Annotated in this window: 54 protein-coding genes and 2 pseudogenes (2 of these 56 cut by a window edge); 31 read left to right on the top strand and 25 right to left on the bottom strand. The window is 71.0% G+C overall.

Features of this window, described 5'->3' with window-relative positions; translation table 11 throughout:
* The 11 genes and pseudogenes from CV755_RS32280 to CV755_RS32230 all read left to right on the top strand — a co-directional run.
* Positions 1-3,777: the 3' portion of a HAMP domain-containing protein gene (locus tag CV755_RS32280; protein WP_109284299.1), read on the top strand. Its footprint begins 1,665 nt before the window's first position; the window shows 3,777 of its 5,442 coding nt (coding positions 1,666-5,442); its start codon lies off the left edge, out of view; the stop codon is at positions 3,775-3,777.
* A gap of 137 nt (positions 3,778-3,914) precedes the next feature.
* Positions 3,915-4,025 (top strand): annotated as a pseudogene (locus CV755_RS32275) (response regulator); the annotation flags it as partial.
* A 138-nt stretch (positions 4,026-4,163) separates the two neighbouring features.
* Entirely contained in the window at positions 4,164-6,869 is a 2,706-nt protein-coding gene (locus CV755_RS32270; RefSeq protein ID WP_109284297.1) for a DNA translocase FtsK, read from the top strand.
* A 158-nt stretch (positions 6,870-7,027) separates the two neighbouring features.
* Positions 7,028-7,834, top strand: a complete 807-nt coding sequence (locus CV755_RS32265) for a helix-turn-helix domain-containing protein (protein WP_109284293.1) — start codon at positions 7,028-7,030, stop codon at positions 7,832-7,834.
* 93 nt (positions 7,835-7,927) lie between these two features.
* Complete coding sequence (gene rimO, locus CV755_RS32260) at positions 7,928-9,433, top strand: 30S ribosomal protein S12 methylthiotransferase RimO (RefSeq protein WP_109284291.1); 1,506 nt, start codon at positions 7,928-7,930, stop codon at positions 9,431-9,433.
* Positions 9,430-10,056 (top strand): CDP-diacylglycerol--glycerol-3-phosphate 3-phosphatidyltransferase, encoded by a 627-nt coding sequence (gene pgsA / locus CV755_RS32255; protein ID WP_109284290.1) that lies wholly within the window; start codon positions 9,430-9,432, stop codon positions 10,054-10,056. The genes rimO and pgsA overlap by 4 nt, the downstream gene beginning before the upstream one ends.
* Entirely contained in the window at positions 10,053-10,583 is a 531-nt protein-coding gene (locus tag CV755_RS32250) for a CinA family protein (RefSeq protein ID WP_109284288.1), read from the top strand. Before pgsA ends, CV755_RS32250 begins: the two co-directional genes overlap by 4 nt.
* A gap of 94 nt (positions 10,584-10,677) precedes the next feature.
* On the top strand, positions 10,678-11,061 hold the full coding sequence (locus tag CV755_RS32245; protein WP_109284286.1) for a helix-turn-helix domain-containing protein: 384 nt from the start codon (positions 10,678-10,680) through the stop codon (positions 11,059-11,061).
* Positions 11,062-11,199: 138 nt separating this feature from the next.
* Positions 11,200-11,670 carry a Dps family protein gene (locus CV755_RS32240; RefSeq protein WP_109284284.1) on the top strand — a complete coding sequence of 157 codons (471 nt, stop codon included), beginning with the start codon at positions 11,200-11,202 and terminating at the stop codon, positions 11,668-11,670.
* Between the two features lie 59 nt (positions 11,671-11,729).
* Positions 11,730-11,942: a hypothetical protein gene (locus tag CV755_RS32235; protein WP_109284283.1), complete on the top strand. Its 213-nt coding sequence runs from the start codon at positions 11,730-11,732 to the stop codon at positions 11,940-11,942.
* A 13-nt stretch (positions 11,943-11,955) separates the two neighbouring features.
* Complete coding sequence (locus CV755_RS32230; protein WP_109284281.1) at positions 11,956-12,183, top strand: hypothetical protein; 228 nt, start codon at positions 11,956-11,958, stop codon at positions 12,181-12,183.
* 222 nt (positions 12,184-12,405) lie between these two features.
* On the opposite strand, the gene CV755_RS32225 is transcribed toward CV755_RS32230, so the two are convergent.
* Both CV755_RS32225 and CV755_RS32220 read right to left on the bottom strand, forming a co-directional pair.
* On the bottom strand, positions 12,406-17,175 hold the full coding sequence (locus CV755_RS32225) for an ATP-dependent helicase (RefSeq protein ID WP_109284279.1): 4,770 nt from the start codon (positions 17,173-17,175) through the stop codon (positions 12,406-12,408).
* 223 nt (positions 17,176-17,398) lie between these two features.
* Positions 17,399-18,334: a hypothetical protein gene (locus CV755_RS32220; protein WP_109284277.1), complete on the bottom strand. Its 936-nt coding sequence runs from the start codon at positions 18,332-18,334 to the stop codon at positions 17,399-17,401.
* A gap of 108 nt (positions 18,335-18,442) precedes the next feature.
* On the opposite strand from CV755_RS32220, the gene CV755_RS32215 reads away from it, so the two are divergent.
* From CV755_RS32215 to recX, 3 genes are all read left to right on the top strand, one after another.
* Complete coding sequence (locus CV755_RS32215; RefSeq protein WP_109284275.1) at positions 18,443-18,637, top strand: DUF3046 domain-containing protein; 195 nt, start codon at positions 18,443-18,445, stop codon at positions 18,635-18,637.
* A gap of 217 nt (positions 18,638-18,854) precedes the next feature.
* Entirely contained in the window at positions 18,855-19,976 is a 1,122-nt protein-coding gene (gene recA / locus CV755_RS32210; RefSeq protein ID WP_193553525.1) for a recombinase RecA, read from the top strand.
* Positions 19,977-19,982: 6 nt separating this feature from the next.
* Positions 19,983-20,582 (top strand): recombination regulator RecX, encoded by a 600-nt coding sequence (recX, locus tag CV755_RS32205; RefSeq protein ID WP_109284271.1) that lies wholly within the window; start codon positions 19,983-19,985, stop codon positions 20,580-20,582.
* Between the two features lie 65 nt (positions 20,583-20,647).
* Here recX and CV755_RS32200 read toward each other — a convergent pair whose 3' ends face one another.
* The 7 genes from CV755_RS32200 to CV755_RS32170 form a co-directional block, all read right to left on the bottom strand.
* The gene (locus CV755_RS32200) at positions 20,648-21,070 is read right to left on the bottom strand and encodes a rhodanese-like domain-containing protein (RefSeq protein WP_109284333.1); all 423 of its coding nucleotides are present in this window, start codon (positions 21,068-21,070) and stop codon (positions 20,648-20,650) included.
* On the bottom strand, positions 21,067-21,660 hold the full coding sequence (locus tag CV755_RS32195; protein ID WP_109284270.1) for a cupin domain-containing protein: 594 nt from the start codon (positions 21,658-21,660) through the stop codon (positions 21,067-21,069). The genes CV755_RS32200 and CV755_RS32195 overlap by 4 nt, the downstream gene beginning before the upstream one ends.
* Before the next feature lie 188 nt (positions 21,661-21,848).
* Entirely contained in the window at positions 21,849-23,501 is a 1,653-nt protein-coding gene (locus CV755_RS32190; RefSeq protein ID WP_109284268.1) for an FAD-dependent monooxygenase, read from the bottom strand.
* A gap of 168 nt (positions 23,502-23,669) precedes the next feature.
* Entirely contained in the window at positions 23,670-24,581 is a 912-nt protein-coding gene (locus CV755_RS32185) for an amino acid ABC transporter permease (protein WP_109284266.1), read from the bottom strand.
* Complete coding sequence (locus CV755_RS32180; protein ID WP_109284264.1) at positions 24,578-25,228, bottom strand: amino acid ABC transporter permease; 651 nt, start codon at positions 25,226-25,228, stop codon at positions 24,578-24,580. Before CV755_RS32180 ends, CV755_RS32185 begins: the two co-directional genes overlap by 4 nt.
* A 21-nt stretch (positions 25,229-25,249) precedes the next feature.
* On the bottom strand, positions 25,250-26,170 hold the full coding sequence (locus CV755_RS32175) for a glutamate ABC transporter substrate-binding protein (RefSeq protein WP_109284262.1): 921 nt from the start codon (positions 26,168-26,170) through the stop codon (positions 25,250-25,252).
* Positions 26,171-26,226: 56 nt separating this feature from the next.
* Positions 26,227-26,988: an amino acid ABC transporter ATP-binding protein gene (locus CV755_RS32170; protein ID WP_109284260.1), complete on the bottom strand. Its 762-nt coding sequence runs from the start codon at positions 26,986-26,988 to the stop codon at positions 26,227-26,229.
* A gap of 256 nt (positions 26,989-27,244) precedes the next feature.
* Here CV755_RS32170 and CV755_RS32165 point away from each other — a divergent pair, with 256 nt between their 5' ends.
* The 3 genes from CV755_RS32165 (at position 27,245) to CV755_RS32155 (ending at position 29,875) form a co-directional block, all read left to right on the top strand.
* A complete protein-coding gene (locus CV755_RS32165; RefSeq protein WP_109284257.1) occupies positions 27,245-27,952 on the top strand; it encodes a response regulator transcription factor in 708 nt (235 codons plus the stop codon).
* A gap of 13 nt (positions 27,953-27,965) precedes the next feature.
* Complete coding sequence (locus CV755_RS32160; RefSeq protein ID WP_109284255.1) at positions 27,966-29,372, top strand: HAMP domain-containing sensor histidine kinase; 1,407 nt, start codon at positions 27,966-27,968, stop codon at positions 29,370-29,372.
* Positions 29,373-29,626: 254 nt separating this feature from the next.
* A complete protein-coding gene (locus CV755_RS32155; RefSeq protein ID WP_153068784.1) occupies positions 29,627-29,875 on the top strand; it encodes a hypothetical protein in 249 nt (82 codons plus the stop codon).
* Here the strand turns inward: CV755_RS32155 and CV755_RS32150 are convergent.
* Positions 29,872-30,870 carry a TAXI family TRAP transporter solute-binding subunit gene (locus tag CV755_RS32150; RefSeq protein ID WP_109284251.1) on the bottom strand — a complete coding sequence of 333 codons (999 nt, stop codon included), beginning with the start codon at positions 30,868-30,870 and terminating at the stop codon, positions 29,872-29,874. The two genes, CV755_RS32155 and CV755_RS32150, sit on opposite strands and share 4 nt — an antisense overlap.
* 202 nt (positions 30,871-31,072) lie before the next feature.
* Between CV755_RS32150 and CV755_RS32145 the strand changes: the two genes are divergently transcribed.
* The 3 genes from CV755_RS32145 (at position 31,073) to CV755_RS32135 (ending at position 34,256) form a co-directional block, all read left to right on the top strand.
* Positions 31,073-31,798, top strand: coding sequence for a dienelactone hydrolase family protein (locus CV755_RS32145; RefSeq protein ID WP_109284250.1), 726 nt, complete (start codon positions 31,073-31,075; stop codon positions 31,796-31,798).
* 179 nt (positions 31,799-31,977) lie between these two features.
* The gene (locus tag CV755_RS32140; protein WP_109284248.1) at positions 31,978-33,186 is read left to right on the top strand and encodes an MFS transporter; all 1,209 of its coding nucleotides are present in this window, start codon (positions 31,978-31,980) and stop codon (positions 33,184-33,186) included.
* A gap of 224 nt (positions 33,187-33,410) precedes the next feature.
* Positions 33,411-34,256 (top strand): helix-turn-helix transcriptional regulator, encoded by an 846-nt coding sequence (locus tag CV755_RS32135; RefSeq protein WP_109284246.1) that lies wholly within the window; start codon positions 33,411-33,413, stop codon positions 34,254-34,256.
* Between the two features lie 69 nt (positions 34,257-34,325).
* On the opposite strand, the gene CV755_RS37290 is transcribed toward CV755_RS32135, so the two are convergent.
* From CV755_RS37290 to CV755_RS32110, 5 genes are read right to left on the bottom strand one after another with little or no spacing between them, the layout of a single operon-like run.
* Positions 34,326-34,625 carry a zinc-binding metallopeptidase family protein gene (locus CV755_RS37290; protein WP_422070621.1) on the bottom strand — a complete coding sequence of 100 codons (300 nt, stop codon included), beginning with the start codon at positions 34,623-34,625 and terminating at the stop codon, positions 34,326-34,328.
* Positions 34,622-35,431 (bottom strand): [LysW]-aminoadipate kinase, encoded by an 810-nt coding sequence (locus CV755_RS32125; protein ID WP_109284244.1) that lies wholly within the window; start codon positions 35,429-35,431, stop codon positions 34,622-34,624. The genes CV755_RS37290 and CV755_RS32125 overlap by 4 nt, the downstream gene beginning before the upstream one ends.
* A 7-nt stretch (positions 35,432-35,438) precedes the next feature.
* Entirely contained in the window at positions 35,439-36,461 is a 1,023-nt protein-coding gene (gene argC, locus CV755_RS32120) for an N-acetyl-gamma-glutamyl-phosphate reductase (RefSeq protein ID WP_109284242.1), read from the bottom strand.
* The gene (locus tag CV755_RS32115) at positions 36,458-37,090 is read right to left on the bottom strand and encodes a RimK family alpha-L-glutamate ligase (RefSeq protein ID WP_241561528.1); all 633 of its coding nucleotides are present in this window, start codon (positions 37,088-37,090) and stop codon (positions 36,458-36,460) included. The genes argC and CV755_RS32115 overlap by 4 nt, the downstream gene beginning before the upstream one ends.
* Positions 36,975-37,358, bottom strand: a complete 384-nt coding sequence (locus tag CV755_RS32110) for a DegT/DnrJ/EryC1/StrS family aminotransferase (RefSeq protein WP_241561527.1) — start codon at positions 37,356-37,358, stop codon at positions 36,975-36,977. The genes CV755_RS32115 and CV755_RS32110 overlap by 116 nt, the downstream gene beginning before the upstream one ends.
* Before the next feature lie 49 nt (positions 37,359-37,407).
* On the opposite strand from CV755_RS32110, the gene CV755_RS34830 reads away from it, so the two are divergent.
* From CV755_RS34830 to CV755_RS32100, 4 genes are read left to right on the top strand one after another with little or no spacing between them, the layout of a single operon-like run.
* Positions 37,408-37,578: a hypothetical protein gene (locus tag CV755_RS34830; protein ID WP_161968778.1), complete on the top strand. Its 171-nt coding sequence runs from the start codon at positions 37,408-37,410 to the stop codon at positions 37,576-37,578.
* Between the two features lie 13 nt (positions 37,579-37,591).
* Positions 37,592-37,990 carry a hypothetical protein gene (locus CV755_RS34410; RefSeq protein WP_153068783.1) on the top strand — a complete coding sequence of 133 codons (399 nt, stop codon included), beginning with the start codon at positions 37,592-37,594 and terminating at the stop codon, positions 37,988-37,990.
* A 14-nt stretch (positions 37,991-38,004) separates the two neighbouring features.
* The gene (locus CV755_RS32105; protein WP_109284240.1) at positions 38,005-38,583 is read left to right on the top strand and encodes a hypothetical protein; all 579 of its coding nucleotides are present in this window, start codon (positions 38,005-38,007) and stop codon (positions 38,581-38,583) included.
* Complete coding sequence (locus CV755_RS32100; protein WP_109284238.1) at positions 38,544-38,762, top strand: hypothetical protein; 219 nt, start codon at positions 38,544-38,546, stop codon at positions 38,760-38,762. The genes CV755_RS32105 and CV755_RS32100 overlap by 40 nt, the downstream gene beginning before the upstream one ends.
* 66 nt (positions 38,763-38,828) lie before the next feature.
* Here the strand turns inward: CV755_RS32100 and CV755_RS32095 are convergent, their stop codons facing one another.
* The 8 genes and pseudogenes from CV755_RS32095 to CV755_RS32060 form a co-directional block, all read right to left on the bottom strand.
* Positions 38,829-39,035, bottom strand: a complete 207-nt coding sequence (locus CV755_RS32095) for a DUF397 domain-containing protein (protein ID WP_109284236.1) — start codon at positions 39,033-39,035, stop codon at positions 38,829-38,831.
* The gene (locus tag CV755_RS32090) at positions 39,032-39,919 is read right to left on the bottom strand and encodes a helix-turn-helix domain-containing protein (protein WP_109284234.1); all 888 of its coding nucleotides are present in this window, start codon (positions 39,917-39,919) and stop codon (positions 39,032-39,034) included. The genes CV755_RS32095 and CV755_RS32090 overlap by 4 nt, the downstream gene beginning before the upstream one ends.
* A 246-nt stretch (positions 39,920-40,165) precedes the next feature.
* Positions 40,166-40,972, bottom strand: coding sequence for a hypothetical protein (locus CV755_RS32085; RefSeq protein WP_153068782.1), 807 nt, complete (start codon positions 40,970-40,972; stop codon positions 40,166-40,168).
* Positions 40,973-40,988: 16 nt separating this feature from the next.
* Positions 40,989-41,273, bottom strand: a pseudogene (locus tag CV755_RS36465) (RHS repeat-associated core domain-containing protein); the annotation flags it as partial.
* Positions 41,274-41,454: 181 nt separating this feature from the next.
* On the bottom strand, positions 41,455-42,054 hold the full coding sequence (locus CV755_RS32075) for a hypothetical protein (protein WP_109284228.1): 600 nt from the start codon (positions 42,052-42,054) through the stop codon (positions 41,455-41,457).
* 121 nt (positions 42,055-42,175) lie between these two features.
* Positions 42,176-42,634: a hypothetical protein gene (locus tag CV755_RS32070; protein WP_109284226.1), complete on the bottom strand. Its 459-nt coding sequence runs from the start codon at positions 42,632-42,634 to the stop codon at positions 42,176-42,178.
* An 8-nt stretch (positions 42,635-42,642) separates the two neighbouring features.
* On the bottom strand, positions 42,643-47,034 hold the full coding sequence (locus CV755_RS32065; protein WP_479681644.1) for a DUF6531 domain-containing protein: 4,392 nt from the start codon (positions 47,032-47,034) through the stop codon (positions 42,643-42,645).
* A gap of 29 nt (positions 47,035-47,063) precedes the next feature.
* Positions 47,064-47,432, bottom strand: a complete 369-nt coding sequence (locus CV755_RS32060) for a WXG100 family type VII secretion target (protein WP_241561525.1) — start codon at positions 47,430-47,432, stop codon at positions 47,064-47,066.
* 650 nt (positions 47,433-48,082) lie between these two features.
* Here CV755_RS32060 and miaB point away from each other — a divergent pair.
* Both miaB and CV755_RS32050 read left to right on the top strand, forming a co-directional pair.
* Positions 48,083-49,645 (top strand): tRNA (N6-isopentenyl adenosine(37)-C2)-methylthiotransferase MiaB, encoded by a 1,563-nt coding sequence (gene miaB / locus CV755_RS32055; protein ID WP_109284221.1) that lies wholly within the window; start codon positions 48,083-48,085, stop codon positions 49,643-49,645.
* A 29-nt stretch (positions 49,646-49,674) separates the two neighbouring features.
* Positions 49,675-50,382 (top strand): class III extradiol dioxygenase subunit B-like domain-containing protein, encoded by a 708-nt coding sequence (locus CV755_RS32050; protein WP_109284219.1) that lies wholly within the window; start codon positions 49,675-49,677, stop codon positions 50,380-50,382.
* A gap of 68 nt (positions 50,383-50,450) precedes the next feature.
* Here the strand turns inward: CV755_RS32050 and CV755_RS32045 are convergent, their stop codons facing one another.
* Together CV755_RS32045 and CV755_RS32040 are read right to left on the bottom strand one after the other, a co-directional pair.
* Positions 50,451-50,681 (bottom strand): antitoxin, encoded by a 231-nt coding sequence (locus CV755_RS32045; RefSeq protein ID WP_109284216.1) that lies wholly within the window; start codon positions 50,679-50,681, stop codon positions 50,451-50,453.
* Positions 50,682-50,712: 31 nt separating this feature from the next.
* Entirely contained in the window at positions 50,713-50,922 is a 210-nt protein-coding gene (locus tag CV755_RS32040; RefSeq protein ID WP_338323729.1) for a gliding motility protein, read from the bottom strand.
* Positions 50,923-51,161: 239 nt separating this feature from the next.
* Here CV755_RS32040 and miaA point away from each other — a divergent pair, with 239 nt between their 5' ends.
* The 5 genes from miaA to CV755_RS32015 all read left to right on the top strand — a co-directional run.
* Positions 51,162-52,100 (top strand): tRNA (adenosine(37)-N6)-dimethylallyltransferase MiaA, encoded by a 939-nt coding sequence (gene miaA, locus CV755_RS32035; protein ID WP_109284212.1) that lies wholly within the window; start codon positions 51,162-51,164, stop codon positions 52,098-52,100.
* A 108-nt stretch (positions 52,101-52,208) separates the two neighbouring features.
* Entirely contained in the window at positions 52,209-52,658 is a 450-nt protein-coding gene (locus CV755_RS32030) for a hypothetical protein (RefSeq protein WP_109284210.1), read from the top strand.
* A gap of 29 nt (positions 52,659-52,687) precedes the next feature.
* Positions 52,688-53,566 (top strand): diaminopimelate epimerase, encoded by an 879-nt coding sequence (dapF, locus tag CV755_RS32025; protein ID WP_109284208.1) that lies wholly within the window; start codon positions 52,688-52,690, stop codon positions 53,564-53,566.
* A gap of 175 nt (positions 53,567-53,741) precedes the next feature.
* Positions 53,742-55,886 (top strand): RelA/SpoT family protein, encoded by a 2,145-nt coding sequence (locus CV755_RS32020; RefSeq protein WP_109284206.1) that lies wholly within the window; start codon positions 53,742-53,744, stop codon positions 55,884-55,886.
* Between the two features lie 101 nt (positions 55,887-55,987).
* Positions 55,988-56,503, top strand: the 5' end (the start) of a protein-coding gene (locus CV755_RS32015; RefSeq protein WP_109284203.1) for a M1 family metallopeptidase. The gene runs 945 nt beyond the window's last position; the window shows 516 of its 1,461 coding nt (coding positions 1-516); the start codon lies at positions 55,988-55,990; its stop codon lies off the right edge, out of view.

Here is a 56,503-nt window from a genome sequence, read left to right as displayed (position 1 = left end):
GACGTGGGTACCGAGGGACGGCTGGGCGGCCAGGCCCGGGTGCCCGGAGTCAGCGGCACCTGGAAGGAGCTGACCGACTCGGTCAACTTCATGGCCGGGAACCTCACTTCGCAGGTGCGGCAGATTGCCCAGGTGACCACGGCGGTGGCGCGCGGTGATCTGTCGCAGAAGATCGACGTCGATGCCCGGGGCGAGATCCTGGAGCTGAAGAACACCATCAACACCATGGTGGATCAGCTCTCCGCCTTCGCCGAGCAGGTGACCAGGGTGGCCCGGGAGGTGGGCACCGAAGGGCGGCTCGGCGGTCAGGCCCAGGTGCCCGGGGTGGCCGGTGTCTGGCGCGATCTGACCGACTCGGTCAATGGGATGGCGGGTAATCTCACCACCCAGGTCCGCAATATCGCCCAGGTCGCCACGGCGGTGGCGCGCGGTGATCTGTCGCAGAAGATCGATGTGGACGCCCGGGGCGAGATCCTGGAGCTGAAGAACACCCTGAACACCATGGTGGACCAGCTCTCCGCCTTCGCGGACCAGGTGACCCGGGTGGCCCGGGAGGTGGGCACCGAGGGCATCCTGGGCGGCCAGGCCGAGGTGCAGGGCGTCTCCGGCACCTGGAAGGACCTCACCCAGTCCGTCAACTTCATGGCGAACAACCTGACTTCGCAGGTGCGCAATATCGCCGAGGTGACCACGGCGGTCGCCAAGGGCGACCTCTCCAAGAAGATCACGGTCGATGCCAAGGGCGAGATCCTGGAACTGGTCACCACCGTGAACACCATGGTGGACCAGCTCTCGGACTTCGCCGAGCAGGTGACCAGGGTGGCCCGCGAGGTCGGTACCGAGGGCCAGTTGGGCGGCCAGGCGCGGGTGCGTGATGTCACCGGCATCTGGAAGGACCTCAGCGACAACGTCAACCTGATGGCCAACAACCTGACTTCGCAGGTCCGTAACATCTCGCAGGTCGCGGCGGCGGTGGCCAACGGCGATCTGACCAAGAAGGTCACCGTGGAGGCGCGCGGCGAGGTCGCCCAGCTCGCCGACACCGTCAACACCATGGTGACCACCCTGTCGTCCTTCGCGGACGAGGTGACCCGGGTGGCCCGGGAGGTCGGCACCGACGGCATCCTGGGCGGCCAGGCCCGCGTCCCGGGCGTCAGCGGGACCTGGAAGGACCTCACCGAATCGGTGAACTCCATGGCCTCCAACCTCACCGGCCAGGTCCGCAATATCGCCATGGTGACCACCGCCATCGCCCAGGGCGATCTCACCAAGAAGATCGACATCGATGCGCGGGGCGAGATCCTCCAGCTGAAGACCACCATCAACACCATGGTCGATCAGCTCTCCTCGTTCGCAGACCAGGTGACCAGGGTGGCCCGCGAGGTGGGCACCGAGGGGCAGCTGGGCGGCCAGGCGCGGGTGCGCGATGTGGCCGGTGTCTGGCGGGATCTCACCGAGTCCGTCAATGAGATGGCCGGAAACCTCACCCGTCAGGTGCGGGCCATCGCCGAGGTGGCCACCGCGGTGACCCGCGGCGATCTCAATCTGCGGATCGATGTGGCGGCGGCCGGCGAGATCCTGGAACTCCAGGACAACATCAACACGATGATCGCCAACCTCCGGGAGACCACCCTCGCCAACAAGGAACAGGACTGGCTCAAGGGCAACCTCGCCCGGATCTCGGGTCTGATGCAGGGCCGCCGCGATCTGGAGGACGTGGCCCAGCTGATCATGAGCGAGCTGACCCCGGTGGTCTCCGCACAGCACGGGGCCTTCTTCCTGGCCATGCCGGTGGGGGAGGCCGATGGCGGCGAGGACGACTACGAGCTGCGGATGCTGGGCAGTTACGGCTACTCCATGGGCTCCATGCCCACCTCCTTCCGGCCCGGCGAGGCGCTGATCGGCACGGCGGCCAAGGAGAAGCGCACCATCCTGGTGGAGAATGTGCCGCCGGGCTACCTCAAGATCGCTTCCGGGCTGGGCGATGCCCCGCCCGCCCATGTGATCGTGCTGCCGGTGCTGTTCGAGGGCCAGGTGCTGGGCGTGATCGAGCTGGCCTCCTTCCAGCGCTTCACCCAGATCCAGAAGGACTTCCTCAGCCAGATCGCCGAGATGATCGGCACCAGCGTCAACACCATCAGCGTCAACACCAAGACCGAGGTGCTGCTCAAGCAGTCGCAGGAGCTGACCGAGCAGCTGCGCGAGCGCTCCGCGGAGCTGGAGAACCGGCAGAAGGCGCTGGAGCTGTCCAACGCCGAGCTGGAGGAGAAGTCCGAGCGCCTGGCGCGGCAGAACCGGGACATCGAGGTGAAGAACACCGAGATCGAGGAGGCCCGGCAGGTGCTGGAGGAACGGGCCGAACAGCTCGCCGTCTCCATGCGCTACAAGTCGGAGTTCCTGGCCAATATGTCGCACGAGCTGCGCACCCCGCTCAACTCGCTGCTGATCCTGGCCAAGTTGCTGGCCGACAACGCCGAGGGCAATCTCTCCCCCAAGCAGGTGGAGTTCGCCGAGACCATCCATGGCGCGGGCTCGGATCTGCTCCAGCTGATCAACGACATCCTCGACCTGTCCAAGGTGGAGGCGGGCAAGATGGACGTCAGTCCGTCCAGGATCGCCCTGGTGCAGCTGGTGGACTATGTGGAGGCCACCTTCCGGCCGCTGACCGCGGAGAAGGGGCTGGACTTCTCGGTACGGGTCTCGCCCGAGCTCCCGGCCACCCTGCACACCGATGAGCAGCGGCTGTTGCAGGTGCTGCGCAATCTGCTGTCCAACGCGGTGAAGTTCACCGACAGCGGCGCGGTGGAGCTGGTGATCCGCCCGGCCGGTACGGACGTTCCGGACTCCATCCGTGAACAGCTGCTGGAGGCCGGGGCGTTGCGTGAGCCGGACGGCGATCTGATCGCCTTCTCGGTGACCGACACCGGGATCGGCATCGCGGCCAGCAAGATGCGGGTGATCTTCGAGGCGTTCAAGCAGGCGGACGGGACGACCAGCCGCAAGTACGGCGGCACCGGCCTGGGGCTGTCGATCAGCCGGGAGATCGCCCGGCTGCTGGGCGGTGAGATCCATGCCGCCAGCGAGCCCGGCCGGGGCTCCACCTTCACCCTCTATCTGCCGCTGAACGCCGGGGAGTTGACCGCCGAGGGGCTGGGCCAGCTGCTGCCCGGCGGGCAGGACGGCGAGGAGGGCCAGGAGGCTTCCGGGACGGAGGCGGCCGGTGGTCCGGGTGCCTTCCCCAGCGGTGCCGCGGGTCTGTTCCTGCGCCGCCGGCGGGCCGCCCAGGGCAGCAGTCGGCCGGCGGCGGAGGGGGACACGGTGCCCGCCGAGGCCCCGGCCGTACCGGAGCAGCTTCCGGCGCCCCAGGCCGAGCCGGCGCCCCGGCCGGCGGGCCGGGAATTCCACGGCGAGAAGGTGCTGATCGTCGATGACGACATCCGCAATGTGTTCGCCCTCACCAGCGTGCTGGAGCAGCACGGGCTCACCGTGCTCTACGCGGAGAACGGCCGGGAGGGCATCGAGGTCCTGGAGCAGCACGACGATGTGGTGGTGGTGCTGATGGACATCATGATGCCGGAGATGGACGGCTATGCGACCACGGCGGCGATCCGCAGGATGCCGCAGTTCGCCGACCTGCCCATCATCGCGCTGACCGCCAAGGCGATGAAGGGCGACCGGGAGAAGAGCATCGACGCCGGGGCTTCCGACTATGTCACCAAGCCGGTCGATACGGATCATCTGTTGTCGGTGATGGAGCAGTGGATGCGCGCTGAGTGACAGTCGGAGGGGCGGCCTCCGACTGTCCGCTGACAGACCGTGTCCGAGGAGGTGTGCGACCCCCGCATTCCGGGAACTTTCCGCTCCGCTGCCACGTTTCCGCTATGTGCGCAGTGACATCGTGGTGACAGGGTGTGGTGGCCACCGCGGCCCATCTGGAGCGCAAGCTCAACGGCCTGCGGCGGGCGCTGGACGCCCTGGAGCCGGGTACGGGCAGCAGCGCGCCGCCGGTGCCCTCGCAGAGCTGAGACCTGACGCCGCGTCGGCCCCTGGTGGCTTCACCCGTTTGACGTGGCGTCACCCGCATGACCAGCAAGGGCCGACACGAATGGGTGAACGCGTGGGCGCGGGTGTAACCACTCGTCGTCAACGGTAACCTCGGCACCATGGCCTCACGTACGTCCGGCAAGGGTTCCCAGAGCACGGCGGGCAACTCCAAGCAGCGCGCCGGACGCGCCCCCGCCGCCAAGAAGACGGCCGCCCGGCCCGCCAAGAAGGCACCCGCCAGAAAGCCCGCCGCCAAGGCGCCGGCCAAGCGCCCGCCGGCCGGCGGCGCCCGCCGGGTCGGGCGCGGGGTGGCCAGGGGAGTGGGCGCCGCCTTCCGGGGCGTGGGGCGCGGCGCCCAGCGCCTGGACCCGGCGCACCGCAAGGACGGGCTGGCGCTGCTGCTGCTGGGCCTGGCCCTGATCACCGCGGCCGGTACCTGGTCCAATCTCCAGGGGCCGGTGGGCGATCTGGTGAAGATGCTGGTCACCGGGGCGTTCGGGCGGCTCGATCTGGTGGTGCCGATACTGCTGGCGGTGATCGCGGTACGGCTGTTCCGCCATCCCGAGCGGCCGGAGGCCAATGGACGCATCGTCATCGGGCTCTCCGCGCTGGTCGTCGGCATCCTCGGCCAGGTGCATGTGGCCTGTGGTTCGCCGGGGCGCGGTGATGGCTCGCAGGCGCTGCAGAACGCCGGCGGTCTGATTGGCTGGGCCGCCGCCAAGCCGCTGGTCTATACGGTCGGCGAGGTGCTGGCGGTGCCGCTGCTGGTGCTGCTGACCGTCTTCGGGCTGCTGGTGGTCACCGCCACCCCGGTCAACGCCATTCCCCGGCGGCTGCGGCAGGCGGGGATAAGGCTCGGGGTGATCGAGCCGGAGCCGGGCGAGTACCCCGGTGAGTACGGGGCGGAGCCCACCGCCGAGTGGCGTGAGGCGCCCGTCCGCCGCGGCCGCCGGGCGCCTGCCGGTGAGCCGGACGGCGCGGAGGAGGCCGAGGAGCAGGCGCTCGCCCGGCGCCGCCGCCCCCGCCGGGCGGCCGGAGAGCCGGACCCGGTGGACCTGGCCGCCGCCGCGGCCGCCGACCTGGACGGGGCGGTGCTGCACGGGGTGCAGCCCTCGCCGCTGGTCGCGGGCCTGAGCAGCGGCATCTCGGCGGAGGAGCCGGCGGCCGGGATGCCGTCCGGGCGCGGCGCCAGGGCCGCCCGTTCCGCCGCCGGGGCCAAGCCGGCGGCCGGGGACCCGGGCGTCGAGGACTCGGGGGAGCGGCCGGGCTATGTCCCCGATCTGACCAAGCCCGCTCCCGAGCCGGCCGGGGGACTGCCCGCCCGGGCCGAGCAGCTCCAGCTGGCCGGGGACATCACCTATGCCCTGCCCTCCCTGGACCTGCTGGAGCGCGGCGGGCCGGGCAAGGCGCGCAGCGCCGCCAATGACGCCATAGTGGCCTCGCTGACCAATGTCTTCGCCGAGTTCAAGGTGGACGCCGCGGTCACCGGCTTCACCCGGGGCCCCACGGTCACCCGCTATGAGGTGGAGCTGGGCCCGGCGGTGAAGGTGGAGCGGATCACCGCGCTCACCAAGAACATCGCCTATGCGGTGGCCAGTCCGGATGTACGGATCATCAGCCCCATTCCCGGCAAGTCCGCCGTGGGCATTGAAATCCCCAATACCGACCGGGAGATGGTCAATCTCGGCGATGTGCTGCGCCTGGCGGACGCGGCCGGGGACGAGCACCCGATGCTGGTGGCGCTGGGCAAGGATGTCGAGGGCGGCTATGTGATGGCCAATCTGACCAAGATGCCGCACATCCTGGTCGCCGGAGCCACCGGTTCCGGTAAGTCCTCCTGCATCAACTGCCTGATCACCTCGGTAATGGTGCGCGCCACCCCGGAGGATGTCCGGATGGTGCTGATCGACCCCAAGCGCGTCGAACTCAACGCCTATGAAGGCATTCCGCACCTGATCACGCCGATCATCACCAACCCCAAGCGGGCCGCCGAGGCGCTGCAATGGGTGGTGCGGGAGATGGACCTGCGCTATGACGACCTGGCCGCCTATGGCTTCCGGCATATCGACGACTTCAACGCGGCGGTGCGCGAGGGAAAGCTGAGCCCTCCGGAGGGCAGCGGGCGCGAACTGGCCCCGTACCCCTATCTGTTGGTGATCGTGGACGAGCTGGCGGACCTGATGATGGTGGCCCCGCGCGACGTCGAGGACTCCATCGTCCGTATCACCCAGCTCGCCCGGGCCGCCGGCATCCACCTGGTGCTGGCCACCCAGCGGCCCTCGGTCGATGTGGTCACCGGCCTGATCAAGGCCAATGTGCCCTCCCGGCTGGCCTTCGCCACCTCCTCGCTGGCCGACAGCCGGGTCATCCTGGACCAGCCGGGCGCCGAGAAGCTGATCGGCAAGGGCGACGGCCTCTTCCTGCCGATGGGCGCCGGCAAGCCGACCCGGATGCAGGGCGCCTTTGTCACCGAGGCCGAGGTGGCCGCGGTGGTGGAGCACTGCAAGCGGCAGATGGCGCCGGTCTTCCGGGAGGGCGTCACGGTCGGCTCCGCCCGGAAGAAGGAGATCGACGAGGACATCGGTGACGACCTCGATCTGTTGTGCCAGGCCGCCGAGCTGGTGGTTTCCACCCAGTTCGGCTCGACCTCCATGCTCCAGCGCAAATTGCGCGTGGGCTTCGCCAAAGCGGGCAGGCTCATGGACCTGATGGAGTCGCGCAACATCGTGGGTCCGAGCGAGGGCTCCAAGGCCCGCGATGTGCTCGTCAAGCCGGACGAACTGGACGGGGTGCTCGCGCTGATCCGCGGGGACGGCGGCTCCTGACGGGCTTTCGGGGGTGCGGGCGCCGGCATCCCCGGTGGCGGTGGTACGGCAGAGACTTCCGATGGCGTACAAAGTCCGGCTTCCCGCTTGCCGGACGCTTTCGCATCCCCCCTAGACTGATATTCCAGCAGGTGGCTGCACGCTCGAAAGGCGCCCAGGTGTCCATCGGCAACTCTCCCCAGGAAGAGGAACGGCCCACCATCGGCCGCGTCCTTCAGCAAGCCCGGATCAATGCCGGCCTGACGGTGGATGAGGTCAGTTCCACCACCCGCGTACGCATCCCCATCGTGCACGCGATCGAACGGGACGACTTCTCCCGCTGCGGCGGGGACGTCTACGCCCGAGGACATATCCGCACCCTGGCGCGGGCCGTGGGCATGGACCCCGCCGGGCTCATCGAGCAGTACGACGCCGACCGCGGCGGCCGCCCCAGGCCGAGCCAGGCGGCCCCGGTCTTCGAGGCCGAGCGGATCCGCCCCGAGCCCCGGCGCCCCAACTGGACGGCCGCCATGGTGGCCGCGATCGTGGCGGTGGTCGGCTTCGTCGGCTTCACCCTCTTCAACGGCGGAGCCTCCGGCCAGGACGACCCGGTGGCGGCCGGCTCCTCGGCCACCCCCTCCAAGGCCCCCGGCAAGCCCAATGCCGCCAAGCCGCCCCGGCCCAAGCCGGAACCCTCGGACAGCGCCATCGCCGCGGTCCCGGCCAATAAGGTCGTCGTCAAGCTCACCGTGGCCAAGGACCAGACCTGGATGTCCGCCAAGGACCACACCGGCAAGACGCTGGAGGAGGGCGTGCTCAAACGCGGCACCTCCAAGACCTTCACCGACAGCAAACGGATCGACCTGGTGCTGGGCAACGCCCCCGCCGTCCAGCTCTTTGTCAATGGCAAGGAGATCAAGAACGTCGGTGACGGCGGGCAGGTCCAGCGGCTCAGTTACACCCGCGGCGACCCGGTGGCCGGCTGAGCCTCCGCCCGGCGGGCCCGCCAGGCCCCCGGGTGACCAGGCTCTCCGCACTCGGCGACCGAGGCGGCGCCGGGACAAAGTAGGCTGAGCCCTATGCCCGAACGCCGTACCGTCGCTCTTGTCACACTTGGCTGCGCCCGTAACGAGGTGGACTCGGAGGAGCTGGCAGGCCGCTTGGCGGCGGACGGCTGGGACCTCGTCGAGGACGCCGCCGACGCCGATGTGGCCGTCGTCAACACCTGTGGCTTTGTGGAAGCCGCCAAGAAGGACTCCGTTGACGCCCTGCTGGAGGCCAACGACCTGAAGGACCATGGCCGCACCCAGGCCGTGGTCGCGGTGGGCTGCATGGCCGAGCGCTATGGCAAGGAGCTGGCCGAGGCGCTGCCCGAGGCCGACGGCGTGCTGGGCTTCGACGACTACGCCGACATCTCCGACCGGCTGCGCACCATCCTGGCCGGCGGCGTGCATGCCTCCCACACCCCGCGCGACCGGCGCAAGCTGCTGCCGATCAGCCCGGCCGAGCGGCAGGACGCCAGGGTGGCCCTGCCCGGCCACGCCCAGCAGGACCAGAAGGACACCGCGCCGGCCGATCTGCCCGAGGGCCTGGCCCCCGCCTCCGGGCCGCGGGCGCCGCTGCGCCGCCGCCTGGGCAGCAGCCCGGTGGCCTCGGTCAAGCTCGCCTCCGGCTGCGACCGCCGGTGCTCCTTCTGCGCCATCCCCTCCTTCCGCGGCTCCTTCATCTCCCGCCGCCCCTCCGATGTGCTGGCCGAGACCCGCTGGCTGGCCGAGCAGGGCGTCAAGGAGGTGATGCTGGTCTCCGAGAACAACACCTCCTACGGCAAGGACCTCGGCGACATCCGGCTGCTGGAGACCCTGCTGCCGGAGCTGGCGGCGGTGGACGGGCTGGAGCGGATCCGGGTCAGCTATCTGCAGCCCGCCGAGATGCGGCCCGGCCTGATCGATGTGCTGACCTCCACCGAGAAGGTCGCCCCCTACTTCGACCTGTCCTTCCAGCACTCCGCCCCCGGGGTGCTGCGGGCCATGCGCCGCTTCGGCGACACCGACCGCTTCCTGGAGCTGCTGGACACCATCCGCGGCAAGGCTCCCCAGGCCGGCGCCCGCTCCAACTTCATCGTCGGCTTCCCCGGCGAGAGCGAGGAGGACCTCGCTGAGCTGGAACGTTTCCTGTCCGAGGCGCGCCTGGACGCGATCGGCGTCTTCGGCTACTCCGACGAGGACGGCACCGAGGCGGCCGGTTACCAGGACAAGGTGGACCAGGAGGTGGTCGAGGAGCGCCTGGCCCGGGTCTCCCGGCTGGCCGAGGAGCTGACCGCGCAGCGCGCCGAGGAGCGGATCGGCGAGACAATCGAAGTACTGGTGGAGCACCACGACGAGGAGGACGGCCTGACCGGCCGGGCGGCCCACCAGGCCCCCGAGACCGATGGGCAGGTCCGGCTCGTCGGTGAGCATGCCGAGGCCATGGACACCGGCCGGGCGGTCGGCCGTATGGTCGTGGCCAGAGTGGTGGCGAGCGAGGGCGTCGATCTCCTCGCCGAGCCGGTGGGAGACGGCGGGAGTACCGAGGAGGCGGGCAGATGAGCGGAGTCCCGGCCTCGGCCGCGGGCAGCCCCGCACCGGCGACGGCGCGGCGGCCGGCCCGGCTGTGGAACATCGCCAACATCCTCACCATGCTGCGGCTGTGCCTGGTACCCGCCTTTGTCCTGCTGATGCTGCACAGCGGCGGCGACGACCCGGCCTGGCGGTCCTTCGCCTGGGCGGCCTTCGCCATCGCCATGATCACCGACCTCTTCGACGGTCATCTGGCCCGCTCCTACAACCTGGTCACCGACTTCGGCAAGATCGCCGACCCGATCGCCGACAAGGCGATCATGGGTGCGGCGCTGATCTGTCTCTCCGCCCTGCAGGACCTGCCCTGGTGGGTCACCGGCGTGATCCTCTTCCGGGAAATCGGCATCACCCTGATGCGGTTCTGGGTGATCCGGCACGGCGTCATCCCGGCCAGCCGCGGCGGCAAGCTCAAGACCCTGTTCCAGGGCGTGGGCGTGGGGATGTACATCCTGCCGCTCACCGACTGGCTGGCCACCCTGCGGTTCTGGGTGATGGCGGTGGCCGTGGTGCTGACCGTGCTCACCGGCCTCGACTACATCCGCCAGGCCGTGGTGCTGCGCCGGGCCGCCCCCGCCGGGGAGCCGGAGCGTTGAGCACGGCCGGTGCCCGGCAGGCACTGGCGGCGCTGGTGGGGGCGGGACACACGGCGGCCGTGGCGGAGTCGCTCACCGGCGGCCTGGTCGCGGCCGCGCTGACCGCGGTGCCGGGGGCCTCCCGCGCGGTACGCGGCTCGGTGACCGCCTATGCCACCGAGGTCAAGCGCGAGGTGCTGGGCGTGGACGGGAGCCTGCTGGCCGAGCGCGGCGCGGTGGACCCCGAGGTGGCCCGGCAGATGGCCCTGGGGGTACGGAGCCTGCTGGGCGCCGACTGGGGACTGGCCACCACCGGGGTGGCCGGGCCCGAACCGCAGGACGGCAAGCCGGTGGGCACGGTCTTTGTGGCGGTGGCCGGTCCGGACGGCCGGACGGTGGTGCGGGCGCTCTCCCTGGCCGGGAACCGGGAGCGGATCCGGGCCGCCAGCACCGATGCGGTCCTGGCGCTGCTGCTCAGCGAATTGACGGGAAACGCGGGGGCAAAGGATACGGAACACACGGGGGGGAATGGATGTTTGCAGCCCTGAGTGAACACGAGATAGCTCCCCGCACGGCCGCACCCGGAGGCGGTACGGTGGGGCGTGAAGGATCCGGATTCGCGGTCCAAGGAGGGAGCCACCGATGATTCTGCTCCGTCGCCTGCTGGGTGACGTGCTGCGTCGGCAGCGCCAACGCCAGGGCCGCACTCTGCGCGAGGTCTCCTCATCAGCCAGGGTCTCGCTCGGCTACCTCTCCGAGGTCGAGCGGGGGCAGAAAGAGGCTTCCTCCGAGCTTCTCTCCGCAATCTGCGACGCTCTGGACGTCAGGATGTCCGAGGTCATGCGTGAGGTGAGCGATGAGCTGTCGCTCGCCGAGCTGGCGCAGTCGGCGGCGGCGAGCGAGCCGGTACCCGCGCCGATGCGGCCGATGTTCAATTCGGTGTCCGTGGCGTCCGTTACGGGCGTTCCCAGCGAGCGTGTGACCATCAAGGCGCCCGCGGAGGCCGTGGACGTGGTCGCGGCCTGACACCGTTCCAGACAGTTCGGGTTTGCGTTCCCGGAGCCCCGGTCAGAAGCCTGACCGGGGCTTCGGTGCATTCCGGGCCCGATTCCCGCCCCTGTGTCATGGTGGGAAAACCGGGACCAGTGCGAGAGGAGAAAGCGGATGTCTGTCGTGAAGAGCTCGCTGCCCGAACAGGACCGCAAGACCGTCGGGGATGCCCTGCAGGGCGCGCTGGTGGACCTGGTGGACCTCTCCCTGGTCGCCAAGCAGGTCCACTGGACGGTGGTGGGACCCCGGTTCCGCTCCGTCCACCTTCAGCTGGACGAGGTGGTGGCCTCGGCCCGCACCCATATGGACACCGTGGCCGAACGTGCCTCGGCCCTGGGCATCGCCCCGGACGGCCGGGCCGAGACGGTGGCCAAGACCAGTGGCATCGACCCGGTCGGCGGCGGCTGGAACAAGGACGCCGACGTGGTCCGCATCATGGTCGAAGCGCTGGGCGCGGTGATCGGGCGGATGCGTGAGCGGATCCGGGCCACCGATGAGCCGGACCCGGTGACCCAGGACATCCTGATCGAGCTCACCGCCGATCTGGAGAAGCACCACTGGATGTTCCAGGCGGAGAACGCCTGACCCGGGCCGCCCCGCGGCTTCCGGTGGCGCTCCCGGCCGGGCCGGGGTCTCCTGGGGGCATGGACGAGCACCCGGTGACCCGCTTCACCCAGGAGCTGATGCTCGTCAGCGACCTGGACCGGGAGGCGGCGGGCGCCTTTGTCCGCAGCGTCTATCTGGCCGGCGTGCACGACGGGGAGCAACGGGTCCTGGTCGAACTGCACCGGCGCGACCGCCGGATCGAGGAGCTGGAGCGGGAGTCGGCCACGCCGGGCGGGGAACGCCCCGGCTGACCGAGGAGGCGCCATGCCGTGGCACGAAAGACGGGGCCGGCACCGGCCGCGGGGGCCCGGCTCAGGGGCGCTCGCCCTGCTGGGCTGCGGACTGTGCTGCTGGCTTCTGCTGGCGGCGACCGGCCGGGCCGGGGCGGCGGGCGGACTGCTGGTGGCCGGCTGGGGCCTGAGCCTCCTGCCCGTCCACTGCGTACCGCGCCCTCGCGGCCGGGGCACCCACCGCCTCACCCGTTCGGATTAACACCGCCTCTCCCGGCAACGGTCACCGGCAGCCGCCCTTCCACCGCCGGGTGTGCCCTTCCCAGGGGCGCGGGGAACTGCGCGACCAGCCACAGATGGCCCGCTGCCAACCGACAACGGTCATCGGCAGACGCCGCTTCGCCGCCGGATGTGCCCTTCCCAGGGGCGCGGGGAACTGCGCGACCAGCCACCCACGGCCCGCACCCGAACCGCACCGGACGATCTACGGCGCCCGGAGCCGCAGACCCCGGGGGGTCGCGTGGAAGCCCGCCCCCTCCAGCAGCGGGCCCAGCGCAGAAGTAAGCGCGGGGGAACCGTTGACCCGCTCCACCGTGACCGTGCCGAGCGCGCCCGCCCGCCCCGCCCCGGCCAGCGCCTCGACGGCCTCCTTCAGCAGGGGATCGTCGGCCAAGGACGCCGGGGACGCCGAGGACTCCTCGGACGCCGGCCACGCCAGCAGCGTCTTACCGCCCCGCTCCACATACAGCACCAGCGCCCCGTCCACCAGGACCACCAGGGACCCGGCCTTGCGGCCGGGCTTGTGGGAGGCCCCGCCCGGCGGCTCCGGCCAGGGCAGGGCCGCGCCATAGGCGTTGGCCGGATCCGCCGCCGCGAGCACCACCGCCCGCTGCCGGGCCCCGGACACCGCACCCGGCACCGCACCACGCACCGCGCCGGACACCGCACCCGGCGCCATGGCGGGCCCGGAACCAGCCGCCCGTTCCCGTGCCGTGCTGACCGCCCGCAGCCGGTCGATGGCGCCCTCCATCGCGAACTGGGCCGCCCCCAGGCCCTCGACCACATAGCCGCGCCGGGCCTGCCCGCTCTCCTCGAAGGCGGCCAGCACCCGGTAGGCCGCCGAGAAGCCGCCCTCGACCCCCTCGGCCACCACCGCGCCCCGGGTGACCACCCCATGGCGGTCCAGCAGGGTGCGGGCCAGGGCGTGTGCCCGGTGGGTGGGCTCGGGGGCCGGAGCGGGCAGCAGTGACCAGCGTCCGGCCACCGTGGGCGGCCCGCCCCGCGCGGCGGCCGGGCGGCTGGCCAGGCCGGTGCGCCCGGCGAAGGAGCCATAGCGCCCCCGGGGCACCGCACGCCGGGCCCGGTGCGCGGTGGAACCGGCGGTACGGCCGGAGCCCAGCAGCGAACGCAGCGGCGCCAGCGTGTCGTTGGTGAGCCGGCCGGACCAGGCCAGCTCCCACAGGGCGTCGGCGATCCGGGCCTCCGACCCGGCGGAGCCGTCGAGTTCGGGCAGTACCGTGCGCACTCGTTCGGCGATCTGCCGGAAGAACAGGCCATAGCCGCCGGACAGGGCGTCCAGCACCGCCCGGTGCAGCGGGGTGAGTTCCAGCGGATGCGGGGCGGGCAGCAGCAGCGGCGCGGTGTCGGCGGGCAGCAGGGTGATCCAGCCGTCCTTGCCGGGCAGCGCGCCCGCCCCGGCCCACAACACCTCACCGGCGGCGGTGAGTTCATCGAGCATGGCGGGCTGATAGTCGCTCACCCGGGCGGGCAGCACCAGCTTCTCCAGCGCGGAGGCGGGCACCGGCGCCCCCTGCAACTGCTCGACCGCGCGCAGCAGTCCGTCGATCCCGCGCAGCCCATGCCCGCCAATGTGCTGCCACTGGGGCAGGAAGGCGGCCAGCGCGGTGGCCGGCACCGGCTCCAGCTCCTGGCGCAGCGCGGCCAGTGAACGGCGGCGCAGCCTGCGCAGCACCGCCGCGTCACACCACTCCTGGCCGGCCCCCGAGGGATGGAACTCGCCCTGCACAATGCGGCCCGCCGCCGCCAGGCGGTGCAGGGCACCATCGGTCACCGCGCTGCCCAGGCCGAACCGCTCGGCGGCCCGCGCCGAGGTGAACGGCCCATGGGTACGGGCGTAGCGGGCCAGCAGATCGCCCAGCGGATCCTTGACCGGCTCGGTGAACGCCTCCGGCACGCCCACCGGCAGGGCGGTGCCCAGCGCGTCGCGCAGCCGGCCCGCGTCCTCGATGGCGGCCCAGTGCTCCCGGCCCGCGATCCGTACCCGCAGCGCCCGCCGGGCCCGCTCCAACTCCCCTGCCCAGCCCGGCTCGGCGCCCCGCTCGGTGAGCTCGGCATCGGTGAGCGGGCCGAGCAGGCGCAGCAGATCGGCGACGCCCTCGGCGTCCTTGACCCGGCGGTCCTCGGTCAGCCACTGCAGCTCGCGCTCCAGCTCCGCCAGCACCTCGGCGTCCAGCAGCTCGCGCAGCTCGGCCTGGCCCAGCAGTTCGGCCAGCAGCCGGGAGTCCAGCGACAGGGCCGCCGCCCGGCGCTCGGCCAGCGGGGAGTCGCCTTCGTAGAGGAACTGGGCGACATAGCCGAACAGCAAGGAGCGGGCGAATGGGGAGGGTTCGGGCGTGGTGACCTCCACCAGCCGGACCCGGCGGGCCTCGATGTCCCCCATCAGCTCGGTCAGCCCGGGGACGTCGAAGACGTCCTGCAGACACTCGCGGACCGCCTCCAGCACAATCGGGAAGGAGCCGAACTCGCTTGCCACCTGGAGCAGTTGGGCGGCACGCTGGCGCTGCTGCCACAGCGGGGTGCGCTTGCCGGGGCTGCGGCGCGGCAACAGCAGGGCCCGGGCGGCGCATTCGCGGAACCGGGCGGCGAACAGGGCGGAGCCACCCACCTGGTCGGTCACCAGGCCGGGGATCTCCTCCTTGTCGAAGACCACGTCGGCCGCGCCCAGTGGGGACTGCTCGGTGTCGAACTCCGTGCCCTGCCCGGCGGGTTGGGTGTCCAGCAGGTCCAGGCCCAGCAGGTCGGCGTCGGGCAGGCGCAGCACAATGCCGTCGTCGGCATGCATCACCTGGGCGTCCATGCCATAGCGCTCGGTGAGCCGGGCACCCAGGGCCAGCGCCCAGGGGGCGTGCACCTGGGCGCCGAACGGGGAGTGGATCACCACCCGCCAGTCGCCCAGCTCATCGCGGAACCGCTCCACCACAATGGTGCGGTCGTCGGGCACATGGCCCGCCGCGCGGCGCTGTTCGTCGAGGTAGGACAGCAGATTGCCGGCGGCGAGGGCATCGAGCCCGGCGTCGGTGAGCCGCCGGCGGGCGCGTTCCTCGTCCAGGGCGCCCACCTCGCGCAGGAACGTGCCCAGCGCACGGCCGAGTTCCAGCGGGCGGCCCAGCTGGTCGCCCTTCCAGAACGGCAGCCGGCCGGGCACGCCTGGGGCGGGGGTGACCAGCACCCGGTCCCGGGTGATGTCCTCGATCCGCCAGGAGGTGGTGCCCAGGGTGAACACATCGCCCACCCGGGACTCATAGACCATCTCCTCGTCCAGTTCACCGACCCGGCCACCGCCCTTCTTCGGATCGGCCCCCGCCAGGAAGACGCCGAACAGGCCGCGGTCGGGAATGGTGCCGCCGGAGGTGACGGCCAGCCGCTGTGCCCCGGGGCGCCCGGTGACCGTTCCGGCCACCCGGTCCCATACCAGGCGGGGCCGCAACTCGGCGAAGGCGTCGGAGGGATAGCGTCCGGCGAGCATGTCCAGCACACCGGTGTAGGCGGATTCGGGCAGGGCCGCGAACGGGGCCGCTCGGCGCACCACGGCCAGCAGTTCGTCCACGTCCCAGGTGTCCATGGCGGTCATGGCGACGATCTGCTGGGCCAGCACGTCCAGCGGGTTGGCGGGCACCCGCAGCGCCTCGATGGCCCCCTGGCGCATCCGCTCGGTGACCACCGCCGCCTGCACCAGGTCGCCGCGGTACTTGGGGAAGACCACTCCGGTGGACACGGCGCCCACCTGGTGCCCGGCGCGGCCCACCCGCTGCAGACCGGAGGCGACCGAGGGCGGGGACTCCACCTGCACCACCAGATCGACCGCGCCCATGTCGATGCCCAGCTCCAGGCTGGAGGTGGCCACCACGGCCGGCAGCCGGCCCGCCTTGAGGGCCTCCTCGACCTGGGCCCGCTGCTCCTTGGAGACCGAGCCGTGGTGGGCCCGGGCGATCACGGCCGGGGCACCGGCGGCCGCGCCGGAGCCGCCCATCAGCTGGGCGGGGGAGTGGTGTCCGGGCAGCGGCTCGCCGGTGGCCCGTTCATGGGCGATCTCATTGAGCCGGTTGCACAACCGCTCCGCCAGCCGGCGGGAGTTGGCGAAGACGATGGTGGAGCGGTGCGACTGCACCAGGTCGGTGATGTGCTCCTCGACATGGGGCCAGATGGAGGGCTTCTCGCGCTCGTCGCCCTCCTGCACCGGGGAGGCGCCCAGCTCGCCCAGGTCCTCCACCGGCACCACCACCGAGAGGTCGAACTCCTTGCCCGAGGGCGGCTGGACGATCTCCACCTTGCGCCGGGGGGAGAGATAGCGGGCCACCTCGTCCACCGGCCGGACGGTCGCGGACAGGCCGATGCGGCGGGCGGGGCGGGGCAGCAGCTCGTCCAGCCGCTCCAGGGACAGCGCCAGATGGGCGCCGCGCTTGGTGCCGGCCACGGCGTGCACCTCGTCCAGGATGACGGTCTCGACTCCGGTGAGTGCCTCCCGGGCGGCGGAGGTGAGCATCAGGAACAGCGACTCGGGCGTGGTGATCAGGATGTCCGGCGGACGGCTGACCAGGGCGCGGCGCTCGGCGGGCGGGGTGTCGCCGGAGCGGATGCCGACCTTGATCTCCGGCTCCGGCAGCCCCAGCCGCACCGCCTCCTGGCGGATGCCGGTGAGCGGGCTGCGCAGATTGCGCTCCACATCCACCGCCAGGGCCTTCAGCGGGGAGACATACAGCACCCGGCAGCGCTTGCCGCGCTCGGCCGGCGGCGGGGTGCTGGCCAGCCGGTCCAGCGAGGCGAGGAAGGCGGCCAGGGTCTTGCCGGAGCCGGTGGGGGCGACGACCAGCACGTCGGAGCCCCGGCCGATCGCCTGCCAGGCTCCGGCCTGGGCGGCGGTGGGCGCGGTGAAGGCTCCCGTGAACCAGGAGCGGGTCGCGGGAGAGAACTCCGAGAGCGCCGGGTCGGTGGCCGCCGCCGAGTCGTCCGTCATGCCACCCATCGTGCACCGCACCACTGACAACGCCGCCGAGCGGCGGGTGGCAGGGGCGCGGGGAACTGCGCGACCGGCCACGACGCGCCCGCAGGTGCCTGGGCGCCGTAGCCGGGTCGGGGGTGGCCCTCGTTGCGTTTCACGCGCGGGCCGTCGGTGGCTGGTCGCGCCCACGCGGCGGAGCCGCATGACACCACTGCCCCGCGCCCCTATCGGGCGCCCCCTAAACCGGGCGGCCGTGGGCGCGCAGTGTCAGCAAGGCGTCGATCGTGGCCAGCGGCCGGTGTTCCAGGTCCGCGGCCGGGGTCCAGGAGCGCTGCCGCGCGGGCCAGCCGCCGTCCTCCTGCTGTGCGGCGGCCAGGTGGTCCAGGGAGCGGGCCAGCTCGGCGTCGGTGAACCAGAGGCGGGCCAGCGAGGCGGGGCTGCGCGCCAGGTCGTGCGGGAAGCAGGGGCCGTCGGGCTCCGGGCGCGCCTGGTGCCCGGCCTGCCCGGCGGGCCCGGGGTCCCGGGCGGACGGGTCCAGGACGGCCAGCCGCTGCTCGCGCACCGCCCGGCCCAGCCGGTCGGCCGCCGCCTCGGCGCGCGGCCGGTCCGGGACGCCGTCGAGGAAGGCCACCGCGGCCTGGACCTCCCTGGGATGCGGCCGGCCGCCGACGGCCAGGGCGTCCACCGCCGCCCAGCAGAAGTCGGTGGCCCGGAACAGCCAGGCGTGCCAGACCGCGTTGCGGTGCAGCAGGCCCACCACCGGGCCGGTGGTGAGCAGGGAGCTGGGCGGGCTGTCGGGCGCCGGGAGCCAGGGGGCGGCCGGGTGGCCGCGCAGTGAGGGGTGCAGGGCGGGCAGGGCGCCGTCCGGAGTGGAGACGGCGGTCAGATAGCGGCAGACCGGCTCGGCCCGCCGGTCGCCGCAGCGGCCGATCTCGTCCAGCACCCGCAGCGCGTGGGCGGTGTGCAGGGGCTGGCTCACCGGGCCGCGCAGATCGGGGTCCAGAGCGTGGCCGTAGCCGCCGTCCTCGACGCGGTAGGCCGTCAGGGCCGCCTCGACCGGGTCCGGGCCGCCGCCCAGGAAGTGGAAGGCGAATCTGCGCTGCTCCAGCACGCGGGCGGTCAGCCAGACGAAGTGCGCGGCGCGGGCCGCGGCGGATGCTCCGGAGGGGGCCATGCACAAGACCGTAGGGGGCCGGAGCGGCGCCGGTCAGTGGCTAGGGCCCGGCTGCACCCGCAGGGGCGGGTGGCCGGGCGTGCTCGGTTGACGCCTTACGCTGCGGATATGAAGTTGACCGTCTTCTGGCAGCGCATGGCCGAGCACTTCGGCCCGGCGTACGCCGACTCCTTCGCCCGTGATCATGTGATGTCCGAGCTCGGCGGCCGGACCGTGTACCAGGCGCTGGACGCCGGCTGGGAGGCCAAGGATGTGTGGCGGGCGGTGTGCCGGGCGGTGGACGTGCCCGCGGACAAGCGCTGACAAGCACCGGCAGGCGCTGACCGGTATCGGCCGGCGCCGGGCGCGCCCGCTTGACACGAAAATCGAACATCCATTCTGATTGGGGTCCGCGACTGGCCCGGTAAACCGCCCTTGATGGTATTTGCGCAGGTCAGAGCGGCGTCTGGGCCCATTGTCAGTGGCAGGCGTTAGCGTCATGGACGTGAAGCGATCGACTCAAGCGAACCGGGTGGAACCCATGGCAGGCACGGACCGCGAGAAGGCGCTGGACGCCGCCCTCGCACAGATTGAACGGCAGTTCGGCAAGGGCGCCGTGATGCGCCTGGGTGAGCGGCCCAATGAGCCCATCGAGGTCATCCCCACCGGGTCCACCGCGCTGGATGTGGCACTGGGCGTCGGCGGGCTGCCCCGCGGCCGGGTGGTCGAGGTCTACGGACCGGAGTCCTCCGGTAAGACCACCCTGACCCTGCACGCGGTGGCCAACGCCCAGCGGGCGGGCGGCACGGTGGCCTTTGTGGACGCCGAGCATGCGCTCGACCCGGAGTACGCCAAGAAGCTCGGTGTGGACATCGACTCCCTGATCCTGTCCCAGCCGGACAACGGCGAGCAGGCGCTGGAGATCACCGACATGCTGATCCGCTCCGGCGCCCTCGACCTGATCGTCATCGACTCGGTGGCCGCCCTGGTGCCGCGCGCCGAGATCGAGGGCGAGATGGGCGACTCCCACGTCGGTCTCCAGGCCCGGCTGATGAGCCAGGCGCTGCGGAAGATCACCGGTGCGCTCAACCAGTCCAAGACCACCGCGATCTTCATCAACCAGCTGCGTGAGAAGGTCGGCGTGATGTTCGGCTCCCCGGAGACCACCACCGGTGGCCGGGCGCTGAAGTTCTACGCCTCGGTGCGCCTGGACATCCGCCGCATCGAGACCCTCAAGGACGGCACCGAGGCGGTCGGCAACCGCACCCGGGTCAAGGTCGTCAAGAACAAGGTCGCCCCGCCCTTCAAGCAGGCCGAGTTCGACATCCTCTACGGCCAGGGCATCAGCCGCGAGGGCGGCCTGATCGACATGGGTGTGGAGCACGGCTTCGTCCGCAAGGCCGGTGCCTGGTACACCTACGAGGGCGACCAGCTGGGCCAGGGCAAGGAGAACGCCCGCAACTTCCTCAAGGACAACCCCGACCTGGCCAACGAGATCGAGAAGAAGATCAAGGAGAAGCTGGGCGTGGGCGTGCGGCCCGAGGCCCCGGGCGAGGAGCCGGGCGCGGATGCGGCGGGCGCGGCCACCGGTGAGCCGGCCAAGTCCGTTCCGGCTCCGGCCGTCAAGTCCACCAAGGCGGCCAAGGCGACGGCCAAGGGCTAAGTCCTGATGACCCGACGAACCGAGTTCGGCGAGCCGTATACGGACGACCATACGGGCGGTGGTGCCCCGGCCCCGTCGAGGGCCGGGGACGGGGCGCCGCCGTCACCGGAGGAGCAGGCGCGGGCGGTCTGTCTGCGTCTGCTCACCGGATCCCCGCGCACCCGTGGGCAGTTGGCCAGGGCGCTGGCCAAGCGGGGCATCCCCGAGGAGGCCGCCCAGGAGGTGCTGTCCCGCTTCGAGGATGTGGGGCTGATCGACGACGCGGCCTTTGCCGGTGCCTGGGTGGAGTCCCGGCACCATGGCCGCGGGCTGGCCCGGCGGGCACTGGCACGGGAGTTGCGCACCAGGGGCGTGGAGCAGGCGGTGATCGAAGAGGCCGTCGGACAGCTGGATCCGGAGCAGGAGGAGCGCACCGCCCGGGAGTTGGTGGAGCGCAAGCTCCGGGGCACCCGGGGCCTGGAGCGGGAGAAGCGCATCCGCCGGCTGGTGGGAATGCTGGCGCGCAAGGGGTACGCGGAGGGCCTGGCCCTGCGCGTGGTGCGCGAGGCGCTGGCCGCGGAGGGGGAGGATGAGGAGCTGCTGGAGGCATATCTGTCCCCGGAGTAGGGGCGGTTGTCCCCGCCGGGACGACCAGGGCGGACACCGGTCAACGCCCCGGCCGCACTTGGCGGTCAGCCGCCGCCCCCTGTCGCGTCATCCTGCGCAGGCGCCCGGGCGCCCGGCGGGATCACCGGTAGCCCCGCCGCGCGCCATGCCTGGAACCCGCCCGCCAGGTCCGTGGCCCGGTACAGCCCCAGCTGCCGCAGTGAGACGGCCGCCAGCGAGGAGGCATAGCCCTCGTCGCAGATCACCACCACCCGCAGCCCATGGCCGGTGGCCTCGGCCGCCCGGTGCGCACAGCATGGGTCCAGCCGCCATTCCAGCTCATTGCGCTCCACCACCAGCGCCCCGGGGATCGTACCGTCCCGCTCGCGCAGCGCCGCATAGCGGATGTCCACCAACAGCCCGCCCCCGGCCTGGACTTGGGCCGCCTCGGCCGGACCCAGCCGGGCCAGTGCGCCACGGGCCCGGGCCAGCAGTTCCTCCACCCTCATGCCCACTCCCGAGGCCACTCGACCTCTTCCAGCCGCAGCACCCGGCCGGTCCGGCCATAGCGGCGCATCATCGGCAGCGGCGGGTGATAGGCGTGCACCGATACCGCGTGCTCCCCGGCCGAGGGGTTGAACACCTGGTGGACATGGTGCGGCCCGAAGGCCCGCCCCTGGCCGCCGGTCAGCCGCCGCTCGCGGTCCACGCCGTCCGCCAGTTCCAGCAGTTTCCAGCCCTCGGTGGGCAGCTGGACGGCCAGCGACTGCTCGGTCAGGGTGCCCGCCGCCAGGGCGAAGGCCCCGCTGGAGCCACCATGGTCGTGCCAGCCGGTGCCCGCCCCGGGCGGCCAGCCGATCAGCCAGGCCTCACCGCCGTGCGGCCCGGCCAGCCTGATCCAGGTACGGCCTTCGGGGTCCAGCGGCAGCGCGGCCACCAGGGCGGCGTCGGCCGCCACCCGCCGGGCGAAGCACAGCAGTTCCCCGGGCGAAGGCGGGGCGGACGAGGGCGAAGCGGGGGCGGCCGGAGCGGGGGAGTCCGGAGCGGAGGGCGCACCGGAGCGCGCGGAGGTGTGCGAGGGCTGCACGGAGAAGGGCATCAGAACCGTCCTGGATGATCGCGAGGGCGCGCGGCGCCAACTCCCGGCCGCGCGGGGGAATATGCGGATCAGCAGGACGGACAACAGCGGCAGCCCGCGTAGCGGAGCAGGTCCAGATGGACCCTCCGCCAGAACCGCGCACCGCCGTCAGTCATGGCCCGGAGTCAACCACCCCGGCCAAGGGCCGGTCAACGCTTGGCCGTAGCCTCACCGGCTTCCTCCGCGCGCAGCGCCGGTGCCCGGTCCACGGCCCGCTCCTCGGCCGGGCGTACCGCACCGGCCGCGCCACCGCGCACCGCGTCGGCGCAGGCGTAGAGCTCCGCGGGCCGCACCCCGGACAGCGCCGCCACCAGATGGCCGTCCGGCCGCACCATCAGCACCGTGTGTGCCGCCGCCCCCGGATAGCTCTCCGCCACCAGCAGTTCCGCCCGTACCGGAAGCGCCCCGATGGCCGCCGCCAGCGAGGGCATCAGCCCGGCGCCCATCCAGTGCCGCCGTTCCCACACCCCCGTGCCGGGAGCGATCAGCACCACCAGCAGATCGCCGTCGAGGCGGTCGTGCAGCCGGGCGGCGGAGCCGTCCGGCGCGGTCACCGGGACATTGAGCACCCGGGCGCCCACCTCGGTGTCCACCGCCACCGAGCCGGCCGGCCCGGCGCCGGGGGCCAGCGGCGTACGGTCGTACACCGAGGGCGCGGCCAGCGCCCCGCGCCCCAAGTGGGCCTCGGAGAGCAGCAGATCATGGGCGCGCGCCGTGCCGGGCACCACCGCGCGCCGTACCGTGCGCCAGCCGCCGTCACCGCGCACCGCGGGCAGCGCCCGGTCCGCCGCCCGCAGCCGCCGCCCGGCCGCGGTGCGGCGCTCGGCCTGGTAGCTGTCCAGCAGGGTCTCCGAGGCGCCATGGTGCCAGGCCAGCGCCAGCTTCCAGGCGAGGTTGGCCGCGTCCCGCAGCCCCTCGTCCACCCCGTCCACTCCCAGCGAGCCCAGCAGCCGGGCGGCGTCCCCGGCCAGGAACACCCGCCCGCTGCGCCAGCGGCGGGCCAGCCGGTGGTGCACGGTGTGCACTCCGGTGTCCAGCAGCTCATAGGGCGGCAGTTCGCCGCACCACCCGGTCAGCGAGTCGGTGACCAGGCCCAGCAGGGCCTGGGGGGTGACCAGTTCGCCGTCCGGCGGCAGCGGCCAGTCCAGCCGCCACACCCCGTCCGGCAGCGGACGCGCCGTCACCTCCCGGCCCCGGGCGGGGGAGCGGTGCAGCACCGCCTCGCCGGGCCAGGGCAGTTGGGCGCGCAGCGCCGCCACCGCGTACCGCTCCACCGCGGTACGGCCCGGGAAGCGGGCCCCCAGCAGCTTGCGGACCACCGAGCGGGCGCCGTCACAGCCGATGAGGTAACTCGCCCGCCAGGTCTCCTGGTTGCCGCCCCGGGTGTGCACGGTGACCCCGGTGGCGTCCTGCCGCAGCAGGGTCAGCCGGGCGCCGGGGACGATCCGGGCGCCCTCCGCGCCCGCCAGCGCCGCCCGCAGCCCCGTGGTCAGGGTGTGCTGGGGGAGGTGGGCCGGGGAGGGCTCGGCCTCGCCGAACTCCACCCGGGTCAGCAGCGAACGGCGGTGCATGGTGCGCCAGGCCGTCCAGCGGGCGTCCCCGGGGGCGGTGAAGCCCAGCCGCTCCAGCGTGCCCAGGGTGTCCGGCCGCAGCACCGTGGTGCGCGCCGGGCGCCGTTCGCCCGGTCCCGGATCCTCGTCCGGGGTCTCGTCCAGGACGATCACGGGCACCTGACGGCGGGCCAGCCCCAGGGCCAGTGCGAGACCGGCCGGGCCGGCCCCGATGACGATCACGGGGTCCACGGCGCACCCGGGCGGAGAGGAGGGAACAGCTCGATCACAGAACGTATGCAACCCATTGCCACCGCATGCGTCAAGTGATCGCAGGCCGCCGCGGGGTGCGCCGGTGGCGTACGCCCCGTCGGCCGGGCCGGGCCGACGGGGCGTCACTTACGGGTGAACGCCGGGGAACTAGGAGGGGTCCGCGCCGGAGCCGCCCGGTCCGGTGCCCGGGGCGCTGTGCCCCGGATCGGCCATGACGGCCGCCCCGGTGGCGGCCAGCGGGGGCGGGGCGCCCTTGCGGGAGCGCTGGGTGCGCCGTTCGACCCAGGTGGCCAGTCCGGAGAGGGCCAGGCAGAGCAGGATGTAGATCGAGCCGAAGACGATCACCATGGGGATGAAGGCGTAGACGCCGTTCACCGGCGTCAGCTGCTGGGCGAAGGCCTTGCCGACGAACAGCAGCTCCTCGTAGAGGATGATGAAGCCCAGCGAGGTGTCCTTGAGGGTGACCACCAGCTGGCTGATGATCGACGGCAGCATGGAGCGCACCGCCTGGGGCACCAGAATGCCGCTCATCACCTGGGTCTTGCGCAGCCCCAGGGCGTAGGCGGCCTCGCTCTGCCCGCGCGGCACCGCGTTGATGCCGGAGCGGAAGATCTCCGCCTGGACCGAGCCGTTGTAGAGCACCAGGCCGAACACCAGCGCCCACATGGGTTCGGTGGTGAACACCGCCGCGGACAGCAGAAAAATCATGATCAGCAGCGGCATGGCGCGGAAGAACTCCACCACCACGGTGGCGGTCCAGCGCACCGCCCGGTGCTCCGACAGCCGCCCGGCCGCCAGCAGGGCGCCCATCGCCAGGGACAGCGCCCCGGCGATGGCGAAGGTCTTCAGCGTGGTGAGCAGGCCGTCCAGGATGCGGTGCTGGGTGTCGGTGTATTCATAGGCCGTCCACAGCCCGGACTGGAACTGCCCCGTCTCGTCCAGCCGGTGGATGATGAAGGCCAGCAGGCCCAGGATGCCCAGGACGGACAGCGCGCCGTAAATCCGGTTGCGGGTCCGTGCCTTGGGGCCGGGGGCGTCATAGAGCACGCTCGCGCTCACCGGACCACCGCCAGCCGGCTCTCCAGCAGCCGGAACAGGCCGCTGATGGCGAAGGTGATGATCAGGTAGCAGAGGGCGATCCAGAGGAAGATCACGTAAATGTTGTAGCCCTGGTCGGAGTTGAGGCCCTTCTGTACCGAGGCCAGCTCGCCCACATTGAAGCCGGAGGCGATGGCGGTGTTCTTGGCCAGCGCGATCATCAGGCTGCCGATGGGCGGTATCGCGGTGCGCACCGCCTGGGGCAGCACCACCTGCCCCAGGGTCTGGCCGAAGGTCATGCCGATGGAGCGGGCCGCCTCGGCCTGCCCCACCGGCACGGTGTTGATGCCGGAGCGGACGGCCTCACAGATGAACGCGGAGGTGTAACTGCCCAGGGCCAGTACGGCCAGCCAGAAGTCGTCCCAGCCCTTGAGCCCCAGCGCGGGCAGCCCCAGGGTGACGGTGAGGAACAGCAGCACCAGCGGGGTGTTGCGCAGCAGCGTCACCCAGGCGGTGCCGAAGGCGCGCAGTGCGGGCACCGGGGAGACCCGGAACGCGGCGATCAGGGTGCCCAGCAGCAGTGCCAGAACCCCGCTGTAGGCGGTGAGTTCGACGGTTTTGAGGAAACCCTCGCGGAACTCCGCGAAGTTGTCCGAGAGTACGTTCACTTCACGCCCCCGCTGCCGCGCTCAGTACCGGTCCACCGCGGGCGGGTTGGGGGCGGCGGCGCCGGACAGGCCCAGGGTGGCGTCATAGGCCTTCTTCCAGTCGCCGTTCTTCTCATGGGCCTCGATGGCCTTGTTCACCGCCTCGCGCAGCGCCTTGTCGTCCTTCTTCAGGCCCACGCCATAGGGCTCGGTGGAGAAGGGCTTGCCCACCACCTTCAGCTTGCCCTTGTTCTGCGCCGCATAGCCCTTGAGGATGGCGTCATCGGTGGTGACCGCGTCCACCTGGCCGTTGACCAGCTGCTGCACACACAGCTGGTAGACATCCTGCGCCTTGGCCTCGGCGACCCCGTACTTGGGCTCCTTGATCCGCTTGAGCGGGGTGGAACCGGTGGCCGAGCAGACCTTCTTGCCCTTGAGGTCCTCCGGCCCCTTGATGGAGCTGTCCTGCTTCACCAGCAGGTCCTGCCCGGCGATGTAGTAGGGCCCGGCGAAGCCCACCTGCTTCTTGCGCTCGTCGTTGATGGTGTAGGTGCCGACGTACAGATCCACGCCGCCGGCCTCGATCTGGGTCTCCCGGGCCGCGGAGACCACCGTCTTCCACTTGATGTGGTCCTCGTCGAAGCCCAGATCGGCCGCGATCATCCGGGCGATCTCCACATCGAAACCGGTGCGCTTCTTGGTGCTGGGATTCTCGAAGCCCAGGCCGGGCTGGTCGGCCTTGGTGCCGATGGTGATGGTCTTGCCCTTGATCCGGTCGAAGACCGGCGAGCCCTTGACATCGGCCGCGGTGTTCACCTTGTAGGCGGGCGCCGCCGGGGCCGAACTGCCGTTCTTGGGCTTGTCCTTGTCCTCATCGGGGCTGCCCGACTTGCCGCAGGCGGTCGCGGTCACGGAGAGCGCCAGCACCACGGCACCCACCGCGGCGGTCTTGCGGAGCTTCATGGTGAACTTCCTTTACGTCTGCGGTGAGTGGGCCAAACCGGATGGTTCTAGTGGTGCTAGTGGTGCAGGATTTTGGACAGGAAGTCCTTCGCCCGGTCGCTGCGCGGATTGCTGAAGAACTGCTCCGGCGCGGCCTCCTCGACGATCCGGCCGTCGGCCATGAAGACCACCCGGTTCGCGGCGGAGCGGGCGAAGCCCATCTCATGGGTGACCACGACCATCGTCATCCCGTCCCGGGCGAGCTGCCGCATCACCTCCAGCACCTCATTGATCATCTCCGGGTCCAGCGCCGAGGTCGGCTCGTCGAAGAGCATCACCTTGGGGTCCATGGCCAGCGCGCGGGCGATGGCCACCCGCTGCTGCTGGCCGCCGGAGAGCTGCGCCGGGTACTTCTCCGCCTGGGCGCCCACCCCCACCCGGTCCAGCAGGGTGCGCGCGGTGGCCTCGGCCGATTTACGGTCCTTCTTGCGGACCTTGACCTGGCCCAGGGTGACGTTCTCCAGCACGGTCTTGTGCGCGAAGAGGTTGAAGGACTGGAAGACCATGCCAACGTCCGCGCGCAGCCTGGCCAGTTCCCGCCCCTCCTGGGGCAGCGGCCGGCCGTCGATGGTGATGGTCCCGGAGTCGGTGGTCTCCAGCCGGTTGATGGTGCGGCACAGCGTGGACTTACCGGAACCGGAGGGTCCGATGACCACCACCACCTCACCCCGGGCGATGGTCAGATCGATGTCCTGGAGCACATGCAGCGCCCCGAAGTGCTTGTTGACCTTGTCCAGGACGACCAGCGCGTCCGCGCTGTCAGCCGGTGCTTCGCTCATCGGCGCCCCTCGCTCCGTCCTCCTCGGTTGAGAGGGAACCCTAATGAGCCGCCACAACCAGCGTCATTACATCTGAGCTGAAATTGAGCATAACGATACGGTTGCAAACGGACACTCTGTGTGAAGGGGGCGCGAGGAGCGCGGAGCCGGAGTACCGGCTGAATAACGAAACGCCTCCCGGCGGGCTGGAGCCCCTTGACGTAACCGCCCCGTATCGGAGTGGATGCGGTGTGCAACGCAGCCGGGCGGAGGGCCGATGAGACTGCTGCTCGTGGAGGATGACGACCATGTCGCCGCGGCGCTGTCCGCCGTGCTGTCCCGGCACGGCTTCACGGTCACCCACGCCCGCAGCGGCGAGGAGGCGCTGCGGGCGCTACTGCCGGACGCCGCACCGCCGTTCGGTGTGGTGCTGCTCGATCTGGGCCTGCCCGACCAGGACGGCTTCGAGGTCTGCGGACGGATCCGCAAGCGCACCGGCACCCCGGTCATCATGGTCACCGCGCGGGCCGATACCCGCTCAAAGATCCATGGCCTCAACCTGGGTGCCGACGACTATGTGGTCAAGCCCTATGACACCGGGGAGTTGCTGGCCCGGATCCACGCGGTGGCCCGGCGCCGCCCGCCGGCCGCCCAGGGCGGTCCCGAACAGCCCGGCGACACCAGCCCGCCGCCGCTGCGCCTGGGGCCGCTGAGCATTGAACTGCCCACCCGCCGGGTGACGGTGGACGGCGTCACCGTCCCGCTCACCCGCAAGGAGTTCGACCTGCTGGCGCTGCTCGCCCAGCGCCCCGGGGTGGTGTTCCGCCGGGAACAGATCATCAGCGAGGTGTGGCGCACCAGTTGGGAGGGGACCGGGCGCACCCTGGAGGTGCATATCGCCTCGCTGCGCTCCAAGCTGCGCATGCCGGCCCTGATAGAGACGGTGCGCGGGGTGGGCTACAAAATCATGCTCCCCGCGGCATAGGGGCCCTGGGACCATGCGTGCCCGACTGCTGCCGCTGCTGATCGTGCTGATGGCCGGAGTGCTGCTGGCCCTGGGTTTCCCGCTGGCCGGGGGCATGGCGGCGGTGGACCAGAACCGGGTGGTGGTGGACCGCATCGACGACACCGCGCGCTTCGCCTCGCTCGCCCAGTACATCGCCACCCCGCCCTACCAGGCGGCCGCCGAGACCGACGAGCGGCAGTTCATCCTCCGGAAGGAACTCGACCGCTATCAGAGCCTCTATGGGATAAGGGCCGGGGTCTTCCGCCGCGACGGGGGCGCGCTGGCCGTCGCCCCCGCGGGCTGGGCGGTGCCGGACCGCGGCGAGGGGCGGCGGGCCTTCGAGGAGGCGCTGGCCGGGCGCCGCAGCCATGACCCGCCCCGGGTGTGGCCCTGGCGGCGCACTCGGCTGACCATCGCCTCACCGGTGATCCGGGACGGCGATGTGATCGCGGTGGTGGTCACCGACTCGCCCACCGGCGCCCTGCGTTCGCGCATCCTGCACAAGTGGCTGCTGCTGGCGGCGGGCGAGACGGCCGCCATGCTGCTGGCCGTGGCGGCGGCGGTACGGCTCACCGGCTGGGTGCTGCGGCCGGTACGCACCCTGGACGCGGCCACCCACTCCATGGCCGACGGCCGGATGAACTCCCGGGTCGGGGTGGACAGCGGACCGCCCGAACTGCGCAGTCTGGCCCGCTCCTTCAACGAGATGGCCGACCATGTCGAGGAGGTGCTGGAACAGCAGCGCGCCTTTGTCGCCGACGCCTCGCACCAGTTGCGCAATCCGCTGGCCGCGCTGCTGCTGAGGATCGACCTGCTGGCCCTGGACCTGCCCGACGGGCATGAGGAGATCGCCTCGGTGCGCACCGAGGGCAAACGGCTGGCCCGGGTCCTGGACGATCTGCTGGACCTGGCCCTGGCCGAACACAGCGAGGCGGATCTGCGGCTGACGGACATCGCCGAGCTGGTCACCGACCGGGTGGGGGCCTGGGCGCCGGTGGCCGCCCGGAAGCGGGTGGCCCTGGAGTTCCGCGGCCCCTCGGCGGCCACGGGATGGGCCGACCCCATCGCGCTGTCCAGCGCGCTGGACGCGGTGCTGGACAACGCGCTGAAGTTCAGCCCGGAGGGCGGGCGGGTGGAGGTCGTGGTGGCGCTCGCCGGGGAGCGGGTCACCGTCACCGTGGCCGATGGCGGTCCCGGCCTGACGGATGAGGAGCTCACCCGCATCGGCGACCGCTTCTGGCGCAGCAACCGCCACCAGAACATCACCGGCTCCGGCCTCGGCCTCTCCATCGCCCGCGCCCTCCTGACCGCGGGCGGGGCGACCTTGTCCTACGCCCCCAACCGCCCCCACGGCTTGCGCGCGACGATCGCGGTACCGCGCGAACAGTTCGCCCTTTGAGGGGGTGCGCCGGCTGGCCAAACCCGGCGGTGTTCCGCAACTCTGCTTGCTGTCCGCGGAGTTGTCCGATCCAGGCGGCGGGACTCCGATCGCCTGCGGCGCGGAGAAATGAACGGATCACAGAAGGGTAACGCCATGGGTTCGACGCCGTGTTCGACCTGCAACGGCTCCGGGTACGTGACCCGGGATGGGCTGACCTATCAGTGCGATGATTGCGGCGGGACCGGGCGTATTGAACACGGCTAGGAGTGATCGTGATGTGTCACAAGTGCTTCGGGGTGGGGTTCGTCCAGGAGGAGCTGCAGAACGGGACGAAGCTGGTCCACCCCTGCCCCGTATGTGACAAGAGCGAGTCGGACAGCCGGAACAGGGAGCTTCGCAGGCTCCCCGGCTGGATCAGCCACCGGCCCGGTCAGGCGGCGGCTGCCGAGGGCGCGGAGAACCACGCGAGCGATCAGGACGCACCCGCAGACGAATATGTGCCCAACCCGGCGGAGCGCTAAGGCTTGACGGAGACGTAGTAGCGCCGGGCCCCCGCGTGCAGCGGCAGGGGATCGGTGAACACGGCCGTCCGCAGATCCACCAGCTGAGCCGCGTGCACCTGTGCCCCGATCCGGTCCCGGCTCTGGATCACGGTCCGGGTCACCAGCTCCGTGAGCACCGGATCTGTATGTTCCATGGTCACCAGCAAATTGGGCACCGCGATGGACTTCACCGTACGCGCCGCCCCCAGCTCCCGGTAGGCATCGGCCGGCATCGTCGCCGCCCGGTAGAAGCGGGTCTGCCGGCCCAGCCGGTGCAAGGGGCCGATCAGGTCGTCGAGTTGGACCAGCCGGATGGGCAGCCGGGCCCCCAGCGTCTGGATCGCCCCCGTGGGCAGGCCGCCCGACCAGAAGAATGCGTCGATCTTCCCGCTCTCCAGCAGGCCGGGGCTGCGGTCGATCCCCACCTGGACCGGGCTGATGTCCCGGTCGAAGTCCAGCCCCGCCGCCGTCAGCAGCCTCCGGCTGATCGGCTGCACCCCCGAGCCCTGGGCCCCCACCCCCACCCGCAGCCCCTTGAGGTCGCGTACCGAGCGCACCGGTGAGTCCTGGCGCACCACCAGCTGGATGTAGTCGTCGTAGAGCCGGGCGCAGGCCCGCAGTTGCCGGGCGCCGGGCAGGCCGCGGTTCAGGTAGTCGGCCACCGAGTCGGCGGTGGCGATGGTGAAGTCCGCCTCACCGGAGGCGAGTTGGCGGAGGTTGTCCAGGGAGCCCTTGCTGGGCCGGAGTCCCACATGCAGGGCGGGCAGGTCCCGGGCCAGGTCCTCCTTGAGGAGTGCGCCATAACGCGCGTAGACCCCCGTGCGGACTCCGGTGGCGATGGCGATCCGGCCGGTGGCCGCGGGGGGCTCCGGCCGGCTCACCAGCCACCAGCTCAGCAGGCCGAGCAGCACGGCGGCCGCGGCGCCCGCCCGCAGGGCGCGGCGCCGGCCGAAGTGCGGCAGCCGGGGAGCCATACGCGGATCCTGCCAGCACCGTGCCGCGGTGGCCAGAGCGGGGGCCGGTGCCGGGATGGGCAACTCCGGAGCCGGGGCAGGGGCATCGGCGACATGCTCGGGCAGGAGGCCGGCGACCGGGCGAGGTGGTCGGGACAGACTGCTGTCTGCCATCGGTGAACACCGCCCCGAGCGGACGCAACGGTCATTACCGTCCAGTCGCATGACGACGGTCACAACCCGCACGGTCGAATACCCGGCCGACAACCTGACGATGACCGGATACCTCGCGCTCCCGGCCGGTGCCGGGCGCCGGCCCGCAGTCCTGATCGGACCCGAGGGGATGGGGCTCAGCGATGTCGAGCGCCGGCGGGCCGAGGCGCTGGCCGAGCTGGGGTATGTGGCGCTGGCCTTCGACCTCCACGGCGGACGCTATCTCGCGGACCCGGAGGAAATGCTGGCCCGTTGCATGCCGCTGCTCGCCGATCCCGGCCGCATGCGAGGAATCGGTCACGCCGCGCTCAAGGTGTTGCGTGCCGAACCACGGGCCGACCCCGGCCGTACCGCCGCCATCGGCTACGGCACCGGGGGCGCGGTCGCACTGGAACTCGGTCGCGATGGCGTTGACCTGCGCGCGATCGGGACGGTCAACGCACTGACCACGGGCCGGCCGGGCGAGGCGGCGCGCATTCGCTGCCCGGTGTGGGCCGGGGTCGGCTCGGAAGACCCGATCATGCCGCCCGCGCAACGGGCGGCGTTCACCGCGGAGATGCAGGCCGCGGGCGTCGATTGGCGCCTCGTGGTCTATGGAGGAGCCCTTCACGCCTTCCACCACCCACCGGTCGATCACACCGCGCCTCCCGGCGTCGGCTACCACCCACGGCACGCACAGCGAGCCTGGCGTGACATCGTCGCCCTGCTCGTCGAGTGCCTGCCCGTCATGGATTGACCCGATCGGCTCTTGGTACGCGGCCCGGAGTGGACCTCCTGGTACGCGGCCCGGAGCGGACCGCGCCCGCCAAGGGGGGAGTGTGGATAACAGCATCCCTTGTGACCTGGCTGGACCCGGGGCCGGGCAGGAGGGTTGAGGGCATCGGCCAACAACAGCGATGTCCTGGAGGGCAGTAGATGTCCAGCGAAGCGCACAGCCGGCAGGCGGCCGCGCCACCCGCCGGTGCGGCGGCGGCGCGGCCGGAGCGGGTGCCCACGGCGTTTGTCGTGTCCTGCTTCCTCAGCAACTTCGACCGGTTCGCCATCACCCCCATGCTGGTCGCGGTGGCCGCGGGGTTCGATGTGCCGCTGAGCGATGTGGTGTTGATCGCCAGTGGCTACTTCTTCGCCTATGGCGCCGCCCAGCCGCTGTGGGGGATGCTCTCCGACCGCTATGGCCGGATGCGGGTCATCCGGGGCACCCTCAGCGCCACGACGGTGTGCGGACTGCTGTCCGCGGCGGCGCCCAGCCTTACCGCGCTGGTGGTGCTGCGCATCGCCACCGGGGCGTTCTTCGGAGCGGTGGTGCCCACCTCGCTCACCTATGTGGGAGACACCGTGCCCCCCGCCGTGCGCCAGCGGGCCCTGTCGGACCTCCAGCTGGCGCTGGCCATCGGCACCGCCGCGGCCACCGTGGTGGCCGGTACGGTGGCCCAACTGCTCAGCTGGCGGGTGATGTTCGCCATCCCGGCGGTGCTGGCCGCCGCCGCGGTGCTGTCCATGCGGGGGATGGACGAGTCCCGGGCCGAGGGCACCCTGCGCCGGCCCGGTGACCAGCTGGCCTCGGTGCTCAGGCTGCGCTGGGCCTGGGTGGTGATGCTCTTCGGCCTGGTCGAGGGCGCGGTGCTGCTGGGCTGCTTCACCTTCCTGGCACCGGCCTTGCAGGACCAGGGATTCAACACGGTCAGCGCGGGCGGGATCACCGCCCTCTACGGGGCCGGCACCCTGGTGTTCTCCCGGGTGCTCAAGCGGGTGGCCCTGCGCGCCCCCTGGTCGCTGCTGCTGGCGGGCGGGGTGATGATCTGCGTCGGCTTCGCGGTGGCCGCCCTCTCGCCGTCCGCGGTGGGCATCGGGGCGGCCGCGGTACTGCTGGGCGGCGGCTGGTCCTTCTTCCACTCCTCGCTGCAGAACTGGGCCACCACCCTGGTGCCCGCCGCCCGGGGCACCGCGGTGGCGCTGTTCGTTGCCGCGCTGTTCGTGGGCAGCTCGATCGGCTCGGCGCTGGGCGCGCCGCTGATCCAGCACACCTCCTACCCTGTGCTGTTCGCGGTGGCCGCCGCCACGGCGGTGCCGCTGACGGTGTTCGCCGCGGTGGCCCGTAACCGCTACACCCCCGCGGGGAGCTGACCTCAGCGCACCGTCCCCACCGCTTCCGTGGCGCCCGGGGCCTCGGGGGATCCCGGGGCTTCCCTGGCGGGCAGCCGCCCCGGCTGCCCGCCGGCGGCACGCCACTCCGGCGGCATCCCGGAGGCCCGTAGGCTCCGAAGGCATCCTGCCGGCAGGACGGCGCCGGTACAGCGCCAGGACCGCGCCAGGGCGGCGGCCGGAACCCGGCTGCTAACTTCCGTGGAATGCCAAGCACTTCTTCTCGGCCCGGCCATACGAGCCGCGGTGCCCTGGGCGCCTTCATCCGGTCGCGCAGGGAGCGCCTCTCACCCGCCGAGCTGGGGGTCAGCAGCACCGCCCGCCGCCGTACTCCCGGGCTGCGCCGGGAGGAGGTGGCCGCCATGTCAGGGGTGAGCCTGAGCTGGTACACCTGGCTGGAACAGGGGCGGGACATCAAGGTTTCCCGGCAGGTGCTCGGTTCGCTGGCCCGCACCCTCCGGCTGTCCCCCACCGAACAGCAGCATCTCTACCGGCTGGCGGGGGAGGTGCCGCCCGCCGCCGAGGACCGCGGGGCCTGCCCCGCCGCGGCCGGCCATCTGCAGGCCGTGCTGGACGCGCTGGAGCCCAACCCGGCCTTTCTGCTGGACCAGCACTGGGACATCCTGGCCTGGAACCGGGCCGAGACCGGGCTGTTCACGGACTTCGGCCAACTGCCGCCGGCCCGCCGAAACACCCTGTGGATGATCTTCGGCTGGGAACCGGCCCGGGAACTGATGGCCGACTGGGAGCAGCAGGCGACCCGGGTGCTCGCCCAGTTCCGGATGGCGGCCGACCAGCACCCCGCTGACGGCCGGTTCGCCGAGATCATCGCCGAACTGCACTCCTGCTCCCCGGACTTCCGCCGCCACTGGGAGCGGCATGAGGTGGCCGGCTACCAGACGGTCCTCAAGCACTTCCGCCACCCACGGCTCGGCCCGCTGGCGCTGCGCCAGACCAAGCTGGCGGCCGCCGACGACCCCCGGATCCAGCTGGTCATCCGGCTGCCCGAGGACGCGGAGAGCGCGGGGCGGCTGCCGTTGCTGCTGCGCTGAGCACGCCACCGGGCCGGATTCGCGTCAGCCGCCCGTTGGTTGCTGCTCGCGGAGGAACTCGCGGATCCATTAGCCGGCATGGCGCTGGTCTTCCAGCGTGTGCCCCAGGATCACATCGCCCGCAACTCGGCCAGGTGGCGGGTGCGGTTGGCGGGCGTGAGGGAGCGGGAGTGCAGTCCGGCGGCGTTCACCCGGAACGGGCGGGGGCAGATGGGGCAGCGGGTGGGTCTTGCCCGCCTCGTCGATCCCGGCCGCAAAGCCCCACCGGGGAAGCTCCTGGGCCAGGAAGGCGGCCAGTTCGCCCTCCCGGCCCGATGGCGAGGGGATCTCGACCATCCGTCGCAGCAGGGACTCGGCGGGTGTGGTCATGGTGCTCCTTTGACAAATGCCGTACCGGCTCCGGCCCTTGCGGCCAGCACCGGAGAGGGCAGCCGGCCGTCGGCGAGGACCACCCGCGCCACGCCCGCCAGATATGCCTCGCCCGCGCTGCGCAGCTTCACCTTCATCCGCCCGCCCGCCAGGCCGGTGTAGTACGGCAGTTGGCCGGCCGGCAGCTCGGTCACCAGGCTGGCCGGGTCCCCGGGGTCCCGCAGCAGGCCGGGCACATTGGACAGGATGATCAGCCAGTCGGCTTCCAGGGCCACCGCCAGGCGGGCGGCCAGCCGGTCGGCGTCCACATTGAGCAGGCCGGTGGCCGGGTCCAGGGCGGGCGGGGAGACCACCGGGACAAAGCCGCCGTCCAGCAGGGTCAGCAGCAGACGCGGATCGACCGCGCCGATCCGCCCGGACAGATCGTCCCGGACCACCTGCTCCCGGCCGTCCACCCGGACCCGGGCCGGCCGGTTGCGGCGGGCGGTGACCAGGCCTCCGTCCGCCCCGGACAGGCCCACCGCGGGCACCCCGGCCGCGGACAGCGCCCCGACCAGCGCGGGCTTGACGCGGCCCAGCATGGCCATGGTGAGCGCGTCCAGCGCGGCGGCGTCGGTGTAGCGGCTGCGCCGCCCGTCGGACGCCGTCAAATAGCGCGTGGTGCGGCCCAGTTCACCGGTCAGCCGGTCGGCCTCGGCGCCGCCGCCGTGCACCACCACCACCGAACAGCCCTGCCCGGCCAGTTGGCGGATGTCGGCGCAGGCCCGGGTCATCTCCTCGTCCAGTGCCCCGCCGACCTTCACCACCAGGCGCTCAGGCCGGGTGGAGTCCGGCGAAGCGCAGTCCCGCGGTTTCGTCCCAGCCCGAGGCGATGTTGACGCACTGGACGGCATTTCCGGCACCTCCCTTCACCAGGTTGTCCAGGGCGGCCACCACAATCAGGTGATCGCCTTCGGGGCCCAGGGAGAGCCCGATGTCGCAGTAGTTGCTGCCGCCGAGGATCCTGGGCTCGGGTATCCGGTGCAGCGCGGAGCGTTCCCGCACCAGGCGGACGAAGGGCTCCTCGCGGTAGGCGGCGCGGTAGACCGCCCACAGCTCCCGCTCGGTGACCTCGCGGGCGGGGGTGATGTGCAGGACGGCCTGCACCCCGCGCACCGCCTCCACCGCGGTCACCGTCATCCGCACCGGCACCCCGCAGGCCTGCTCGATCTCCGCGGTGTGCCGGTGGCCGTGCGGCTTGGCGATGCGCAGGGCGCCGCTGCGCTCGGGGTGGTGGCTGCCCTGGTCCGGGGTCCGTCCGCCGCCGCTGGAACCGGTGCGGGCGTCCACCAGCACCGGGCCCCGCACCAGGCCCGCCTCGGCCAGCGGATGCAGGGCCAGGATGGCGGCATTGGCCATACAGCCGGGCACCGCGATGTGGTCCGCCCCGCGCAGCCGCTCCCGGTACAGCTCGGGGATGCCGGGCCGGAACCGGGACTGCCAGGCCGGGTCGGGGGCGGCACCGGGGTAGTAGCGCTCGCGCACCGAGGGGTCGCTCAGCCGGAAGTCCGCGCTGAGGTCCACCACCCGGGGCGCAAGCGCCGACCACCGGTCCATGCTCTTGGCCGCCGCCCCATGCGGCATCGCCAGGAACACCACATCGCATGGGGCGAGCTGGTCCTCGCTCACAAAGCACAGATCGCTCTGGTCGCGCAGATTGGGGTGGGCGGCGCTGAGCAGCCGTCCCCGGTGGCGGGTGGAGGTGGCCTGGGCCAGCTCCAGGTGCGGATGCTGCAGCAGCAGCCGCACCAGCTCCCCGCTGATATATCCGCCGGCACCGATCACCGCGGCCTTCACCGGGACAACACCTCCTGGACATGGCTGACGGTCAGACCGGCGATGTCCACCTCGGTGGCCGAGGCCAGACCATGGAACTCCATGGTGTGATTGACCTCGGTGACCAGCACCTCGCCGGTGGAGCGCTCGATCAGGTCCACCGCCGGCATCCCGCCGCCGGCCGCCTCGGCGGCCCGCAGTGCCGGCTTGGCCAGTTCCGGGGTCAGTTCACAGCGCTCGGTGGCCGCCCCGCGCGCCGTATTGGTGATCCAGTGTTCCGATCCGCGGTGGACCGCCGCGACCGCCTGGTCCCCGAGCACAATGACCCGGATGTCGCGGCCGGGCTTGTCGATGAGCTCCTGGACATAGAACACCGAGTGCTGCGGAGCGCGCATGGCCTGCTTGTGCTCGATCAGGGTCTCCGCCGCATCCCGGTCGTTGACCTTGGACAGCAGCCGGCCCAGGACCCGACGGCGGGCTTGACCACCGCCGGGTAGCCGATCTCCTCGATCGCCTTCAGGGCCGCGTCCGGGGTCACCGCGACCACCGTGCGCGGGGTCGGCAGTCCGGCCTGCACCAGGAGACCGGGCCGATGTCCGCGAACACCGGGACGGCCGGCTGGTACAGCGGCGCCATGGCCGTGGCCACATGGCTCAGGGCCGGGACGATCACCTCGTCACCGGGCTGGATGCCCAGCGTCGTCAGCGCCAACTCCAGTGCCGCGATGCCGCTGTTGACCGCGACCGCGTAGCGGATGTCACAGAACTCGGCCCACTCCGGTTCCAGTTCGCTGATCTCCTGCTCGTTCCTGGCACCCACCGTGAACTTGCGGCTGCCCTGGACCCGCGGTACGGCTTCCCGCCGGTGTTCCGGGCGTACCGCCGGCTTGCTGCCGAACATCGCCGGCTCCTCGTTCATATCCCTCCCTTGTGGCCCCGATTGAGGGCCGTCCAAGGTCGGCCAGGGCGTGCTGACCGCCTCCGGCCGGTCGCTGTCCGAGCAGGTGCCAGAGCGGGTGGCCGCCGGCTGTCCGTACGACTCCGTCGGCCGGCTGCGGGGCTGGGAGGCCATCGGCATAGAGAAGCGGGTCCGGCACGCCTGTGTCCATACCCCGGCAGGCGCGGACGGCGCCTCGTGATGCCCCTGTACGTGTGCACTGGTCGCTCTTCTGGGACGGCTATGAGCGCCAGGCAGGCCTGGTGGGCGCCTCCGGCGACCCGGTGGTCTTATGTACGGCAAACGCGGACCGGTGTCGGCCGCCCTGGTCCGGAGCGCGCACCAACACCGCCATGGAGTGGATCGAGAACGGTCCGGCCGAGGTGCTGGTGGTGCCCAACCGGGGAGGGGGTGGCCGGCTGGGTGGCCGAGGCCGGGGAGCCGGATGCTGCTGGAGCGCACCTGCGGCTGTGAGCGGAGCATTCACGGTGCGGATGATCGAGGGGCCGGACGCCCATCCGCTGGTGTCGGCACCGGCCCGGCGTCCACCCGTGGGGAGGGCGCCGGCTCCCGCACCGGTGACGGAGCCCGGCCAGGCGGTGACGAGCCCGTAACTCCCGTACCGCGCGTGGTGCGTGCTACCGCCTGTGATGCGGGAGAACCGCAAGACGGTGGTGATACCGCCCCCACCACCGGCACCACCCGCCTGCTGCCGGTCTTCGACGTGGCCCGGCTCCGCGCGGACCTGGAGCGGCTGGACCGTCAACAGTGGCCGCTCCAGCGGGCGTTCGAGTCCGGACCGGCCGAGTACGCGGACTTCGACTGGCGCGCCCTGCCGCTGCGCAGCTCCACCGGCAGCGTGGAGCGCACCGACCCCGGCGGCGCCGGGCTGGACGACTTCGCCGCCACCGAAACTGCGCAGCGTCCGGTTCCTGGCGTTGGGCCCCGGGGCGGTCAGCGAGCTGCACTTCCAAGATCGGCTTCCCCTGGGCCAATCTGCGCCTGCTATATGCAGGCCTTCCAGACCGCCCGGGAACTGGGCTGCCAGGAAATCTCCCTGGGCACCGACCCCGCCTTCTACGGCCATGTGGCCAAACCCGGCCTGTTCGGCTTCAAGAGCGCGCGGCGCTTCGCGCACCGATCCCCTCCCGGCTGTTCAGCGGCGCCATGGACGACCCCGACGAGGCCACCCGGGTCCTCCGCCTGACCGCCCTGACCGAGCCCTCCCTGCTGGTCCGCTACCACCTCCCCGAGAACGACCGCTCCGGCCGGATAACCACCGCCACCCCCCTGGGCCTGGACATCCTCACCACCGAGCCGAACTTCGATCCGGCACCGTACGGGGCACCGTTCCTGGCGGAGGTGGGGGTGCGGACGGCGGGCTGAGCGGGGGCCTGCCGGGTACGCCCCGCTCCCGGAAGCAACCCGGCAGCGGGGCGCGAGCTGTTCAGGTCAGTCTTCGGATGCACTCCTCACGAACTCGGCCCACGTATCCCGCGTGAACGCCAGCTGCGGGCCGTCTGTGTTCTTGGAGTCGCGAACGCGGATCACGGTCTGGGTCGCAGCCACCTCGACGCAAGAAGGGTCATCTGCGCCGCTGTAGCTGCTCTTTATCCACTCCCTGGCCGAACCGTGTCCCGCAGGAGATTCCAAACTCATGTCTCACCCAACACTTTCTCGATGACGGCGAGCGAATCCTGCGGGCTCATTGCCTGTGCACGGATCGCTCCGTAACGCAGGTCGAGAGTTTGGACCTGCCTGTGGTCTGTGAGCACACGACTGGCGAGCTGTACGGATTCGAGCCCGACCATCGTGCCGTCCCTGAGCCTCAGCAGTCGGAAGGGGCCTTCGAGACCAGAGTGTTGCCCGCACCTCAGAGGCATGATCTGAAGGTCCACGTTCCACAACCGGCTTACCTCAAGCAGCCGTTCGAGCTGCTGACGCATGACCATTGTGCCTCCGATGGTGCGGCGGAGCACAGCCTCACACAAGACGAAGCTGAAGATCGGCGGCGTGGCACATGCATCGACGATCACCTGCCGCTCCAGCCGCGCTGCCACCCGCCGCTCCACCTCGTCCTCATCCCACGGGGGCCGCCGTGAGCGCATGACAGCTCGTGCATACCCCTCGGTCTGCAACAGCCCATCCACGACAAGGCTGTTGTACGACCCCAACTCAACCGCCTCGCGCTCCAGCCGTGCCACATCCCGTACTTTCTTCGGGTACCGCGCCTCCGCGATGTCCTTCTTCATCGCGGCGAGCTTCCCGCCCGCCCCCAAGACCTCGTCCGCCTTGTCGAGGAACTGCGGCTTGGGAATGCGAAGGCCCCTCTCGACCTTGGAGATAAGGTCCAAGCTGTACCCGGTCGCGGCCCCGAGGTCGGCCTGCCGCAGCCCCGCCGCTTCCCGCCACAGCTTGATCTGCCGGCCGACGGCCGCGACCGTCACGACCGAATCGTCCTCGGGATCGAGCTCCCACCCGGACTCCTCCGCCCCACGCGCCCCGCTCGACGTGTACTCCACACCGTCCTTGCCCACGCCCATGCGTCTCCACCTCCGGTATGCCCGTCCCCAACGCCGTTGACAGCGCAGATGTCACGGTGGGCAGCAAGGACAGTTCTGGACACTTCCCGGACAACTGCCGTACCGCACGGCGCCACACGCCGCACGCTATGAAGTTCGAGCCCCATATGGGCGCGACAAGAGCGAAAACTAGCTCCTCAACTCCCCGAAAATGCCGACTCGTTCGAGCCGACATGCTGAGCCCCACTGCTCATGCCGAGGAGTCGATCACTCGTCCAGATGGCCCGTACGGCAACACCACCGCGACGCCGTCGATGGCGGGCGAAGCCGGCCTTCACCTGTGAAGAGGGCATCGCACATGCCGACGGAGGAGTTTGAGCAGATGGCCGCCATCGCGCCCGGGACCGTCACCGCTACGTGCGCTGAGGTCGGCGCACGTTCCCGCGGAGTCGCAGGCGTAACGCTCCATCCGGCCATGGCGTTGACGCCTTTGACGCGGCCGGCGGGGTCGAGGTCGAAGCGGCAGGTGCCGGAGGTGAGTTCGCGGATCTTGGTGAGGTAGCCGTCCTCGCGGTAGGCGTACGCCCGGTGCTCGCCGCCTACCCTCACCTCGTCGCCGTACCGGTGGGCGCTGGCGGCCTCGTGCAGTGCCAGCAGCAGTTCTCGGTAGGCAAGAAACGTGTCATCACCGATGAGGATGTCCCACTGCGTCTCGACCGGGTTTCCGTCCTCATGTGCCTGACTAAGCCTGTCGAACGTCATAAAGGGAAAACGCTTACTGAGCTCCTTGAGCTTTGCACCCTGCCTCCAGAAGGCCAACGCTTCGGCCACTTCGAGGAGATCCATGGTGCTTCCGCTCGCCCAGACGTACCCCTGACCGCTATCCAACGTGATGGCGAATCGGCGCGCGCCGTGACCGATATGAACCCGCATCGCCCCGCGTGACGACCCGAACTCCGCAGCGCTCCAGTGCTGAGCCTCTGATTCGAGATGCTCAGCCGTGACACCGAGGTCGATTTGGTGTTCGCGGGCGATTGAGACGATAGCCGCCTGGAGTCCTCCGCGCTCGACCATATCGGCATAGTAGCGAAGGCGGGGATCTCCAGGACGCTGGGTTCGGGGCGGGGCCCAAGCCGAGCGGGTCTTGGGTGAGATAGCGCCCCCTCGCCGGGTCGTAGTAGCGGAAGTAGTTGTAGTGCAGGCCGGTTTCGGGGTCGGCGTATTCGCCCGGGAAACGCAGTGGGCAGGCGATGGAGGCCTTGTCCGTTATGGAGGGGTAGTGGGTGCCCCAGAGGGTGGTGCGGCGTTGCCAGACCAATTCGCCTGCGGGAGATACGAGTTCGTTGGGGGTGCCGACGAGGTCGGTGACGATCGCGCGGGTCGTAGGCGTAGCGCCAGCGTTCGCCGTCGGGTGGTGGCCTGCGCGAGGCGGTCTTCGGCGTTCCAGGCGAAGGTCCAGGTGCCAAGTTTTTCACCTGGACCGTCAGCAAGGTCCGCACTGCACAACGGAACTCCGGCGAGCTCTTTCCCGAAAACTCGAAGTTACACGCACCGGGTCACGTGACCTGGTCAATGGATTCCAGCCACCTCCGGATCGCCAACGCCTCATATCGAGGAGTTCTGGCCCAGTTCGCTTTCCACTCCGCGTTGTCGCGAAAACCCTTGACCTTTTCGAAGCCGCTTACCAAGTAGGTGCCGATGGACGACTGCCACACCATGCCACAGACGACGACATCCCCAGTCAGCGACAGCATATGAAAAGCGGGAAGGCCGAATCCATTGCCGAGAGCATTGGCAGATCCCGCCCCCATCACATCCCATGTCTCGGCCAGTCTGACACGCGCCCACCAATCATCCTCTTCGGAAATGGCGACGGCGACAAGAAACTCTCGATCGTCCCCGAACAGCCCACCTTCGCGGGCCAGGTCAAACCACCCCTCGTTTGCTCTGGTAACGCAATCCGCCGCATCCCTGTCGACGGACGATGTCCGCCACTTCTCCGATTCGGGATAACTCGTGGCCATGCCGGCCAGCGTCGGCGGGATGAGCGGACGATCCGGGTCCACCATTCCCAGGAATACCAGTCCGCCGGCAGCCAGTCGCTCGGCGAGCTTGGTTTTACGGCTGGGGTCGTCGCCTCGGGCGAGGTCAACCATGCCGTCCGGGTTGGGGCGCGGACGCAAGTTGGGATTTCCCTTTCACTGCGGTTACGAGGTCATGGGCTTTCCGAGAGGCTCCATGGCCGGGCAATCGGTGGGATCGCTACAGCTACACAAGTCATTGCTGGATTCTCAAGATTCGTTCACGCTCGGACGCGTAGAAATTTGCCGACTCTGGCACCAGTCGTTCCATGGCTTGGAAAAACTCGGCACCGGATTCGCAAAGCGTAGAGTGCAGCTCGGACATACTGGTAATTGCCGAACGCGTCTCGTCCTTGGATGCTGACTGGACGAGGACCGAATGCGGCACCTTCTTGGTAAAGCTCAACTCAATTGGCTGGTCAGGGAGCATGGTTGCAGCGGTGCCCGAATGCCTGAGTTCTTCAAGCATGTTGACAATGTACGCCCAGAGTTGGTCCACGTAGTCCCAGTAGGCAAGTGGCAGGATCTGAACGCCGTTTACCGAAAGCTCCAGGGCTCCCTCGATGTAGTCGGGATCCTGAATCGCAAATCTTGCCTCGTCAACAGGAATGAACTCGCCGTCCGGAGTTCGTAGATAGGTCTTTGCGGCCAGCATAAGTCCTCCTAGTTCGAGTGGGGATAGAACTGTCCAATGCGGCCCTTATTTATACCCAACGTATACCGCACTCCATCAACTTCCCCCTCAACTTGGTACATTCCGCGTACGCCGCGCCGCACGATCTCCTCGCGGTTCTGCTTCAGGACCTCACGAACAGCATTCTTCAGATCCTCAACAGTCATGGTTCTGTCGAAGAACGTCTGACTGGCCTTTACTGAACCGTCCCAATACGTCGGGTGGTGACGATCCAGGAAGTGTTTCATCCCTTTCTTGTCCAGCAGGACACTGTGCGGGCCCATCTGGAGTTCTTGATTTCGCCACCCTCGCAGGGCAACGTTCGAGTCCTTACAACCAGCCAGCCCGAGTGGGTCGGTCCAAGCCTGTGGATTGACGACGTAACTGTGGTGGTTCGGTGCAGGCTCAATCCCCAGTGGATCAGGACTCGCATAGCGGGCCAACTCAGGGTCGTAGTAGCGGAAGTAGTTGTAGTGCAGGCCCGTTTCGGGGTCGGCGTACTGGCCCGGGAAACGCAGTGGGCAGGCGATGGAGGCCTTGTCCGTTACGGATGGGTAGTGGGTGCCCCAGAGGGTGGTGCGGCGTTGCCATACCAATTCGCCGGCGGGGGAGACGAGTTCGGTGGGAGTGCCGACGAGGTCGGTGACGATCGCATGGAAGCGGGTGGTCTCGTTGGGGTCGGAGGTGTCGGCGAAGCGGGTGATCAGGGATTGGCCTGCGGTGCGGACCAGGGACCGGTGGTTGGTCTGGGTCAGGGGGCGGTGGGAGCCGGGAGCGTAGTCCCAGGTGGTGACGCGGCCTTCGGCTGTGGTCTGTTCCGCGAGGCGGGTGCCGTCCCAGGTGAAGACGGTGGTTTCCATCGCCGCGCCGTCGTCGGTCAGCCGCTGTTTCGATATGCGGCGGCCGAGCGGGTCGTAGGCGTAGCGCCAGCGTTCGCCGTCGGGGGTGGTGGCCTCGGTGAGGCGGTCTTCGGCGTTCCAGACGAAGGTCCAGGTCCGTGTCTGGCCGTTGAGGAGCTTGCGGACCTTGCGCGTCAGGCGGCCTTGGGCGTCGTGCTCGTACGTGGTGTGGCCCGCGCTCCGGATGAGGGTGCCGGTGAATTCTCGGTCGCCGGGCGCTTCGTGTGCTGGGGCGGTGGCGTGGGTGAGATTGCCTGTGGAGTCGTAGGCGTAACGCTCCGTCCAGCCGTGGGCGTTGACGCCTGTGACGCGGCCCGTGGGGTCGAGGTCGAAGCGGCGGGTGCCGGAGGTGAGTTCGCGGATCTCGGTGAGGTAGCCGTCCTCGCGGTAGGCGTACGCCCGGTGCTGCAACAGGCAGGGGGCATCCGCGTGGGTGCGGCGTACGGTCTGGCTGGTCAGGCGGTCGGCCTTGTCCCAGGACTGGGTCAGCGTCACGCCGTCGCCGATGTGGCGTTCGGTTTCCCGTCCGGCCGCGTCGTAGGCGAAGGACAGTGTGCCTGCCCCGGCGCGCAGTTCGGTCGGGCGGCCTTCCGCGTCGTACGACCACTGCGACACCAGGCCGGAGGGGGTGGTGCGGTGAGTGCGGCGGCCGAGTGCGTCGTAGGTGTATGTGATGGCGCGGTCGGCGACGGTCTCCGACAGCACGCGCCCGAGGGAGTCCCGTTCGTAGACCACCTCGGCATCGGCGTTCTTCGCACGCGCCAGCTCACCAGCGGTGTCGTAGGCGTATGTGGTCACCTCGCCGGTGTCGCTGCGCTGCTCCAGCACCCGTCCGAGTGCGTCGCGGGTGAAGGTCAGCGTCTGGCCCGCGCCATTGGTGCGGGATATCAACTCCCCTGCGGCGTTGTGCCGGTAGGTGAGGGTACGGCCGTTGAAGTCCGTCTCCGATGCCAGCCGCCCTGCCTGGTCGTACTCATAAGTCCAGGTCAGCCCTTGCGGGTTGGTGACCGTCGTCAGCCGCACCTCCGTGTCGTAGGTGAACGCGTACTGCGCTCCGTCCGCGTTGGTGCGGGTGGCGGGGACGTCGAAGTGCGTGGAAGTCTGGCGGGTGGTGTTGCCGACGGGATCGGTGTGGGCGAGGAGGTTGCCTTCACCGTCCCACGTCCAGGTTTCCCGGGTGCCGTCCGGGAGTTCACGCCAGGCCGGCTTGCCCTCCGTTGTCCAGCCCATACGTGTCGTATGGCCCAGCGGGTCGGTGGTCTCGACGACGCGCCCGAAGTGATCACGGCGCACCCTCGTCGTATGCCCCAGAGCGTCGGTGATCGCGATCGGCAGGCCCGCAGCATCCGACGTCACCTGACGGGTGTGACCGAGAGCGTCCGTGATCGAGGCGAGATGACCATGCTCGTCGTACGTGTAGTGGGTGCGGGCGCCTTGCGGGTCGGTGGTGGTGAGGACATTGCCCGCCTCGTCGTAGGTGTGGCGCCACACCGTTCCGCCGGGCTCGACCACCTCCACCGGACGGCAGTGTGCGTTGTACGTCGCGCGGGCGGTGGAGCCATCGGGGAGGGTGACCTTGGTGAGGTTGCCCGCCTCGTCGTACTCATACCGCGTGGTGCGGCCCAGCGGATCGGTGACAGAGGTGCGCGCGTCGCCCCGTTCGTTCCATTCGGTACGGGCCGTATGCCCCAACGGATCGGTGGTGGCGACTACTTGACGGGCCGTGTTGTACTGGTAGACCGTCCGTTTGCCCAGTGAGTCGGTGACTGTGGTGGTACGGGCCTGCTCGTCATAGGCGAGTGTGCCGGAGAGGAATCCGTCCGCTCCCTCGGTACGCACCACGCGTCCGCGCTCGTCGTAGACATAACGGTAGGAAGTGCCGTTGCGGTCGGTCCAGGAGGTGATGCGTCCTTGGATGTCGTAGGTGAAGCGCAGGGGTTTGCCGCTGGAGTTGACGACTTCGGTGAGGTGGCCCGCGTCGTCGTAGCCATAGCGGACGAGAAGCACACCACCGGCGTCCGCTGCCGGGGTGCGGGGGATCCGGTCGCCGGTCAGCAGGCGTAGTGCGGTGATGCGCGGGCCATGGGTGTCGATGGCTATGCGGTAGCCACCGGAGTGCTGGATCGCGGTGGGGACGCCGGTGGGGGTGCGCTCGATGTCGATGCGGTCGCCATTGCGGTTCTCGATGGACTCCAGCAGCAGTTCAACGGTCTCCCCCGCGGGGGACCGCACCGGCTGGGCGAAGGTGCGGATCAATCCGGTTGCCGGGTCGGTGATCGTCATCGCGCCGCCCGTTCGGCCATCCCAGGTCAGGGCCAGCCGCGGTCCCTGCTCCGGCAGGACCGGTCCGTCCGCCGACGGTACCGGGTAACACAGGAGCTTGCCGTCCTCGGCGGCGAACACCACGCCTTGAGCGTCGAGTTGGAGCCGTTCGTCGAGCGTGGACGCCCAGGTGGGACCGAACCAGCCACCCGCCCGGTACGAGGACACATGAGTGCGCTTGACAATGAGGGGGAGAACCCCGTCAAGGGTGGCATCCGTCTCCGACAGGAACATTGCCCCGGTCGCGACGTCGATCGGGTCACGGTCGCAGGTGACGGACTCGGTCTCCCGGGCGCGTGCGGGTACTTCGTCCCCTTGGGGGCGAATCGCCGGATTGGAGGGCATCTCCAGATCGGGAAGCTTCGCCTTGTTCAGCGCCCCCAGATCACTCAGTTCCCCGGGGACCCGCGACAGCGATGGCATGGCCCCGTCGAGTGCCAGCCCCGGCAAGCCCGCCTCGATCGCGACCTTGGCACTCGCCCCCATACCGCCGAACAGCCCGCCGGAGATCATGCCGTCCTTGGCGGAGGAACTGAGCTCATCGAGGCTGAAGTGGTCCCGCAGACCGGTGGCGATCTGCAGCGGCTGGGCCACGGCGGCATCCACGACCACCGACTCCACCCCGCCGAACGCGGCGGCGGCGACCGCGGTGCCCAGTACCTCGGCGGCGGCCTCGGAGACCACCAGACCCAGACCTCCGGCCATCGAGATGACCTCGGCGGCGACCCCTGCGGCGGCGCCGGACAACGCACCGCCACTCGCCAGGGCGAGCGCGATTCCAGCGCCCAGCACGGCGAGGTCGATCGCGATCCGCTTCTCGATCTGGTGGATCGCGTGGTCAATGGCATCGGCGTATTTGTCGAGCGCCTCCGCCATGTGACGGGACGACTCGGCCACATCGTCCAACCAGCCCTTGCCGGGCCCGGCATGATATCGCCGCCAGAACTCCGCGTAGGCTTCGATCCCTTCACCCTTGTTGTTGTGAATCAGCGCGGCCGACTTGCCGTCGACCGGCTTGATGACATCATCGACAGCCTTTGCGAAGGTGCGCCAAGCGTCAGCGGCCTTACGGCACTTGTGAGGATCTCCGTCGGGCCACCACATGCCCATGTGCTTGGCGAGCCAGTGACAGCATGTCCTGATGCTGGGGAGGCCGGGGATATGAAGATGAATACCGAACACGGCGGCCCTTACTTGCTGTTGCCGTGGCTGTTGCCCTGCATCTGCTTGGCTGCCTTTTTGAATATGGCCGCAATGTCATGGTCGTTGCCGGCGTGGCCCTCGGCCATCGTCGTCATGGCCACAGAAATGCTCTGCAAGCCCTGGACGAGGATGTCCACCGCCTTGTCGATTGAGGTCTTGCCGGGGCCGTAGCTGTCGTGGAACTTCTTGCCCGGGTCGTCGTCGCCCCAAGGCGAACCCAGGCCGTCCAGGGTGCTCTTGAGGGTCGCGGCCGCGTCATGGAGCGCCTTGCTCTGCTCGTGGAAGGTCGGCGCAGACGCCTTCAGATCGGCCGCGCGTATGTGCAGGTCCGCGTCCTTGTCGCTGTTGCCGCTCACGGTTCTCCCCCCCCACCCGGTCAGCGAATTCGTGATCCCTGACCCTACCGGTACTACAGCCGTGGGCTGACGTCACGCTATGTGACGACGGCTGGTTCGTCATTCCGTTTGCGGGACTGATGCTGCCGTTCGGCGCGGTGCGTACGAGCGAGCTGGAAGAGGACGTAATGCGGTCGCTGCAAGGGGAGTTGGAGGCGTTGTGCGCCCCGGTGGACGTTGTGTTCGCGGGTCCGGCGTGGCGGGAGAACCCGCGGGCGACATCGTGCGCGGGCTGCTGAGCGAGGTGCTGGGCAGGAACTCCGGCAGCCGGGGACAGGCCGCCGGGCATGCGAGTGTGGACGGTCGCAGGGTTCCCCGGCGAGGGCGGCCCGGGACGCGGACGAGCCGCGGGGCCGGGTGCGGGCCGACGCGGCGGCGGCACTGGCGGCCGAGGACGGAGTGCTGATCGCGGACGAGTCCGCGCAGGCACCCCCACGGTCGTCCTGGTGCAGGGGGAAGCAATGACGCCCCCCGCGCCGCGGGGACCCGCTGTGTGACATGCATGTCACAGTTTCAGGGGCCATGACACCCCCGTGCCACCGGCGCCCGCTCGGGCCGGGATCCTGGTTGCCGGGACGAGGGGTATCCCGGAGCGCCCGTACCCTGGACTGGTGACCAGTGCCGACCGAAGCGATGCCGTGCTTTCACCTAACACCTACCTGATCCGCACCTATGGGTGCCAGATGAACGTCCACGACTCCGAGCGGCTCTCCGGACTGCTGGAGGACGCGGGCTATGTCCGCGCCCCGGAGGGCACCGCCGAGGGCGAGGCCGATGTCGTGGTCTTCAACACCTGCGCGGTGCGGGAGAACGCCGACAACAAGCTCTACGGCAACCTGGGCCGGCTGGCCCCGGTGAAGGCCCGGCGCCCGGGGATGCAGATCGCGGTCGGCGGGTGTCTGGCGCAGAAGGACCGCGACACCATCGTCAAGAAGGCCCCCTGGGTGGACGTGGTCTTCGGCACGCACAACATCGGCAAGCTGCCGGTGCTGCTGGAGCGGGCCCGTATCCAGCAGGAGGCGCAGGTCGAGATCGCCGAGTCGCTGGAGGCGTTCCCCTCCACCCTGCCCACCCGGCGGGAGAGCGCCTACGCGGCCTGGGTCTCCATCTCGGTCGGCTGCAACAACACCTGTACCTTCTGCATCGTCCCGGCGCTGCGCGGCAAGGAGAAGGACCGCCGGCCCGGCGACATCCTGGCCGAGGTGGAGGCGCTGGTCGCCGAGGGCGTCACCGAGATCACCCTGCTCGGGCAGAACGTCAACGCCTATGGCTCCGACATGGGCGACCGCGAGGCCTTCTCCAAGCTGCTGCGCGCCTGTGGGCAGATCGAGGGCCTGGAGCGGGTCCGCTTCACCTCCCCGCATCCCCGTGACTTCACCGATGACGTGATCGCGGCGATGGCGGAGACGCCCAATGTGATGCCGCAGCTGCATATGCCGCTGCAGTCCGGTTCGGACACCGTGCTCAAGGCGATGCGCCGCTCGTACCGGCAGGAGCGCTTCCTGGGCATCATCGAGAAGGTGCGCGCCGCCATGCCGGACGCCGCCATCTCCACCGACATCATCGTGGGCTTCCCCGGCGAGACCGAGGAGGACTTCGAGCAGACCCTGCATGTGGTCCGCGAGGCCCGCTTCGCCCAGGCCTTCACCTTCCAGTACTCCAAGCGCCCGGGCACCCCGGCCGCCGAGATGGAGGGGCAGATTCCCAAGGAGGTCGTGCAGGCGCGCTATGAGCGCCTGGTGGCCCTCCAGGAGGAGATCTCCTGGGAGGAGAACAAGAAGCAGGTGGGCCGGACCCTGGAGGTCATGGTCGCCGAGGGCGAGGGACGCAAGGACGACGCCACCCGGCGGATGTCCGGGCGGGCGCCCGACAACCGCCTGGTGCACTTCGCCAGGCCGGAGGAGCCGGTCCGTCCCGGTACTGCGTCTGATGGCGCCGGGCTCGCTCCGCGCCCCGGTGACATGGTCACCGTGGAGATCACCTACGCCGCCCCGCACCACCTGCTCGCCGAGGGCCCGGCCAAGGCCGTGCGCCGTACCCGGGCCGGGGACGCCTGGGAGAAGCGCAACGCCGCCGCCCAGGCCAAGCCCCAGGGCGTGATGCTGGGCATCCCGACCATCGGCGCTCCCGCGCCCGTCCCGGCCCCGACCGGCGCCGGCTGCGGCTGCGACTGACCGGCGCCGCGGCGCGTATCGTTCCGGTCATGCTTGTCGCCGCCGCCGTCTGCCCCTGTCCGCCGCTGCTGGTTCCCGAGGTCGCCGCCGGGGCCGCGCCCGAGCTGGATCCGCTGCGCGCCGCCTGTCTGGACGCGGTGGCCGTACTGGCCGCCGCCCGGCCGGACCGGCTGGTGGTGGTGGGCACGGGTGACGGCGAGTACCCCTCGGGCACCCCGGGTTCCTTCCGGGGCTTTGGGGTGGACCTGGATGTACGGCTGGGCGAGGGCGATTCCGAGGACGTTCCCGGGACGCGGCGGCTGCCCGCCCCGCTGGCGGTGAGCGCCTGGCTGCTGGCCCGTACCGGCTGGTCGGCGGCACCGGTGACCGGCCTGGGCGTGGCCGCCCAGGCGCCGCCCGGGAACTGCCTGGCCGTGGGCCGGGCCCTGGCGGCCACGGACGAGCGGCTGGCCCTGCTGGTGATGGGCGACGGCAGCGCCTGCCGCGATGTGAAGGCCCCGGGCTATCTCGACGAGCGGGCGGAGGGCTTCGACGCCGCCGCGGCCCGGGCGCTGGGCGCCGCGGACACCGCCGCCTTGGCCGCCCTCGACCCCGCCCTGGCCACCGAGCTGCAGGCCGCCGGGCGCGCGCCCTGGCAGGTCCTGGCCGGTGCGGGGGAGGGGGCCGGGCTGCGCGGCGCGCTGCTGTACGACCAGGCGCCGCTGGGCGTCGGCTATCTGGTGGCCGCCTGGTCCTGAGCCCGGAAAGCGGACGGCGACGGCCGCGGAGCCTTGAGCGCTCCGCGGCCGTCGCCGTCGAGGGTCTCTCAGGCCCGGCCGCCCCGGCCGTCCTGCTCGGCCAGCCGGTCCAGGGCCTGCTTGGCCTTGCCAGTGCCGGTGCGGATCTGGCTGCTGTACCTGCCGTCCGTCTTCTCGTCCACCACCCGCGCCGCCTTGTCGATCCCCTGCTCGATCTTCCCCCCGTGCTGCTGCACCAGGTCGCCGACCTTGTCCTTCACCGGTTCGAGCTTGGCCTTGAGATCGTCGAACAGGCCCATGGGCACCTACCCCTCATCGTGATCCAGCGAGCTACTTACGGGCGCTCTCACCGGCCTCGCTGTCCGCCGCCTCGTCCGCGGACTGCTGCTTGGGGATGTCCACTCCCTCGCCCCCCTCGGCAGCCCCGTCCTCGTCCGCGACGGCTTCCCCGGCGGCCGCCTCCGGCTCCGCCTCGGCCGTCTCTGTGACGTCGGACGTCTCCGCGGCGCCGGACGATTCCGCCGTCTCAGTGGCCGTCATGGCCTCCTCCGTTGACGCTTCCGACGTCCGACGGCGAAACCTTGAAAACACGCCCATATCTACTCCATTACCTTACTGGGGTCAGTGAAATCCCGGGTCGCCGGGGACGCTCCACCGCGCCTGGCAGGGCACCGGAGCGGGAACCGGCTCTCGGAACCTCGCAACAGGCAACGAAAGCGCCGACGTCGCGTCACGTAGCTCGTTCGAGGGGGCGCGCCGGGGTTTGCGAGACTGGTGCGGTGAGAAACGCAGCTCCCGCACCGCGGGTCATCGCCGTCGTCGGGCCCACCGCGGCCGGCAAGTCCGACCTGGGCGTGGCCCTGGCCCAGCGGCTGGGCGGCGAGGTCGTCAACGCCGACTCCATGCAGCTCTACCGGGGCATGGACATCGGCACCGCCAAGCTGACGCCCCAGGAGCGGCAGGGCGTGCCGCACCACCTGCTGGATGTCTGGGACGTCACCGAGACCGCCAGCGTCGCCGAGTACCAGCGCCTGGCCCGTGCCGAGATCGACCGGCTGCTGGCCGAGGGCCGTACCCCCGTGCTGGTCGGCGGCTCCGGTCTGTACATCAAGGGGGCCATCGACGCCCTGGAGTTCCCGGGCACCGATCCGGCGGTGCGCGCCCGCCTGGAGGCGGAGCTGGCCGAGCGGGGGCCGGGCGCCCTGCACGCCCGGCTGGCCGCCGCCGACCCCGAGGCGGGCCGCGCCATCCTGCCCGGCAACGGCCGCCGCATTGTGCGGGCGCTGGAGGTCATCGAGCTCACCGGCCGCCCCTTCACCGCCAACCTCCCGGGCGAGACGCCGGTGTACGACGCGGTGCAGATCGGTGTGGACGTGGCCCGTCCCGAGCTGGACGAGCGGATCACCACCCGGGTGGACCGGATGTGGGCGGACGGTCTGGTGGAAGAGGTCCGCACGCTGGAGCGGGCCGGGCTGCGCAAGGGGCGCACCGCCTCCCGGGCGCTGGGCTACCAGCAGGTGCTGGCCTTTCTGGCCGGCGAGTGCACCGAGCAGGAGGCGCGGGAGGAGACGGTGCGCGCCACCAAGCGCTTCGCCCGCCGTCAGGACTCCTGGTTCCGGCGCGACTCCCGGGTGCACTGGCTGGACGGTTCCGCGGCCCGGCGGCCGGAACTGACCGGACTGGCACTGGCGTTGGTCGAACGAGCGGTCACAGCCTGATCACGTGATGGCATCGGGAAGTGCCAGGTGTCATTCCGCGGTTCCGCAGCGTGCCATCATCAAGCTTCGAGCGAGCCGTGAAGTCCGGGGTTGGGAGGGCGCGTGGCGATGGAGGCCGGCCCTCGTGACACATCACAGCAGCCGCCGCGTGCGGACCTGGAGGCACTGACACCGGACGGTCCGGAGGACACCGAGGAGACGGTGCCGGAGAGCGCCGAGCCCGCCTCCTTCCGGGAGTTGCGCCCGCCGCGCCGGCTGCGGCTGTGGCAGCTGGCCCCGATCGTGCTGCTGGCCGCCATCGGCTCGCTGATGTTCGCCTTCCCGCTCGCCTTCGACTTCGGCGACGGCGGCCCGGTGGTGGCCATGCTGGGGCTGCTGATCAGCTGCTGCGCCGCCGGCTGGGGCGTGATGGCCGCCCGCCGGGTCGGCTACACCTGGCCCGGCCTGCCGCAGCGCGGCTCCGGCGGCCGCCCGGACTGGCGCTTTGTGGCCTCGTACACGGCCGTGGTGGCGGTGCTGGTGCTGCTGGCCGTCTGGCGGGTGGCCCGGCTTCGCTGAGCGCCGTCCGTGCTGCGTACCATCGGTGCATGAACAGCACGCGGATCGCCTTCCTCAAGGGTCATGGCACCGAGAACGACTTCGTGATCATCCCCGACTACGAGGGCGGGCTGGAGCTGTCCCCGGCCGCCGTGGCGCGGCTGTGCGACCGGCGCGCGGGCATCGGCGCGGACGGCGTGCTGCGGGTCGTACGGTCCGCCGCGCACCCCGAGGCGCGCGCCATGGCCGGTGAGGCCGAGTGGTTCATGGACTACCGCAACAGCGACGGCAGCATCGCCGAGATGTGCGGCAATGGTGTCCGGGTCTTCGTCCGCTATCTGGAGCGGGCCGGTCTGGCCGGGGCGGGCGATCTGGCGGTGGCCACCCGGGCCGGGATCCGCCGGGTGCACCTGGGCAAGCCGGGCCCGGACGGGGCCCCGGGGGAGATCACCGTCGGCATGGGGCGGGCCCTGCTGCCGGCGGGCGAGGTGACGGTGTCGGTCGGCGAGCGCAACTGGCCCGCCCGCAACGTCAATATGGGCAATCCGCACGCCGTCTGCTTCGTGGACGACCTCGCCGAGGCCGGGAAGCTGCTCGACGCCCCCGCGGTCAGCCCGGCGAGCGCCTACCCGGAGGGCGTCAATGTGGAGTTCGTGGCCGACCGCGGCCCGCGGCATGTGGCCATGCGGGTGCATGAGCGCGGCTCCGGCGAGACCCGCTCCTGCGGCACCGGCGCCTGTGCGGTGATGGTGGCCACGGCCCGCCGCGACGGTCATGACCCGGCCCGCGACGGCCACCCGGTCACCTACACCGTGGACGTCCCCGGCGGCCGTCTGGTGATCAGTGAGAACCCGGACGGCACCGTGGAGATGACCGCCCCCGCGGTGATCGTGGCCGAGGGCCTGCTGGACGCCTCGCTGCTGGGCTGACGGGCCGTCGGGGGCCCGGTCCGCTTACCCGGTTACCGGATGGCGGCCTCGCTCGAATGGGTGATCCGGTTCACTCTGGGCGAGAGGGGGTGAGCGGTGCGTGATGGGGTCGGTAGCATCAAGCACCGGTCGTCAGGCGCCAGCCGACCGCCGGTTGACACTGCCGGAGGTGCCCATGAGCGCAGAGGCCACGGACGAACGTCCTCCCCGCCGCGGCCGCGGCCGCCTCGGGCTCCGGCGGCTGGGCCGCGCCGCGCTGGGCGGCTCCGCCGCCCGGGGCCGGCTGCCGGACGCCATCGACCATGTGGCCAAGGTGCACCGGGCCCATCATCCCGGCGCCGATCTGGACATCCTGCGCCGCGCCTATCTGCTGGCCGAGTCCTCGCACCGCGGCCAGACGCGCAAGAGCGGCGAGCCCTACATCACCCACCCGCTGGCCGTCACCCTGATCCTGGCCGAACTCGGCGCCGAGACCACCACCTTGACCGCCTCGCTGCTGCACGACACCGTCGAGGACACCGACTTGACGCTGGATCAGGTCGGGGAGCAGTTCGGCGAGGAGGTCCGCTTCCTGGTGGACGGGGTCACCAAGCTGGAGAAGGTGGACTACGGCGCCGCCGCCGAACCGGAGACCTTCCGCAAGATGCTGGTGGCCACCGGCAATGACGTCCGGGTGATGTCCATCAAACTGGCCGACCGGCTGCACAATATGCGCACCCTGGGCGTGATGCGCCCGGAGAAACAGGTCCGCATCGCCAAGGTGACCCGCGATGTGCTGATCCCGCTGGCCGAGCGGCTGGGCGTGCAGGTGCTCAAGGCCGAGCTGGAGGACCTGGTCTTCGCCATCCTGCACCCCGAGGAGTACGCCCGCACCCGTGAGCTGGTGCTGGCCCACGCCCGCGCCCCCGATCCGCTCCAGGCCACCGCGGCCCGGGTGCGCGCGGTGCTGCGGGAGGCCGGGATCAGCGCCGAAGTGCTGGTACGCGCCCGGCACTTCGTCTCGGTGCACCGAGTGCGGCTCAAGCGGGGCGAGTTGACCGGCTCCGACCTGGGGCGGCTGCTGGTGCTGGTCGCCGAGGACGCCGACTGCTACGCGGTGCTGGGCGAACTGCACACCTGTTTTACGCCGTTCATCTCGGAGTTCAAGGACTTTATCGCGGTCCCCAAGTTCAATCTCTACCAGTCGCTGCACACCGCCATCGCGGGCGAGGGCGGCGAGGCCGCCGAAGTCCTCATCCGCACCCATCAGATGCACAAGGTCGCCGAGGCCGGGGTGATCGCCCTGGGCAATCCCTACGCGGCCGCCGAGACCCCCGAGGCGGAGGGCGAGCGCATCGACCCCACCCGCCCCGGCTGGCTCTCCCGGCTGTTGCAGTGGCAGCGTGCCGCCCCCGACCCGGACACCTTCTGGAGCTCGCTGCGCGATGAACTGGCCCAGGACCGCGAGATCACCGTCTTCCGGGCGGACGGCGGCACCATCGGCCTGCCGGCCGGCTCCAGTTGTGTGGACGCGGCCTACGCCCAGTACGGGGAGGGCGGCCACCACTGCATCGGCGCCTGTGTCAACGGCCGTCTGGTACGGCTGAGTACGGTGCTGCGCGACGGCGACACCCTGCAGCTGCTGATGCCCCCGGAGGCCGCCTCGCCGGACGCCGCCTCCGGCCCCGCGCCGGAATGGCTGGAGCACGCCCGTACCCCGGTGGCGCGGATCGCCATCGGCCGCTGGCTGGCCACCCACCCCGCCCCCGATCCGGTCGCCCCGCCGCCGCCCCTGCCCCCGGCCCCCGCCAGGGCGCCCGGCCGTGGCCCCGCCCCGGCCGGGCCCCGGCCGGTGGCCGTGGCCGCCCAGGGCGCCGACCTGGCAACGGCCCATATCCGCCTGGCCGGCTGCTGCACCCCCGTGCCGCCGGACGAGGTCACCGGCTTCGCGGTACGCGGGCGGACCATCACCGTGCACCGGACGCAGTGCCCGGTGGTGGCGCGGATGGTGACCGCCGGCCGCAAGACCGTGGCGGTGCGCTGGCGGGACGCCGAGGGCGTCGCCATGGGCGACTGCCGGGTGACCCTGCGGGCCGAGTCCTTCAGCAGGCCGCGGCTGCTGGCCGACCTCACCGAGGTGATCGCCGCCGAGGGCGCCGCGGTGATCTCGGCGGCCGTGGAGCCGCCGCATGAGCAGCGGGTGCGGCATACCTACACCCTGCAACTGCCCGATCCGGCCCAGCTTCCGGAGCTGATGCGGGCCATGCGCCGGGTGCCCGGCGTCTATGACGTCGGCCGGGCGGGCTGGCCGGTGACCACCGCCCGGGCCGCCCGCGCCTGAATCCGGACAAGGATTCGGCCCGCGCTGCCGGCCCGCTCTTACGGGCGAGACGGCGCCGCGCCGCCGCTGCCCGGCCGGCCGGCGCTGATAGCGGTAGGCGCATGCCGCACTCAACCCGGGCCCGCTTCCCCCTCCGCCGCCTGTGTGCCGCGCTGACCGCCACCGCGGCCCTGCTCGCCCTGGGCGGTGCCGCCCCGCCGCCCCGTCCGCTGGGCATCGGTGACCGGCTCTTCCCCTATCTGGGCAATCCGGGATACCACATCGCCTCCTATGACATCGCCCTGGACTACCACGGCAACGACCGGCCGCTGGACGCGGTGACCACCATCCGGGCCCGCGCCACCCAGCGGCTGCGCCGGTTCAATCTGGACTTCACCCGGGGCACCGTGCGTTCCGTCGAAGTCAACGGAAAACCCGCCCAGTTCACCCCCGTCCAGGAGGACCTGGTCGTCACCCCGGCCGAAGTGCCGCACAGCGGCGACCGGTTCACCATCACCGTCCACCACACCAGCGACCCGGGCGGCGGGCGGGACGGCGGCTGGATCCGTACCGCCGACGGCCTGGTGATGGCCAACCAGGCGGACGCCGCCCACCGGGTCTTCCCCGGCAGCGACCAC

This window comes from Streptomyces orinoci, assembly GCF_003121295.1.
Taxonomy (GTDB): domain Bacteria; phylum Actinomycetota; class Actinomycetes; order Streptomycetales; family Streptomycetaceae; genus Streptomyces; species Streptomyces orinoci.
The sequence above is the reverse complement of the archived record's forward strand: the minus strand, read 5'-3'. Positions and strand labels throughout refer to the sequence as shown.

Bases quoted from the DNA above. Each gene is read 5' to 3' on its own strand.
- CV755_RS32270 (WP_109284297.1), top strand. From the start codon at position 4,164: ATGGCCTCACGTACGTCCGGCAAGGGTTCCCAGAGCACGGCGGGCAAC.
- rimO (WP_109284291.1), top strand. From the start codon at position 7,928: ATGCCCGAACGCCGTACCGTCGCTCTTGTCACACTTGGCTGCGCCCGT.
- pgsA (WP_109284290.1), top strand. From the start codon at position 9,430: ATGAGCGGAGTCCCGGCCTCGGCCGCGGGCAGCCCCGCACCGGCGACG.
- CV755_RS32245 (WP_109284286.1), top strand. From the start codon at position 10,678: ATGATTCTGCTCCGTCGCCTGCTGGGTGACGTGCTGCGTCGGCAGCGC.
- CV755_RS32240 (WP_109284284.1), top strand. From the start codon at position 11,200: ATGTCTGTCGTGAAGAGCTCGCTGCCCGAACAGGACCGCAAGACCGTC.
- CV755_RS32235 (WP_109284283.1), top strand. From the start codon at position 11,730: ATGGACGAGCACCCGGTGACCCGCTTCACCCAGGAGCTGATGCTCGTC.
- CV755_RS32230 (WP_109284281.1), top strand. From the start codon at position 11,956: ATGCCGTGGCACGAAAGACGGGGCCGGCACCGGCCGCGGGGGCCCGGC.
- CV755_RS32225 (WP_109284279.1), bottom strand. From the start codon at position 17,175: ATGACGGACGACTCGGCGGCGGCCACCGACCCGGCGCTCTCGGAGTTC.
- CV755_RS32220 (WP_109284277.1), bottom strand. From the start codon at position 18,334: ATGGCCCCCTCCGGAGCATCCGCCGCGGCCCGCGCCGCGCACTTCGTC.
- CV755_RS32215 (WP_109284275.1), top strand. From the start codon at position 18,443: ATGAAGTTGACCGTCTTCTGGCAGCGCATGGCCGAGCACTTCGGCCCG.
- recA (WP_193553525.1), top strand. From the start codon at position 18,855: ATGGCAGGCACGGACCGCGAGAAGGCGCTGGACGCCGCCCTCGCACAG.
- recX (WP_109284271.1), top strand. From the start codon at position 19,983: ATGACCCGACGAACCGAGTTCGGCGAGCCGTATACGGACGACCATACG.
- CV755_RS32200 (WP_109284333.1), bottom strand. From the start codon at position 21,070: ATGAGGGTGGAGGAACTGCTGGCCCGGGCCCGTGGCGCACTGGCCCGG.
- CV755_RS32195 (WP_109284270.1), bottom strand. From the start codon at position 21,660: ATGCCCTTCTCCGTGCAGCCCTCGCACACCTCCGCGCGCTCCGGTGCG.
- CV755_RS32175 (WP_109284262.1), bottom strand. From the start codon at position 26,170: ATGAAGCTCCGCAAGACCGCCGCGGTGGGTGCCGTGGTGCTGGCGCTC.
- CV755_RS32170 (WP_109284260.1), bottom strand. From the start codon at position 26,988: ATGAGCGAAGCACCGGCTGACAGCGCGGACGCGCTGGTCGTCCTGGAC.
- CV755_RS32165 (WP_109284257.1), top strand. From the start codon at position 27,245: ATGAGACTGCTGCTCGTGGAGGATGACGACCATGTCGCCGCGGCGCTG.
- CV755_RS32160 (WP_109284255.1), top strand. From the start codon at position 27,966: ATGCGTGCCCGACTGCTGCCGCTGCTGATCGTGCTGATGGCCGGAGTG.
- CV755_RS32150 (WP_109284251.1), bottom strand. From the start codon at position 30,870: ATGGCTCCCCGGCTGCCGCACTTCGGCCGGCGCCGCGCCCTGCGGGCG.
- CV755_RS32145 (WP_109284250.1), top strand. From the start codon at position 31,073: ATGACGACGGTCACAACCCGCACGGTCGAATACCCGGCCGACAACCTG.
- CV755_RS32140 (WP_109284248.1), top strand. From the start codon at position 31,978: ATGTCCAGCGAAGCGCACAGCCGGCAGGCGGCCGCGCCACCCGCCGGT.
- CV755_RS32135 (WP_109284246.1), top strand. From the start codon at position 33,411: ATGCCAAGCACTTCTTCTCGGCCCGGCCATACGAGCCGCGGTGCCCTG.
- CV755_RS37290 (WP_422070621.1), bottom strand. From the start codon at position 34,625: ATGACCACACCCGCCGAGTCCCTGCTGCGACGGATGGTCGAGATCCCC.
- CV755_RS32115 (WP_241561528.1), bottom strand. From the start codon at position 37,090: ATGTGGCCACGGCCATGGCGCCGCTGTACCAGCCGGCCGTCCCGGTGT.
- CV755_RS32110 (WP_241561527.1), bottom strand. From the start codon at position 37,358: ATGAACGAGGAGCCGGCGATGTTCGGCAGCAAGCCGGCGGTACGCCCG.
- CV755_RS32100 (WP_109284238.1), top strand. From the start codon at position 38,544: ATGGACGACCCCGACGAGGCCACCCGGGTCCTCCGCCTGACCGCCCTG.
- CV755_RS32095 (WP_109284236.1), bottom strand. From the start codon at position 39,035: ATGAGTTTGGAATCTCCTGCGGGACACGGTTCGGCCAGGGAGTGGATA.
- CV755_RS32090 (WP_109284234.1), bottom strand. From the start codon at position 39,919: ATGGGCGTGGGCAAGGACGGTGTGGAGTACACGTCGAGCGGGGCGCGT.
- CV755_RS32085 (WP_153068782.1), bottom strand. From the start codon at position 40,972: ATGGTCGAGCGCGGAGGACTCCAGGCGGCTATCGTCTCAATCGCCCGC.
- CV755_RS32075 (WP_109284228.1), bottom strand. From the start codon at position 42,054: ATGGTTGACCTCGCCCGAGGCGACGACCCCAGCCGTAAAACCAAGCTC.
- CV755_RS32070 (WP_109284226.1), bottom strand. From the start codon at position 42,634: ATGCTGGCCGCAAAGACCTATCTACGAACTCCGGACGGCGAGTTCATT.
- CV755_RS32050 (WP_109284219.1), top strand. From the start codon at position 49,675: ATGCTTGTCGCCGCCGCCGTCTGCCCCTGTCCGCCGCTGCTGGTTCCC.
- CV755_RS32045 (WP_109284216.1), bottom strand. From the start codon at position 50,681: ATGGGCCTGTTCGACGATCTCAAGGCCAAGCTCGAACCGGTGAAGGAC.
- CV755_RS32040 (WP_338323729.1), bottom strand. From the start codon at position 50,922: ATGACGGCCACTGAGACGGCGGAATCGTCCGGCGCCGCGGAGACGTCC.
- CV755_RS32030 (WP_109284210.1), top strand. From the start codon at position 52,209: ATGGAGGCCGGCCCTCGTGACACATCACAGCAGCCGCCGCGTGCGGAC.
- dapF (WP_109284208.1), top strand. From the start codon at position 52,688: ATGAACAGCACGCGGATCGCCTTCCTCAAGGGTCATGGCACCGAGAAC.
- CV755_RS32020 (WP_109284206.1), top strand. From the start codon at position 53,742: ATGAGCGCAGAGGCCACGGACGAACGTCCTCCCCGCCGCGGCCGCGGC.